We start from the raw sequence: 52,241 nt of genomic DNA, 5'->3' as shown, positions 1-52,241 counted from the left end.
GCGTATAATTCTGCCAGACCCAGCCGCCGCAGCCGACTCGCATGAACGCTATTCTCGACGATCTGCCCTCTTCTCTTTATAGCGCCGCCCAAGTCCGCGACCTGGATGCACGCCTGATCGCCAGTGGAACCCCCGGTTTCGAGCTGATGCAACGGGCCGCTCGCGCGGCCTGGCGCGCCGTGCTGCGGCGCTGGCCGAGGGCGGGCGCGCTGACCGTGCTGGCCGGCGGCGGCAACAACGCCGGCGACGGTTACCTGATCGCCGCGCTCGCCCGGCGGGCGGGCTGGTCCGCCGAAGTCCTGAGCCTTGGCGACCCCGGTGCATTGGCGGGCGATGCCGCGCGGGCCCATGCGGATGCGTGGCAGGCCGGCGTAACGGTGCAGGCCTGGAGCACGGAGGCACAAGCGCGAGGCGTCCTGGTCGACGCGCTGCTGGGCACCGGCTTCAAGGGTGAACTGCGCGCGCCTTGCGCCGCGGCGATCCGCTGGATCAACGCATCCGGCCTTCCGGTTCTGGCGGTGGACATCCCTTCCGGGCTGATGGCGGACAGCGGGCATGTCGCGGATGTGGCGGTGCGGGCCGAACTGACCCTGACCTTCATCGGTCTCAAGCTCGGTTTATTCACTGGCGAGGGGCCGGAGATGGTCGGTGATCTGGAGTTCGACGATTTGCAGGCGGACCCGGAACGGGTGAGCGAAACGCCGAGCGTGGCGCAGCGCCTGACCCGCGAGACAGTGCCGAAGCTGGCGCCCCGTCCGAAGACTGCCCACAAGGGGCAGTTCGGGCGCCTGCTGGCGGTGGGCGGTGACATCGGCCTGGGCGGTTCGATCCTGTTGAGCAGCGAGAGCGCCCTGCGCACTGGCGCCGGCATGGTGACGCTGGCGACCCGTGCGGAGCACGTCGGCGCCGCCCTGGCGCGTCTTCCCGAAGTGATGAGCAAGGGCTTGCGCTCGGCCAATCAATTGCTGGCGCTGGCGGAAAAAGCCGACGTCCTGGTGGTGGGCCCCGGCCTCGGCCAGGAGGCCTGGGGGCGCAGCCTGCTGAGCGCAGCCTGCCGCCGCCCGGTGCCGCAGGTTTGGGACGCCGATGCTTTGAACCTGCTGGCCGAAGGCGGCGTGAGCCTGCCCAAGGGCGCGGTGATCACTCCCCATCCGGGCGAAGCCGGGCGCCTGCTCGGCCGCTCCACCGCCGAGGTCCAGGCCGACCGCCCGGCCGCGGCCCGGGAATTGGCCGCGCGCTATGGCTGCTGCGTGATACTCAAGGGGGCCGGCAGCCTGATAGCGGCGCCCGGAGAGCCGTTGCGGCTGTGCGATCACGGTCATCCGGCGATGGCCGGCGCGGGTTTCGGCGACGTACTCGCCGGTGTGGTGGGAAGTCTGCTGGCCCAGGGCATGCAGGCCTATCCGGCTGCCTGCCTGGCAGTCTGGCTGCATGCCCGGGCCGGCGAGCAATTGGGTGGCCGGGGCCGCGGCATGACCGCCAGCGACCTCATCCCGGCCATCCGCCAATTGCTCGAGGAGGTTTCACCTTGCCAGGCGTGAATCGCGCAGTGACCCTGGACGTCGAAGGCGAAGACGCCATGCTGGCGTTGGGCGCGCGCCTGGCCGGGGCCACCGACGGCCGCGGCATCCTTTACCTGCACGGCGATCTGGGGGCGGGCAAGACCACCCTGTCCCGCGGAATCATCCGCGGCTTGGGCCATGTCGGCGCGGTGAAAAGCCCGACCTTCACCTTGGTGGAGCCCTATGAGCTGGGCGAGCGCAGGGCTTTCCACTTCGACCTGTACCGCCTGGTGGACCCGGAAGAGCTGGAGTTCCTCGGCATCCGCGATTACTTCGCCGGCGACGCACTGTGCCTGGTGGAATGGCCGCAGCGCGGTGCAGGCATTTTGCCAAAGGCCGACCTGGACATTACCATTAGCCCGCACGGGAGCGGTCGGCGGTTGCTTCTGCAGCCGTGCAGCGCGCGCGGCGAGGTCTGGTGCATCGCACTGGCCAACCAGTTTGAATAAGAAGGTGGGGTGGAATATGCGCTTGCGCGCACTGTATGCCGGCTTGGCGCTGCTGTTGGCTATGTTCGCCGTCGATGCCCTGGGCGCCGCCGAAGTCCGTGGAGTACGCCTGTGGCGTGCGCCGGACAACACCCGATTGGTTTTCGACCTGTCCGGCCAGGTCCAGCACAGCGTTTTCACCCTCAGCGCGCCGAATCGCCTGGTCATCGACATCAACGGTGCGCAACTCTCCACCAAGCTCGACCAATTGAATTTCGCCAACACCCCGATCACCAGCATCCGCTCGGCGCAACGAACGCCCAACGACGTCCGCGTGGTGATCGACCTGTCCTCAGTGGTCACGCCGAAGAGCTTCACCCTCGCGCCCAACCAGCAATACGGTAACCGGCTGGTGGTCGACCTGTTCGACCAGGACGCGGGCGCCCCGCCGAGCGTGCCGGTCACCGCGACCGCCGGCACGCCCCAGTTGCCGGTGACCCCAGCCCAACCGGCGGCAAAATTGCCCAGCGTGCCTGGCGGCAAGCGCGACATCGTCATCGCCATCGATGCCGGTCACGGGGGCGAAGACCCGGGTGCCATCGGCGCCAAGGGCCAGCACGAGAAAGACGTGACCCTGGCCATCGCCAAGTACCTGCAACAGCAGATCAGCCAGGAAAAAGGCTTCCGCGCCGAGCTGATCCGCACTGGCGATTACTTCATTCCCCTGCGTAAACGCACCGAGATCGCCCGCAAGAAGGGCGCCGACCTGTTCGTTTCCATCCATGCCGACGCGGCCCCGCGCCCTTCGGCCTTCGGTGCCTCGGTATTCGCCCTTTCGGATCGCGGCGCCACTTCGGAGACCGCGCGCTGGCTGGCGGACAACGAGAACCGCTCCGACCTGATCGGGGGCGTCGGCAGCGTCAGCCTGGACGACAAGGACCGCATGCTGGCCGGCGTGCTGCTCGATCTGTCGATGACCGCGTCGCTGTCGTCCAGCCTGAACGTCGGCCAGAAGGTCCTGAGCAACATCGGACGCTCGACGCCGCTGCACAAGCGTCGCGTCGAACAGGCCGGATTTATGGTGCTGAAGTCCCCCGATATCCCGTCGATCCTGGTGGAGACCGGATTCATCTCCAACCCGGGCGAAGCGCTCAAGCTGACCAGCGCCAGTCATCAGCAGGTCCTGGCGCGCTCGATCACCACCGGCGTGCGCCAGTTCTTCATGCAGAACCCGCCGCCGGGCACCTACCTCGCCATGCTTCGCGACCAAGGCAGTGCCGTCGAGCCGCCCCGGGAGCATCGGGTGGCCAGCGGCGAGAGCCTGGCGACCATCGCCCAGCGTTACCAGGTCAGCCTGCCGGCCTTGCGCAAGGCCAACGGGCTGACCCGTGACACCGTCAAGGTCGGCCAGAAGCTGAGTATTCCGACCACTGCCCTGGCGTCGCAGGAATGATCGCGTCTTCCTCGGACACAGGCGCGCGCATCCAGCTGCTTTCGCCGCGCCTGGCCAACCAGATCGCCGCCGGCGAGGTGGTCGAACGCCCGGCTTCGGTGATCAAGGAGCTGTTGGAGAACAGCCTGGACGCCGGTGCGCGGCGCATCGACGTGGAGATCGAGCAGGGCGGGATCAAGTTGCTGCGGGTTCGCGACGACGGCGGTGGCATCGACGCCGACGACTTGCCGCTGGCCCTGGCCCGCCACGCCACCAGCAAGATCCGCGAGCTGGAAGACCTGGAGCGGGTGATGAGCCTCGGCTTCCGCGGCGAAGCGCTGGCTTCGATCAGCTCGGTGGCCCGGTTGACCCTGACTTCCCGTACCCGCGACGCCGAGCAGGCGTGGCAGGTCGAAACCGAAGGCCGCGACATGGCACCCCGGGTCCAGCCGGCGGCGCATCCGGTGGGCACTTCGGTGGAAGTGCGCGACCTGTTCTTCAATACCCCGGCGCGGCGTAAATTCCTGCGTGCCGAGAAAACCGAGTTCGATCATCTGCAGGAAGTCATCAAGCGCCTGGCCCTGGCGCGTTTCGACGTGGCGTTCCACCTCCGGCACAACGGGAAAACGGTATTCGCCCTGCATGAAGCGGCGGATGACATCTCCCGGTCGCGGCGCGTCGCCTCCGTGTGCGGCTCCGCCTTCCTGGAGCAGGCGTTGCCCATCGAAGTGGAGCGCAACGGGCTGCACCTGTGGGGCTGGGTCGGCTTGCCCACCTTCTCCCGCAGCCAGGCGGACTTGCAGTACTTCTATGTGAATGGCCGCATGGTGCGCGACAAGCTGGTCGCCCACGCGGTCCGCCAGGCCTATCGCGACGTGCTGTTCAATGGCCGTCATCCGACCTTCGTGCTGTTCCTCGAGGTCGACCCCGCGGTGGTGGACGTCAATGTGCACCCCACCAAGCACGAAGTGCGTTTCCGCGACGGTCGCATGGTCCACGACTTCCTCTACGGGACCTTGCACCGCGCCTTGGGCGAGGTGCGGCCGGAAGACCAGTTGGCGGCCCCCGCCGCCGTGTCCGGCATGTTGCGTCCCAGCGGCCAGGCCGCGGGGGAGTTCGGCCCCCAGGGCGAAATGGGCCTCGCCGCCGCCTTACTCGAGACGCCCCCGCCCAGCAGCGACTGGCGTCCGTCGTCGGGCGGCGCGGGCTCCGGTTACCAGGCGCCGCGCCCCGGTCCCGGCGTGCCCCTGGCCGAGGCCCAGGGCGCCTACCGGGAGTTCTTCGCGCCGCTGCCGGAAGGCGCGCCGGCCCTGCCCGACGCCCAGGGCGACGTGCCGCCGCTGGGCTATGCCCTGGCACAGTTGAAGGGGGTCTATATCCTCGCCGAGAACAACCTGGGGCTGGTGCTGGTGGACATGCACGCCGCCCACGAGCGGATCACCTACGAGCGGTTGAAGACCGCCATGGAGAGCGAGGGGTTGCGCAGCCAGCCGTTGCTGGTGCCCGAATCCATCGCCGTGAGCCAGCGCGAGGCCGATTGCGCGGAGGAACATATTTCCTGGTTCCAGCGCCTCGGTTTCGAATTGCAGCGCCTGGGGCCGGAAACCCTGGCGATCCGCCAGATCCCCGCGCTGCTCAAGCAGGCCGAGGCGAATCAACTGGTGCGCGACGTGGTGGCCGATCTGCTCGAGTACGGCACCAGCGATCGAATCCAGGCGCACCTCAACGAGCTCCTCGCCACCATGGCCTGCCATGGCGCCGTGCGCGCCAACCGGCGACTGACCCTGCCGGAAATGAATGGACTGCTGCGCGACATGGAGCACACCGAACGCAGCGGCCAATGCAACCATGGCCGTCCGACCTGGACCCAGTTGGGCATGGACGACCTCGACAAGCTGTTCCTGCGCGGGCGCTAGCCATCCATAGGGAATCGCCGCGCCCTTGGTTCGATTCTCCGCCTTCTCCGAGTTGTCATGAGCCTCAAGCCGCCCCCCGCGATCTTCCTGATGGGACCGACCGCCGCAGGCAAGACCGATCTTGCCCTCGCTCTCGCGCAGGCGCTGCCCTGCGAGTTGATCAGCGTGGATTCGGCGCTGGTCTACCGCGGCATGGACATCGGCACGGCCAAGCCCGATGCCGCCGTTCTGGCGCACCACCCGCATCATCTGATCGATATCCGCGACCCGGCGCAGAGTTACTCCGCCGCCGAGTTCCGCGCCGACGCCCTGGCGGCGATGGCAGATGCCACGGCCCGCGGGCGCATTCCCTTGCTGGTCGGCGGCACCATGCTGTATTACAAGGCGTTGCTGGAGGGGCTGGCGGACATGCCGCCGGCCGATCCCGCCGTGCGCGCGGCGCTGGAAGCGCAGGCCGCGCGCGAGGGCTGGCCGGCCTTGCACCGGGAATTGGCGGCGGTCGATCCGGAGTCCGCGGCGCGAATCCATCCCAACGATCCGCAGCGGCTCGTCCGGGCGCTGGAGGTCTATCGGGTCAGCGGACTGTCGATGACCGTCCACCGCCAGCTTCAACGGGCGCAAAATACCGCCGCAGAGGCGCCGGGTCTGGCGCAATTGCCTTATACTGTCGCGCACTTGGCGATCGCTCCGGCGCAGCGTCAGGTATTGCACGGGCGCATCGCCGAGCGGTTTCGCCTGATGTTGGAACAGGGGTTCGTCGAGGAAGTCGAAGCCTTGCGTGGGCGGGGCGATTTGCACGCGGGGATGCCGTCTATACGCGCCGTGGGTTACCGCCAGGTGTGGGATTACCTCGATGGCAACCTGGGCCGTGCCGAAATGGAAGAGCGTGGCATCATCGCCACCCGCCAGTTGGCCAAGCGGCAATTCACCTGGCTGCGCAGTTGGGCTGGTTTACACTGGCTGGACAGCCTGGCCTGCGACAATCTGTCCCGTACCTTGAAATACCTGGAAGGGGTCTCCATATTGAAATGAGACCTCAGGGCCGCATCCGTCTTTCCGACGAGCTTCCCGAACACTTTTCTCATTTGATACCTATGAATGGTTCATCCCTTAAGGAGTGCGGCACATGTCAAAAGGGCATTCGCTACAAGACCCTTACCTCAATACCTTGCGTAAGGAACGCGTCCCGGTTTCCATCTATCTGGTGAACGGCATCAAGCTGCAGGGCCAGATCGAGTCCTTCGACCAGTTCGTCATTCTTCTGAAAAACACCGTCAGCCAGATGGTGTACAAACATGCCATTTCCACCGTGGTGCCGAGCCGTCCGGTTCGCCTGCCCACCGCCGATCAGCCACTAGAGCCGGGCAACGCCTGATAGGGAGTCTGTATTGTTCTTCGAGCGCCCGGGAGGCGGTGAACGGGCCATTCTGGTTCATCTGGAAGGCCAGAACCCCGAGGTGCGGGAAGACCCGCAGGAGTTTCAGGAGCTGGCACGCTCCGCTGGCGCGGATACGGTGACCCTGGTCACCGTCCCGCGACATCAGCCTACGGCGAAGTACCTCATCGGTAGCGGCAAGGTCGAGGAATTGCACGACCTGGTCAGGAACGAGCAGGTCGAGCTGGTCATCTTCAACCACATCCTCACGCCCAGCCAGGAACGCAACCTCGAGCGTGCTTTCGAGTGTCGCGTGCTGGATCGCACGGGCCTGATTCTGGACATCTTCGCCCAGCGTGCCCGTACCCACGAAGGCAAGCTGCAGGTCGAGCTGGCCCAACTGAACCATATGAGTACCCGGCTGGTGCGGGGTTGGACCCACCTTGAGCGGCAGAAGGGCGGCATCGGCCTTCGAGGTCCGGGCGAGACCCAACTGGAAACGGACCGCCGCCTGCTGCGCGTTCGTATCCGCCAGATCAAGCAACGCCTGGAAAAGGTGCGCAGCCAGCGTGAGCAGGCGCGGCGCGGCCGCAAGCGCGCGGAAATCCCGGCCGTCTCGCTGGTGGGCTACACCAACGCCGGCAAATCCACGCTGTTCAATGCGCTGACCACCTCCGACGTGTACGCGGCCGATCAGTTGTTCGCCACGCTCGACCCGACGCTACGGCGGTTGGACTTGAATGACCTGGGGCCCATCGTGCTGGCGGATACGGTGGGTTTCATTCGCCATCTTCCGCACAAGCTGGTGGAGGCCTTTCGCGCCACGCTCGAGGAGTCGAGCAATTCCGATCTGCTCGTGCATGTGATCGATGCGCACGAGCCGGATCGGCAGTTGCAGATCGAGCAAGTGCTGGCGGTACTCGCCGAAATCGGCGCGGAGCAACTGCCGATCCTTGAGGTGTATAACAAGCTCGATCTTCTCGAGGGCGTCGAGCCGCATATCCAGCGCGACGCGCAAGGCAATCCCGAGCGGGTCTGGCTTTCCGCCCGCGACGGGGTGGGCCTCGATCTGCTCAAGCAGGCGATCGCCGAATTGCTCGGGGAAAACCTTTTCGTCGGCACTCTGCGTCTCTCGCAGAAACTGGCTAGGCTGCGTGCACAATTCTTCGAATTGGGGGCGGTGCAATCCGAGGCCCATGACGAGGCTGGCGAGACCCTGTTGGCGGTGCGGCTGCCGAGGATCGAGCTGAATCGTCTGGTGAGTCGGGAAGGCTGGGAGCCGGACGCGTTCATCGAGCAACATACTTTGCAATAAAGCTTGCCACACGGTTTTGCCGTGCATGGCGGGCATTCGGTAGCATTGGCGGGCGCGCCGTGGGCGCGTCTTCGCTTTATCAGATGGAGAGCGCTATGGCTTGGAATGAGCCGGGTGGCAACTCGAACAATCAGGATCCTTGGGGCGGCCGCAAGAAAGGCGGTAGCAAGCAGGGGCCACCGGATTTGGATGAGGCCTTCCGCAAGCTGCAGGAGAGTCTTGGCGGACTGTTCGGCGGAAAGAAACGCAGCGGTGGCGGCGACAGCTCGGGCAGCCGCAGAGGCGGCAGCTACGGCTTGATCGGCATCGTTTTGGGGATATTGGCCATTCTTTGGCTGTACAACGCCATCTACGTAGTGGATGAGCAGGAGCAGGCCGTGGTCCTGCGATTCGGGAAATACTACGAAACCGTAGGTCCCGGCCTAAACCTGTATTTCCCGCCGTTCGACAAGCGCTTCCAGGAGAACGTCACCCGTGAGCGGGCCTACAGCAAGCAGGGCCAGATGCTCACCGAGGACGAGAATATCGTCGAAGTCCCGTTGACCGTTCAGTACAAGATCACCAGCCTCAAGGATTTCGTGCTCAACGTTGACCAACCCGAAGTCAGCCTGCAGCACGCCACCGAGAGCGCCCTGCGCCACGTGGTCGGCTCCACTGCCATGGATCAGGTGCTGACCGAGGGCCGCGAATTGATGGCCAGCGAGATCAAGCAGCGCTTGCAACGCTTCCTGGATACCTACCGTACCGGGATCACCGTCACCCAGGTCAACGTACAGAGCGCCGCCGCGCCGCGCGAAGTGCAGGAAGCCTTCGACGATGTGATTCGTGCCCGCGAAGACGAGCAGCGTGCGAAGAACCAGGCCGAAGCCTATGCCAATGGCGTCGTTCCCGAGGCCCGCGGCCAGGCCCAGCGCATCATCGAAGATGCCAACGGCTACCGCGACGAAGTGGTATCGCGCGCCCAGGGTGAGGCCGATCGCTTCACCAAGTTGGTGTTCGAGTACCGCAAGGCGCCCGAAGTGACGCGCCAGCGCCTGTACCTGGACACCATGCAGGAAGTCTTCAGCAACACCAGCAAGGTGCTGGTGACCGGCGAAAAAGGCCAGAACAACCTGCTGTACCTGCCGCTGGACAAGATGATCGACAACCGCGGCGCGGCCAATGGTACGCCGAGCACGGTGACCAGCAGCGCGCCCGATATCGGTTCGCGTGTGGCTACCGATTTGCAGCAGCGTGATCTGCGTTCGAGGGAGAGTCGCTGATGAGCAATAAATCGCTGATCGCCCTGATCTTCGGCGTGGTCGTCGCGCTGGTGGCATGGAACAGTTTCTATATCGTCCTGCAGACCGAGAAGGCGGTGATGCTGCGCTTCGGTCGGATCGTCGAAGCCGACGTTCCCCCGGGCCTGCATGTGAAGATTCCGTACGTCAACCAGGTGCGCAAGTTCGACGCGCGTCTGCTGACCCTGGATTCGCCCACCGAGCGCTTCCTCACCCTGGAGAAGAAGGCCGTCATGGTCGACGCCTTCGCCAAATGGCGCGTGCTCGACGCCGAGCGGTTCTACACCGCCACTTCCGGCATGAAGCAGATCGCCGACGAGCGTTTGTCCCGGCGTCTGGAGGCGGGTCTGCGCGACCAGTTCGGCAAGCGCACTTTGCATGAGGTGGTATCCGGTGAGCGCGATGCCCTGATGGGCGACATCACCGCATCGCTGAATCGCATGGCGGGCAAGGAGCTGGGCATTGAGGTGATGGATGTCCGCGTCAAGGCCATCGACCTGCCCAAGGAAGTCAACCGCAGCGTGTTCGAGCGGATGAGCACCGAGCGCGAGCGTGAGGCGCGCGAGCACCGGGCCAAGGGTAGTGAACTGGCCGAGGGCATTCGTGCGGATGCGGATCGTCAGCGCCGGGTGCTCCTGGCGGACGCCTATCGCCAGGCCGAGGAAGCACGCGGCGACGGTGATGCCAAGGCTGCGGCGATCTATTCCCAGGCCTATGGGGAGGATCAGGAGTTCTATGCCTTCTACCGTAGCCTGAGGGCCTACCGTGAAAGTTTCTCCAATAAAGGCGACGTGCTGGTCCTGGATCCTAACAGCGAGTTCTTCCGCTACCTGCAGAAAGCCAAGCCCTGAGTGTCTCCCGGCAGGCGCTTGTCGCCTGCCGGGGTGACCCAAAAAGAAAACGTGGTATCATGAATCAGCCGGGAAAAATCCCGGCTTTTTTACGCCCGCGGGAATCCCGCGGCAGGGTCCGGCAACGCATTTTCAGCCGTGCCGATGCCGAAAGCGCTTCGTTCGGACCTTTGGCGATCCGGCGCGATGCGTTATCCGCCCGGCGCTTTCGCGGGCGTACCTGGATTCGGGGATCGCTTCGGGGTTCATGCGCCGGGGCTCCTGCATCGGCTTCATTGAAGGCTTGCCGCCCGATCGAGAAGGAAATGGCGAAATGGCAACGGTAGATCGCTGGCTGCTGCCAGATGGGATCGAAGAAGTTCTGCCGCCCGAAGCGGCGCGAATCGAAGCGGCCCGCCGGCAGGTGCTGGACCTGTTCCAACGCTGGGGTTACGAGTTCGTCGTCACCCCGCATATCGAGTACCTGGAGTCTTTGTTGACGGGCGCGGCCCAGGATCTGGACCTGCGGACCTTCAAGGTCACCGATCCCTACTCCGGGCGGCTGATGGGTTTTCGCGCGGACATCACCCCGCAGGTGGCACGGATCGACGCCCATACGCTGCGCCGCGAAGGGCCGAGCCGGCTCTGCTACGCCGGCAGCGTCTTGCACGCCCAGCCCCGTGCGCTCTCCACCTCCCGTAGCCCGATCCAGTTGGGCGCCGAGCTGTACGGCGACGCCAGCCCCGCCAGCGACGTCGAAGTCATCAGCCTGATGCTGGATACCCTGGACCTGGCCCAGGTGCCGGACGTGCACATGGACCTGGGCCATGTCGGAATCTATCGGGGCCTGGCTCGCGCCGCCGGTCTTTCCGGCGAGGCCGAACAGAACTTGTTCGATGCCCTGCAGCGCAAGGCGATGGACGAGATCGCCGCGCTGACCGAGGGCTTGCCCGAAGGCCTGGCTTCGATGCTGCGCGCGCTGGCCGAGCTGTCCGGGGGTCGCGAAGTGCTGGAGCTGGCCCAGGCCTGTCTGGTGGAGGCGCCCGGCGACGTGCATGCGGCCCTCGACGACCTGATGGCCATCGCCGACGAACTGAGCGTGCGTTACCCCGAATTGCCCCTTTATTTCGACTTGGGCGAATTGCGCGGCTATCACTATCACTCGGGCGTAGTGTTCGCCGCGTTCATGCCGGGCGTCGGTCAGTCCATCGCCCAGGGCGGGCGCTACGATGGGATTGGCGCCGACTTCGGGCGTGCGCGGCCGGCGACCGGGTTTTCCACCGATCTCAAGACGCTGGTAAGTCTCGGCCGCCTGGTGCTGGACGAGCCCGCCCAGGGTATCTGGGCGCCGGACAGCCATGACGTCTATCTATGGCAGGCCGTGCAGCGCCTGCGCCGTGAAGGCCAGCGGGTCGTACAGGCCCTGCCTGGCCAGGTCGATGCCGACGCGCCCGAGGCGGGCTGCGACCGCCGCCTGGTGTTGAGCGAAGGCCGCTGGCAGATCGCGCCCTTGGCGCCCTGAATCGTTTTCCGCCGGCATGCCGGCATCTAGCTTCCGCGAAGAGGACAAGTGTTATGGGTAAGAACGTCGTCGTCCTGGGTACCCAGTGGGGTGATGAGGGCAAGGGCAAGATCGTCGATCTGCTCACCGACCAGGCCGCAGCGGTGGTGCGCTACCAAGGTGGCCACAATGCGGGCCATACGTTGGTGATCGATGGCGAGAAGACCGTCCTGCACCTGATCCCGTCCGGCATCCTGCGCGAGAACGTGCAGTGCATGATCGGCAACGGCGTGGTCGTGGCGCCGGACGCGTTGCTGCGCGAAATCACCAAGCTGGAGGAAAAAGGCGTGCCGGTGCGCGAGCGCCTGTCCATCAGCCCTTCCTGCACGCTGATCCTGCCTTATCACGTGGCCCTGGATCAGGCGCGCGAGAAGGCCCGCGGCGACGCCAAGATCGGCACCACCGGGCGCGGGATCGGCCCGGCCTACGAGGACAAGGTGGCGCGTCGCGGCTTGCGCATCGGTGACCTGTTCCACCGCGAGCGTTTCGCCGCCAAGCTGGGCGAGCTGCTGGACTTCCACAACTTCGTGCTGCAGCACTACTACAAGGAGCCCGCGGTCGACTTCCAGAAAACCCTGGACGAGGCTCTCGGCTACGCGGACATGCTGCGCCCGATGATCACCGATGTCGCCGCGCGCCTGCACGAGTTGCGCAGGAAAGGCGCCTACATCATGTTCGAGGGCGCGCAGGGCTCGCTGCTCGACATCGATCATGGCACCTACCCCTTCGTCACCAGCTCCAGCACCACGGCGGGTGGCACCGCCACCGGTTCGGGTTTCGGTCCGCTGTATCTCGACTACATCCTGGGCATCACCAAGGCTTACACCACTCGCGTGGGTTCGGGGCCGTTCCCCACCGAACTGTTCGACGAAACCGGCGCTTTTCTCGCCAAGCGTGGCCATGAGTTCGGTGCGACCACCGGGCGCGCGCGTCGCTGCGGCTGGTTCGACGCGGTGATCCTGCGTCGCGCCATCGAGATCAACAGCATCTCCGGCCTTTGCCTGACCAAGCTGGACGTGCTCGATGGCCTGGATACCATTCGTATCTGCGTGGGCTACAAGGACTCGAACGGCGACGTGCTGGTGGATGCGCCCACCGATGCCGACAGCTATATCGGCCTGCAGCCGGTCTACGAAGAAGTGCCGGGCTGGTCGGAATCCACCCTGGGCGTGAAAAGCCTGGAAGAGTTGCCGGCCAATGCGCGTGCCTACATCAAGCGCGTGGAGGAACTGGTCGGCGCGCCGATCGACATCATCTCCACCGGCCCGGATCGCCACGAGACCATCGTCTTGCGCCATCCTTACTCCTGACCGGGAACGAAACGAACGGGCCGCATCGCGGCCCGTTTTCGTTCCTGGAGAGAAAATTGTCTTCCTTCGCGGCATGGCCTTTGCTATGAGCTATAAATCCCTTGAAGTCACCGTCTTCAATTGACGGTCGTTGGAGGAATCAATCGTGTCAGCCGTCCTCTCATTGCTCCGTAGCCGCCTGCTGCTACCCGTGTTCATCGCCTTGGGCATCGCGCTTCTGGTGCAAGTGGTGGTGGTGCTCGCTCTGACCCAAAGCACCGTCCAAGCCCTGATGGCCGACCTGAGCAACCGCCTCAGCACCGACACCGAACGCCTTTCGACCGAGTTGAAGGCGGCGGGTGACGAAGTGTCTTCCAGCCTGGGCGGACTTTCGACACGTACCCGCGAGGGGTTGACCAAGGGGCTCACCGCGCGGCTCTCGCAGGAACAGCAGCAAATGCGGGTGAGCCTGGAAAAAGGCCTCAAGGATTCCGCCAACGATCTGGCGCTGCTGCTGGCCGCCGTCGCGCCCCGGGCCATGTGGGACGCCGACATTCCGACGTTGTCCGAGTTTGCGCGAAGGGCGCAGCGCAACCCCAACGTGCTCTTCGTGATCTACGACGACGCCGAGGGCCAGCATCTGACGCGCTACCTGAACCGCGACAACGCGCAAATCAAGGCATTGCTGGAGAAAGGGCAGGGCGCGCGGGCGCTCGATAAAGTATTGAATGCGGCGAAAGACGATCCCTCGGTATTTTTCGTGGAGTCATCCATCAGTCCCAATGGCGTCGAGATCGGCAAGGTGCTCATGGGGGTTTCCACGGCCTCCATCGACAGCGAGCTGGCGGCCTTGGACAAGCGCTTTGGCGTGCTCATCGCCAGCAGCGATCAATTGGTGGCGGATAGTCTGACGGGAGCCGCCGCCGACAGTTCGGCGGCCCTGACCTCGCGTCTGAAGTCCGCCCAGGAGACCGCCTCCAGCATGACCACGGGGATGCGCGGCGCGGTGCATGACGCGGAGTCCGACCTGCGCTGGCGCATCGGGCTTGGCCTGGTGGTGGTGGGCCTGGGCGTACTGTTGACGTTGGCGATCGTCCTCGGGCGTCGAGTGGTCAATCGGCTGCTGTTGCTCATCGCCGCGCTCAACGATCTGGCCGCGGGCGAGGGCGACCTCACCCGCCGAGTCGAAATTGACAGCCGCGACGAAGTGGGCGAAATGGCTTCGGCGGTGAACCGGTTCGTCGCCAAGCTCCAGCCCATCGTCCGCGAAGCCGGCGAGGTGGCCGAGCGCACGGGTACCGAGATCAGCGGGTTGTCTTCCCGCAGCGCGGCCGCCGAAGCGGCCGCCTCGCGTCAGCGCGACGAGGTGGCGGTGAGCCTGCAGGCCCTGGCGGAGATGGCGGCCGAGGCCCAGGCGGAAAGCCGCACCATGCAAGAGGCGCTCGAGCGGGTGGCGGCGATCCGCAAGGCGGCCCACGACAACGCGGCCATCGCGTCGCGAGTCGGTGGTTTGATCGAAGAGTTGGTCACCCGGGTGGAGACCGGCTCCGCAGTGATCGAGCGCCTGGCGCGGCAGAGCGAGCAGATCGAGGTGGTGCTGACGGTTATCCACGGGATCGCCGAACAGACCAACCTGCTGGCCCTCAACGCGGCCATCGAGGCGGCGCGGGCCGGCGAGAGCGGCCGGGGTTTCGCCGTGGTGGCCGACGAAGTGCGAGCCTTGGCCAGCAAGACCCAGCAGTCCACGGGCGATATCCAGGCGCATATCGGGGCCTTGCAGCGTGGAGCGAAAGAGGCCGTGGCGGCCATCGGCCAGGCCGGGCAGCAGGCGGGCGAGGGCTTGGCCGCTCTGCGCGACAGCCGCCAGTTGCAGCAGTCGATCCAATCCGCGGTGGACGAAGTGCACGAGGCGATAGACGCCGCCACCCTGGCGGCCGCCCACCAGGCGGCGGGCGCCGATGCGGTTCGGGGGCGTGTCGAGGTGATCCATGCCGAGGCGCAGCGGGCCGCCGAGGCGGTTGCGGCCACCGCCGCCAGCGGCAGGGTGCTGGACAAGCTGGCGGCCCAGTTGAAAGCCAGCCTGGGACAGTTCCGCGCCTGACGAAAAGGCGGAGGGACGTCGCCCGGGTCTTTGGAAGCTCAAGCTGAACCGGTCGGCTGGTTAACCGGCGACTGAACGGATCGAAGGCGTCTAGGGCATGGCGCAATCGACAGCGCTGGCGAATCCGCTAAGCGTACCCGTCGCATTGGTGGGGTCGCTGATGTACATGGCTACCGGTCGGTTCGAGTCAGAGGGATTGGCCAACGGATTCCTGGGCTACGTCTATCTTCCGGCCTTCGCTTTGTTGACCCTGGGGGCATGGGTGGGCGTTCGTTTCGCTCTGCCCTTCGCGAATAGAATCCCGGATCGAATGCATGCACGCATTTACGTTGCATTGCTCATCTTGGTTTTGTTGGCGCTGGTCATCGAGTGAATAAAGTCGGGAGCGACCGGCCGGGGCACGGCGGACGTCCTTAAGCGATAGGCATTTCATTAGGGCGTGAGCCGCTCGCGTAACGCATTTCAGCTGTCTGCAAGGAGATAATCGGGGCGGGGGAGTAGTACGGATTTTCCGGGCGCGAAGTCGCGACGCTCCCTATTTCGCGTCTATTTGGCTTCGGATTCGAGCGATGCGAGGGCGGTATCGGCCAAGAAAGCGGCGCTTTGCTACTGCTGCATCTCATGCATGGCTGTATGGCAATGCTCGAGACTTGGCGTCGATACGACAGGCCATACACTGCAACGAAGAGTCAGGCTGGTCTATGGTGATTCATGCAGGCACAAAAAAACCGGCGCTAAGGCCGGTTTCTCTGTGTTCAAGGTGCTTGTTGAAGCATCTTGAACTGTGTAGGTGGTGCCCAGGAGAAGACTCGAACTTCCACGATGTTGCCATCGCTAGGACCTGAACCTAGTGCGTCTACCAATTCCGCCACCTGGGCGTTGAGTCCGGCGATCACTCGCTTTCTTCAACTACAACAACGTTTGCCGTCGTTGTGGTGGCGCACTATACGGACGGGTTCATATGTTGTAAACCCCTGTTGTGAAAAAATTTTTAATCGCGCGCCGAAGCTGACCGCGGCAGCGTTTTCGCGCTTAATAAGCGCATGGCACATGAACTGACGAAAAGGTGAAGGCTCTCTGATGGCCGATTGGAAAACCCTCGACCCCGAGGCCGCCCGCGAGGCGGAAAAATACGAAAATCCCATTCCCAGCCGCGAACTCATCCTGCAGCACCTCGCCGAGCGGGGCGCGCCGGCCAATCGCGAACAACTGATCGAAGAGTTTGGCCTGACCAGCGAGGAGCAGCTCGAAGCGCTGCGCCGACGCTTGCGAGCCATGGAGCGCGACGCTCAACTGATCTATACCCGCCGCGGCACCTATGCCCCGGTGGACAAGCTGGACCTGATCTGCGGCCGCATCAGCGGTCATCGCGACGGGTTCGGTTTCCTGATTCCCGACGATGGCAGCGATGACCTGTTCCTCAGCCCCGCGCAGATGCGCCTGGTGTTCGACGGCGACCGTGCCCTGGCGCGCGTTTCCGGCCTCGACCGCCGTGGACGCCGCGAGGGTGCGCTGGTGGAAGTGGTGTCCCGTGCCCATGAGCACCTGGTCGGGCGCTTCTTCGAGGAGAGCGGCATCGCACGGGTCGTGGCCGATAATCCGAAGATCCAGCAGGAGGTGCTGATCCCCCAGGGCAAGCAGGGCGCGGCGCAGCACGGACAGTTCGTCCAGGTGCGCATCGACCAATGGCCGAGCGGGTTCCGCCAGGCCCAGGGCGAGGTGGAACAGGTGTTGGGCGACTACATGGCGCCCGGCATGGAGATCGAGGTCGCCCTGCGCAGCTACGACATTCCCCACGAGTGGCCGGATGCGGTGGTCAAGGAAGCGGCCAAGCTCAAGCCCGAGGTGGCTGAGAAGGACAAGGAAAAACGCGTCGACCTGCGGAGCCTGCCGCTGGTCACCATCGATGGCGAGGATGCCCGCGACTTCGACGATGCGGTCTACGCCGAGGCGCGCAAAGGCGGCGGCTGGCGGTTGTTCGTGGCCATCGCCGACGTTTCGCACTATGTGAAGGTCGGCTCGGCGCTGGATGCCGAGGCGAGCAAGCGCGGCAACTCGGTGTACTTCCCCGAGAAGGTCATCCCGATGCTGCCGGAGGTGTTGTCCAACGGCCTTTGTTCGCTGAATCCGCTGACCGATCGCCTGGCCATGGTCTGCGAGATGACCCTGTCGCGGACCGGCAAGATGACCGGTTACCAGTTCTACGAAGCGGTGATCCATTCCCACGCGCGGTTGACCTATACCAAGGTCAGCCAGTTGCTCGAGACCCCGGACTCGGCCGAGGGTCGCCAGTTGGCCGAGCAGTTGCCGCATCTGGTGCCGCACCTGCAACAGCTCTACAAGCTTTACCAGGTCCTGCTGGGCGCGCGCCACGTGCGCGGCGCCATCGATTTCGAGACCCAGGAGACGCGCATCGTCTTCAGCGCCGATCGCAAGATCGCCGAGATTCGCCCGACGCAACGCAACGACGCGCACAAGCTGATCGAGGAATGCATGCTCTGCGCCAACGTGGCCACCGCGCGGTTCCTCGAGAAACACGCCATTCCAGCGCTCTATCGGGTGCACGACGGCCCGCCGGCGGAACGTCTGGAGAAGCTGCGGCTGTTCCTCGGCGAACTGGGGCTGACCCTCAACCGCGGCAAGGGCGAACCCACGCCAAGCGATTACCAGGCGCTGCTGCAGACCATTCGCGAGCGTCCGGACTACCACCTCATCCAGACCGTGATGCTGCGCTCCCTGAGCCAAGCGGTGTACAGCCCCGACAACCAAGGGCATTTCGGCCTGAATTACGAGGCCTACACCCATTTCACTTCACCGATCCGCCGCTATCCGGACCTGCTGACCCATCGGGCGATCCGCAGCGTGATCCGCTCGAAGGTGGCCAGCGAGCACGTGCAGCGCGTCGGTGCCAGCAGCATGCCGAAAGCGCGGATCTATCCCTATGACGAAGCTGCCCTGGCGCAGCTCGGCGAGCAGTCGTCGATGACCGAGCGCCGCGCCGACGAGGCGACCCGCGACGTCACCAACTGGCTGAAGTGCGAGTACATGCGCGAGCGGGTCGGCGAGACCTTCCCCGGGGTGATTTCGGCGGTGACCGGCTTCGGCCTGTTCGTCGAGCTGACCGATATCTACATCGAAGGATTGGTGCACGTCACCGCGCTACCCGGCGACTATTACCACTTCGATCCGATCCACCATCGCCTGTCCGGCGAGCGTAGCGGGCGTAGTTTCCGCCTCGGCGACACCGTGGAAGTGCGGGTCGCCCGGGTCGACCTGGACGAGCGCAAGATCGATTTCGAACTGGCCGAAACCGTGCTCAACGCACCGGTCGGCCGCAAGAAGCGCGGCTCGGCCGATACGCCGAAGGCTTCGCGCGATGCCCGTCCCGCCAGGAAACGTGGCCGTGGCGAACCGACGCCCGCCGTGACCGCACCCGTCGCGTCGACGGCCGAACCCCAGGCGGCGGTGATGCCCCGGCGTTCGAAAGCGGGCAAGGTCCAGGCCCTGCCCGCCGTTGCCCCGGAAATCCTTGCCCAGGCCGAGGAAATGCTCGGCAATACCGACGTGCGCAAGAGCCGGGCGGTCAAGCAGGCGCTGCTTTCCGAGGCCTCCAAAGGCGCCGCCGGGAAAAAGTCCAAGTCCACCGCGAAAGCCGGCAAGCCCGCCGCGAAGAAGGCGAAGGGCTCGAATGCCGCGCCTGCTGCCGGGGCCGACGCCAAGCCCGGCAAGCCCCGGCACCGCAAGGGGCCGTCCAAGCCCAAAGCCGCGGGTCCTTCCGCTCCCGGTAAGCCCAAGGCCACGTCATGAGTCAGTTGGAAAAGATCTACGGCGTGCATGCCGTGGAAGCGCTGTTGCGTCACCACCCGAAGCGGGTCAAGCAGGTCTGGCTGGCCGAGGGACGCGACGATCCCCGCGTAAAGGTCCTGCTCGAGCTGGCGGGCCAGGGGCGCGTGGCGGTCGGTCAATGCGAGCGTCGGGAAATGGATGCCTGGGTCGAGGGCGTCCACCAGGGCGTGGTCGCCGAGGTCAGCCCCAGCCAGGTCTGGGGCGAGGCCATGCTCGAGGAGTTGCTCGACCGTGCCGAAGGGCCGCCGCTGCTGCTGGTGCTGGACGGCGTGACCGATCCGCATAACCTCGGCGCCTGCCTGCGCACCGCCGATGCCGCCGGTGCCCTGGCGGTGATCGTGCCGAAGGACAAGTCGGCCACCCTCAACGCCACCGTGCGCAAAGTCGCCTGCGGTGCGGCGGAGGTGATCCCGCTGGTGGCGGTGACCAACCTGGCGCGCAGCCTGGAGAAGCTCCGCCAGCGCGGGCTCTGGGTCGTCGGCACCGCCGGCGAGGCCGAACAGGAGCTGTACCGCCAGGACATGACCGGCCCCACCGTGCTGGTCATGGGGGCCGAGGGCAAGGGCATGCGGCGGCTCACCCGCGAACATTGCGATTACCTGGTCAAGCTGCCGATGGCGGGCAGCGTCAGCAGCCTCAACGTATCGGTGGCGACCGGCGTGTGCCTGTTCGAAGCCTTGCGGCAACGGCAGGCGAAAAGGACGGGTTGAGCCCCGCCGCCTTCGATCCGGATTGTTCAAATAATCGCCACTTCGCCTTGCGTGTGCCGGAGGCCTTCTCTAGAATGTCGCGCCTTGCCGTCCGGGCAGGCGCTTGCGCGCCCTCGCTCCGGCAAGACACCCCGAAACATTCACTCCTTGCCTGACCGCGTTCGTCGGCAGGCTACAACCCGTAAGGAGCATTCATGCGTCATTACGAAATCATCTTCCTGGTCCACCCGGACCAGAGCGAGCAGGTCGGCGGCATGGTCGAGCGCTACACCAAGCTCATCGAGGAAGACGGCGGCAAGATCCATCGCCTGGAAGACTGGGGCCGTCGCCAACTGGCCTACGCCATCAACAACGTTCACAAGGCTCACTACGTGATGCTGAACGTCGAGTGCAGCGGCAAAGCCCTGGCCGAGCTGGAAGACAACTTCCGCTACAACGATGCCGTGATCCGTAACCTGGTCATCCGTCGCGACGAAGCCGTCACCGGTCAGTCGGAGATGCTCAAGGCCGAGGAAAACCGCAACGAGCGCCGTGAGCGTCGTGATCGCCCTGAAACCGCGGACGGCGCCGAAGGCGACGACAGCGACAGCAGCGAAAACGCTGACGAGTAATTCCCGGATCTATTGAGGAGCCACTGACATGGCACGTTTCTTCCGTCGTCGTAAGTTCTGCCGCTTCACCGCCGAAGGCGTGAAAGAGATCGATTTCAAAGATCTCAACACCCTGAAAGCCTACATTTCCGAAACCGGCAAGATCGTTCCTAGCCGTATCACCGGGACCAAAGCCAAGTATCAGCGCCAACTGGCCGTCGCGATCAAACGCGCCCGCTACCTGGCCCTGCTGCCCTACACCGACAGCCACGGCCGTTGAGTCCAGGTCGTCGACAGAGGTAATGGATAGAACGCATGCGCGCCTTGGCTGATTTCATCATGCGCGGCCGCATGCAGGCCACCCTGGTCGTGGCGGGCGCCGCGGCGCTGCCCTTGTTGTTCTGGCTGAGTGCCGCTGCGGGCTGCCTGGTGCTACTGCGGCGGGGCCTCGGCGATGCCCTGGGCATCGTCGCCTGGGCGTTGCTTCCGGCGCTCGCCTGGTGGTACTTCGGCGAACCGCGCACCCTGCTGGTATTGATGGGTGCGCTGGGCCTGGCGCTGATTTTGCGCTCGGGCCAGTCCTGGGCACGCGTGCTGTTGATCAGCGTGGCCCTGGGGCTGGTATACGGCGTGGCGTTGGGCGCGGTGTTCGGCGGACCCATCGAGGCACTGTCGGTGGAGTTGCGCAAGCTGCTGCCGCAGATGCTGCAGGGGGTTCACCAGCAGTTGTCGGGGGACGAACAGGCTCGCCTGGCGTCCATGGTGGCACCGGTGCTGACCGGGCTGCTGGCCGCGTTGCTGCAGGTCGCCAGCGTGCTGGCGCTGATTCTGGCGCGGTACTGGCAGGCGGCGTTGTACAACCCCGGTGGTTTCGGGCGCGAGTTTCGCGCGTTGCGACTGTCGCCGGCGATGGCGCTGGGCTTGCTCGCCGGCATGCTGGTGGGGCCCAACCTGGGCCTGCAACTGGCCATGCTGACGCCGCTGTGCAGCGTACCGCTGGCGTTCGCCGGGTTGGCCATGCTGCATGGCCTGGTGGCCGAAGGACGACTGGGCCGTTTCTGGCTGGTGGGGCTTTACGTGACGCTGCTGTTGTTCATGCAGCTGATCTATCCGTTACTGGTGGTGTTGGCCATTGTCGACAGCCTGATTGATTTTCGTGGACGCCAAGGTCGCAAGAACGGCCCGGGCCCTGCGAACGGTGAAGGTTAAAAGTTAAGAGGTAAGACTCAAATGGAAGTCATCCTGCTGGAAAAAATCGCCAACCTGGGCAACCTGGGCGACAAGGTGAACGTCAAGTCCGGTTACGGCCGCAATTTCCTCCTGCCGCAAGGCAAGGCGACTGCCGCAACCGCTGCGAACATCGCAACCTTCGAAGCGCGTCGCGCCGAGTTGGAAAAGGCCGCTGCCGACAAGAAAGCGTCCGCCGAAACCCGCGCGGCCCAACTGGCCGAGCTGGAAGTCACCATCACTGCGGTGGCCGGTGACGAAGGCAAGCTGTTCGGTTCCATCGGCACCGCGGACATCGCCGACGCCCTGACCGCCTCCGGCGTGGAAGTGGCGAAGAGCGAAGTGCGTCTGCCGAACGGTACCATCCGCCAAATCGGCGAATACGACGTAGCCGTGCACCTGCACAGCGATGTCGAAGCGACCGTCAAGCTGATCGTACTGGCTGGCTGAGCCACAGCGGGCGAGGGCGGTGACGCCATTCGCCCAGCGGGGTTGCGCTGAACCGCAACCGCGCTAACAATCGGGCACCCCCTCGCGCAAGCGGTGGGGTGCCCGTTGTCTTTCCGTCGTACCGAAATCGCCCGAGCCCATGAACGATATCTCCCTCCCCGAGCAATACGACCTGGAAACCGCCGCACTCAAGGTGCCGCCGCATTCCATCGAGGCCGAGCAGGCCGTGCTGGGCGGGCTGATGCTGGACAACAATGCCTGGGAGCGCGTGCTCGACCAGGTTTCCGATGGCGACTTCTACCGTCACGACCATCGGCTGATCTTCCGTGCCATCTTCAAGCTGGCCGAACGCAACCAGCCCTTCGACGTGGTGACCCTTTCCGAGCAACTGGACAAGGAAGGCCAACTGAGCCAGGTGGGCGGCCTGGCCTACCTGGGCGAACTGGCGAAGAACACGCCATCGGTTGCCAACATCAAGGCCTATGCGCAGATCATCCGCGAGCGCGCCACCCTGCGGCAGCTGATCGGCATCAGCAACGAGATCGCCGACAGTGCCTATGCGCCCCAGGGCCGCACCGGCGCGGAGATCCTCGACGAGGCCGAGCGGCTGATCTTCCAGATCGCCGAGGCGCGACCGAAGACCGGCGGCCCGATCGGGATCAACGACATCCTGGTCAAGGCGATCGATCGCATCGACACCCTGTTCAACGCCGGCGACGCCATCACCGGCCTGTCCACCGGGTTCACCGACCTGGACGGCCTGACCAGCGGCCTGCAACCGGCGGACATGGTCATCGTCGCCGGTCGTCCCTCCATGGGTAAGACCACCTTCGCCATGAACCTGGTGGAGAACGCGCTGATGCGCAGCGACAAGGCGATTCTCGTCTATTCGCTGGAGATGCCTTCGGAATCCATCGTGATCCGGATGCTCGCGTCCCTGGGTCGGATCGACCAGACCAAGGTGCGCGCCGGCCGGCTGGACGACGACGACTGGCCGCGGCTGACCTCGGCGGTGAACCTGCTCAACGACCGCAAGCTGTTCATCGACGACACCGCCGGCATCTCGCCGTCGGAGATGCGCGCGCGCACCCGCCGCCTGGCCCGCGAGCACGGCGAGATCGGCCTGATCATGGTCGACTACCTGCAACTGATGCAGATCCCCGGTTCCAGCGGCGACAACCGGGTCAACGAGATTTCCGAGATCTCGCGCTCGCTCAAGGCCCTGGCGAAGGAATTCAACTGCCCGGTCATCGCCTTGTCGCAGCTCAACCGTGGCCTGGAACAACGTCCGAACAAGCGCCCGATCAACTCCGACCTGCGCGAGTCGGGCGCCATCGAGCAGGACGCCGACATCATCCTGTTCGTCTACCGGGACGAGGTCTATCACCCGGAAACCGAATACAAGGGCGTGGCCGAGATCATCATCGGCAAGCAGCGTAACGGCCCGCTGGGCACCGCGCGCCTGGCGTTCCTCGGCAAGTACTCGCGCTTCGAGAACCTCGCGCCGGGCAGCTACCAGTTCGACGACGAGTGATCGTCGTCTGGCCGGCCTGGTGTCTTCGGGGTCTGCGCCAGGTCAATTCGTCCCTGGTCGCCGGACGGTTAAGATAGCGGCCCGTTCCGCCACAAGGATTCGTCATGCGTCCTCTCATCGCCTCGGTCGATCTGGCCGCCCTCCGTCACAACCACGCGGTCGCCAAGCGCTGCGCGCCCGGGCGCCAGGTGTTCGCGGTGGTCAAGGCGAACGCCTATGGGCACGGCGTGCGGGAAGTGGTCAGCGCGCTGCACGACGAGGCCGACGGTTTCGCCGTCGCCTGCCTGGAGGAAGCGGCGGAGGTGCGGGCGATGCATGGCACGGCGCGCATTCTTCTGCTGGAAGGCTGTTTCGAGGCCAACGAGTACCGGGTCGCCGCCCAGCTCGGCCTGGACGTGGTGGTGCAGGACCGTCGCCAGGCGGAGGCCTTGCTGGCGCAACCGCTGAGCAAGCCGCTGGCGGTCTGGCTCAAGCTCGATTCGGGCATGCACCGGCTGGGCTTCAGCGCGACGGAGTTGCGTCTCTGGCACCTGCGCCTGCAAGACGCGGCGCAAGTCGCCGAGCTCAACCTGATCAGCCATTTCGCTTGCGCCGACGAGCGCGGCCATCCCCTCACCGAACAGCAGGTGGAGGCCTTCCTCGACCTGCTCGACCTGGATTTCAACCAGCGCAGCCTGGCCAATTCCGCCGCCATCCTGAGCATTCCGGCCGCCCACATGGACTGGGTACGGCCCGGCATCATGCTCTACGGCGCCACGCCTTTCGCCGATCTGAGCGCCCAGGAGCTGGGCTTGCGCCCGGTGCTGAGCCTCGAAGCGGAGCTGATCGGCGTACGCGACGTGGCGGTCGGCGAAAGCGTCGGCTACGGCGCCCACTGGGTCGCCATGCGACCGGCGCGGATCGGCACCGTCAGTTGCGGCTACGCCGACGGCTATCCCCGGCATGCCCCGGCCGGCACCCCGGTTCTGGTGGACGGGCAGCGCGTCGAGCTCGCCGGGCGAGTGTCCATGGACATGCTGACCCTCGACCTGAGCGACCATCCCGGGATCCAGGTCGGCGCCAAGGTGGAGCTCTGGGGCGCACAGTTGCCGGTGGACGAGGTGGCGCGCGCCGCCGGTACCCTGGGTTATGAACTGCTGAGCAAGATCACTCCGCGGGTGCCGCGCCGCTACCGCAGTCGCTGAAGCGGGGCGGCGGTTTGCTCGCGGGTTTCGGTGCCTGTTCGCGACGGCTGCGGGCGAGGCGTCGCCTCTCGCGCCCGTGCCGGTGAAAACCCGACTACGGGCGTCGGGCTTGTTCATTTTTTGTGCTATATTCCGCGCCCCTGAAATTCCAGCCGGTCCAGAAAACATGCAAGCCGCGAAGCCACTGTTCGACTATCCCAAGTACTGGGCCGAATGTTTCGGGCCCGCACCCTTCTTGCCGATGAGCCGGGCGGAGATGGATCAGTTGGGATGGGATTCCTGCGACGTGATCATCGTCACCGGCGATGCCTACGTGGACCATCCCTCGTTCGGCATGGCGATCATCGGCCGGCTGCTGGAATCCCAGGGCTTTCGCGTCGGGATCATCGCCCAGCCGAACTGGCAGTCCAAGGACGACTTCATGAAGCTCGGCGAGCCAAACCTGTTCTTCGGCGTCGCCGCCGGCAACATGGACTCGATGATCAACCGCTACACCGCCGACAAGAAAATCCGCTCCGACGACGCCTATACCCCCGGCGGGCTCGCCGGCAAGCGCCCGGACCGCGCCAGCCTGGTGTACAGCCAGCGTTGCAAGGAGGCCTACAAGAACGTGCCGATCGTGCTTGGCGGCATCGAGGCCTCGCTGCGCCGCATCGCCCACTACGACTACTGGCAGGACAAGGTCCGCCATTCGATCCTGATCGACGCCTGCGCCGACATCCTGCTCTATGGCAACGCCGAGCGGGCCATCGTCGAGGTCGCCCAGCGCCTCTCCTACGGCGAGTCGATCCAGACCATCACCGACATCCGCGGCACCGCCTTCGTGCGCCGCGACACGCCCGAGGGCTGGTTCGAGATCGACTCCACCCGCATCGACCGGCCGGGCAAGGTCGACAAGATCATCAACCCCTACGTGAACACCCAGGACACCCAGGCCTGCGCCATCGAGCAGGAAAAGGGCGGCGTCCCGGAGGACCCGAACCAGCCCAAGGTCGTGCAGATACTGGAAAGCCCGCGGATGACCCGCGAGAAGACCGTGATCCGCCTGCCGTCCTTCGAGAAGGTGCGCAACGACCCGGTGCTCTATGCCCACGCCAACCGCGTGCTGCACCTGGAGACCAACCCCGGCAACGCCCGTGCCCTGGTCCAGCGCCATGGCGAGACCGACGTCTGGTTCAACCCGCCGCCGATCCCCATGACCACCGAGGAAATGGACTACGTGTTCGGCATGCCCTACGCGCGGGTGCCGCATCCGGCCTACGGCAAGGAGAAGATCCCGGCCTACGAGATGATCCGCTTCTCGGTGAACATCATGCGCGGCTGCTTCGGTGGCTGCACCTTCTGCTCGATCACCGAGCACGAAGGGCGGATCATCCAGAACCGTTCGGAAGAATCCATCATTCGCGAGATCGAGGAAATCCGCGACAAGGTGCCCGGTTTCACCGGCGTGATCTCCGACCTCGGCGGGCCCACCGCCAACATGTACCGCATCGCCTGCAAGAGCCCGGAAATCGAATCCGCGTGCCGCAAGCCGTCCTGCGTGTTCCCTGGCATCTGTCCGAACCTGAACACCGACCACTCCTCGTTGATCCAGCTGTATCGCAGCGCCCGTGCGCTGCCGGGCGTGAAGAAAATCCTGATCGCCTCCGGCCTGCGCTACGACCTCGCGGTGGAGTCGCCGGAATACGTGAAGGAACTGGTGACCCACCACGTCGGTGGCTACCTGAAGATCGCCCCGGAGCACACCGAGGAAGGCCCGCTGAATCAGATGATGAAGCCGGGCATCGGCACCTACGACCGCTTCAAGCGCATGTTCGAGAAGTTCTCCAAGGAAGCCGGCAAGGAGCAGTACCTGATCCCGTACTTCATCGCCGCGCACCCGGGTACCACCGACGAGGACATGATGAACCTGGCGCTGTGGCTGAAGGGCAACGGCTTCCGCGCCGACCAGGTCCAGGCGTTCTATCCCTCGCCGATGGCCAGCGCGACGGCCATGTACCACTCGGGCAAGAATCCGCTGCGCAAGGTCACCTACAAGAGCGATTCGGTCACCATCGTCAAGAGCGAGGAACAGCGCCGCCTGCATAAGGCGTTCCTGCGCTACCACGACCCGAAGGGCTGGCCAATGCTGCGCGAGGCGCTGGAGCGCATGGGTCGTGCCGATCTGATCGGTTCGGGCAAGCACCAGTTGATCCCGCTGCACCAGCCGCAGGTCGAGGGCTACCAGAGCGCACGGCGCAAGAACTCCACGCCGGCCGGCAGCAAGAAGGCCGGCGCCGCCGGCAAGTCCGGCAGCGGCGGCCGCATCCTCACCCAGCACACCGGCCTGCCGCCGCGGGGCAGCGACGGCAGCAACCCCTGGGACAAGCGCGAACAGGCCAAGGCCGCCGCCCAGGCGCGGCACCAGGCGAACAAGGCCGGTGCCGGCAAGAAGAAGACCGACAAGGCGCGACCGGTCGCGCCGCGCTGATCGAAGGGCTTCAGGCGTCGCGGCGTAAGCGCGGCAGCGGGAAGGGCCGGCCTTCGCCGTCGAGCGGCGAGCGGCCGATCGCCGCGAACCCATGCGCCGATAGAAGCCGAGGGCCTTCGGGTTCTGTTCGTTGACGTCGACCTCGTTCACCCGATGCTCCCGTCGCGCCTGCTCCCGCAGGCGTCGGCCAAGCCCCTGGCCATGCTAGGCGGGGTCGACGAAAAGCATTTCCACCCGCTGGCCCGCGCGGCCGAGAAAGCCGACGACGCGCTGCCGGTCGTCGCGCAGGCAGGTGAGCGCGACCTGGCTGAAATACCGGTCGCGGATCAGTGGGCGAAGCCGCTGGATAGCCGCCTCGGGGAGGAAGTCGTGGGTGGCGCGGACCGCCGTTTCCCAGACCTCGAGCAGGCGGGGCAGGTCCTCGGGTGCCGGCGTATCGATGAGGGAGGGCATAGGAGCGTTCCGGTTCTGTGTCGGAGCCTTTGGGCTCGGGATGGGTTGATCAGCGGCCATGATGCCAGGGGGCTGGCCAAAAACCCCGGTGCTCTTCTTTTGCCGGTCATTGCTGGTCGACGCGGCCTTGTTGTCCGACATCGTCTTGGCGCATATCCAAGCGCATTGCCTGCGCAGCCGGAGGCTCGAGCGCACGGATCATGGACGGCTGGGCTGGCGTTCGCTCCTGGGAGCACGGGGGCGGTTTGTGCGCCGCGCGTTCAGGCGCGCTTCAAAGGGGGACGCTGAAGGCGCTCATGCATCGGGTGTCTTGATCGGCGCGAGATCGAGGATTTCGTAATCTCCCCGGGCTGGGAGTCGGTCCAGGCCCAGGGGCTGTTCGTCCTCGTTGAGCACCGGATAGCGATAGACGAGGTATTTCTTGTCGGTTTCATGGCCGGCGTTCGGAATCACGACGAGCATCCCGCGAGTGCTCAGATAGAGCCGGAGGGGCGTCGCCTTTTCCGCGAACAGGATCACTTCGGTTTTGTAGGTTTCCGGGTTCTTCCTGACGAGGGCGCCCTTGAGGTAGGGCGACATGCCCTGGTACACGAAATAGAGCGCCTGGCCCTGACAGTTCGCGACGAGGGCCTGGCCAACGTAGTCCATGTCGGGGACATCCTGGAAGGCAGGCCTGGTTTCGCCGTCCATGTTCAAAAGTGGTGTTTCATGGGTATAGCCGTCGGGTTGCCCCAGGAGTTCCGCGAATGACCCATCCGCCATCTGGCAGCGGGTGATGGACCGGGGCGGCGACTCCTTGCCGGGATAAGGCGTGTTTTCCCCTTGGGCAGTGAAAGAGACCAGCGCGAGCGCCGTGGCCCCGAGCAGAAGCCTGGACTGCGGAACCCGCCTCGACTCGCGGGGCATCGGGTTCTGGTTCAAGGCTGGGGCTGGCGTGGTTTCAGGTGGATCGCCCGGTAGCCCGGCCGCTCCGGTAGGGCATCGCTACCCTGCGGTCCTTCGTTCACGTGGGCCTGGTAATCCTGCCCCTTGGTGCTATCGAAGCGGTAGACCAAGTAGGGTTCCGGGGTCTCGTTGCGCCCGGGGTTGGGCACCACCACGTACATGCCGTCCTGGCCGAGGTACAGCCATTCGGGTGCGGCGCGCTCGGCGAAGTCCATGCGCTCCCAGGCGCCCCAGACGGAATTGAAGCGCAGCACGACACTTTGCAGGAAGTTGGAATTGAACTCGCCGGTCAGGACCAGGACCTGCTCATCCTCTCCGGCGCATTGGATTTCCACGGAAGATCCTCGGGAATCTTCCTCCGGGTCCTCGTCGGCATAGAGGTAGTCCGCCTTGCCGTCGCGGACCAACCGATACAGGGCGGTGTCGCTGATGGGATGGGTGGCCAGGACCTCGACCTGTTTCTTTTCCGCGCTGCCCAGTTGGCACTGCGCCACTTTCTCCGATGCCGACACGGGCAGCGCGAAGAGCAGGCCCAGCAACAGGGAGGTCATCGCCGTCTTCATTTGACCATCTCATAGAGCGGCTGCATGGAATCCGGGGCCCGACGCAACTTGTCGGCGGCCGTCTTGATCTTCCGGTAGTAGACCCCGTTGCCTGAATCCCGGTAACGCCCGAATGCCTGCTCGGTGCCGATTTTCTTGTCCAGGAGATACTGCATGTACTCGGTACCCAGCTGGATGTTGACCGCCTCGTTGTAGATCAGCGCGCTCTGGTGCAATTCCTTGCCTTCGTCGAACGCGGCCTGGGTCACTTTATCGCTCGGCATGTGCCCTAGTTCTTTTTGCTTGCGGTATTTGAATACCTGCTGGACCGCCTGCTTCAGCAATTGCATGAGGCCCTTGGCGCTGCTGCCGGGTGCTTTGGCCATGGGGTCGAAACGCGATTCCATGTAGATCTGGCAGATGACCAGGTCGTTATCCAGGGTGGAGCGGTTGTTGGCGGAGACCAGCCGGCGGATTTCCTGCAGTCGCGCCCGTTCGGCGGGAGTGGTGCGGTCGATGCCGTTGCCGGAGCCCTGGCTGCCCACCGGGCCGGGGGCGGGGCTGAGGGTGCGGGCGAGGGTGCCGGTGTCGAGCGAGCCGCTGCGCGTGCCGCAGGTCGGGCCGGGGATGCGGTAACCCGTCATGGTGTCTTCCTGAGTCGTCACGGGTGAGGGAGACGCGCCGGCCAAGGAGGCCGCGGGCGGCTCCGCGAAAGCCCGTACTATGGCAAATTCCGCCGCCGATACCAGCTTCGCCTGTCGATTAATGAAACGCCGTCACAGAAGCACCGGGCACCGCCGGATGAGCGGGTTCAACCGGTGCGTCCCCGCCTGTCCCGTCGCCACAGCCCCAGGGTCACGCCCAGCAGCACGATGACGCCGCCCACGGCGTGATAGCCGTGCAGCGCTTCGCCCAGCAGCCACCAGGCCAATACCGCCACCAGGGGCGGCAACAGGTTCATGAACAGCGCGGTGCGGGCGGCACCCAGGCGGCGTATCCCGGTCATCCAGAAAAAGGGCGCGCCCAGCGACGCGGGCAGGGCGGCGTAGAGAATCAGCGGCGCGTTGGTGCCATCGATCGGCGTCATCGGCCCGGCGAGCCAGAAGGGCGCCAGCGCCAGGCTGCCGAAGCCGATCTGCACATACAGCTGTTGCCAGGTGCTCAGGGGCGAGGCCCAGCGCTTGAGCAGCACGCCGTACAGGGCGTTGGAGCCCACCGCCACGAGCATCCACAGGTCGCCGACGGCCATGCCGCCGCTCCACAGGCGTTCCGGCTGGCCGCGCGCGACGAGCCACAGCAAGCCGGCCAGCGACACCAGGGTGCCGGTCGAGCGCAAGGGGGTCAGCCGCTCCCCGGCCAGGGCGCTGGCGAGCAGCGCGGACAGCAACGGCATGAGCGCCACCAAGACGCCCATGTTAACCGCTGACGTGGTCTGCGCCGCCAGATAGGCGCAACCCTGGTAGGTGGCCATGCCCAGGGCGCCCAGCACCGCCAGGCGGGGGGCATGGGCGCGCACCAGGGCGCGCCGCCGCCAGACCGCGAAGCCGAGGAAGGGCGTGAGGATCAGCCAGGCCAGAAACCACCGGTAGAAGGCGATGGATGCCGGATCGATGGCGGCGGCGGAAGCCTTGGTCACCAGGGTATTGCCGGACCAGATCAGGATCGCCCCGAGCGGTGCCAGGCGGCCGAGCTGGGCCAGGGTAGCGTGGGGTGTGGGCATGTGTGGGCTTATCCAATCCGAAGCGGTGCGATGATTTTCCACGCGACGCAGGGTTGCCTACAGTGCAATCTCGCCATTGAATGCATGCATCTTTTGCACGGCTGCTGCGGAGGCACCATGCCCCAGTTGGATCTGAACCACCTGATCGACCTCGATGCACTGCTCACCGAGGGCAGCGTGGTCCGCGCCGCGCGGCGCCTCAATCTCAGCGCGCCGGCGATGAGCCGCCGCCTGGCGCGCCTGCGCGACGCCTTGGGCGATCCGTTGTTCGTGCTGGCGGGGCGTACGCTCGTGCCCACCGAGCGGGCGCTGGCCCTGCGCGAGCCGGTGCGAGCCGCCATCGAGGACGTACGCGGCATCCTGACACCGCCGCACGTGGATTTCGCGCGCCTGGAGCGAACCCTGGTGCTGCGCGCCAACGACGGCTTCGTCGGCGCCTGGGGCGCGCGCCTGGCCGCGCGTATGGCTGCCGAGGCGCCCGGGGTGAGCGTGCGGTTCCTGCTGCGGGTGGAAAAGGGCCGCGACGCGCTGCGCAGCGGCGCGGTGGACCTGGACCTGGGCGCCTTGCGGAACCCGGCCCCGGAAATCCACAGCCGTGCGCTGTTGAGCAGCCCCTTGGTGGGGGTTGTCCACGCGGGCCATGGGTTGGCCGCCGAATCCCAGGTGAGCGCCGAGGCCTTCGTCCGTTGGCCGCACCTTTGCGTATCGCGTCGCGCTCATGTCCCGGGGCCGATCGATGCGGCCCTCCAACTGCTCGGGCTCAGCCGGCGCATCGTCGTGATCGCGCCGGGCTTCCAGTCGGCCCTGGCCATGTTGCAGGGCACCGACTATGTCGCCGCCATCCCGGAAGCCTTCGTGCAATGGAGCGCCCTGGGGTCGGGCCTGCATCGCTTCGCCTTGCCGGTCGCCACGCCGCCGGTGGCGCTGGCGATGAGCTGGCATCCGCGCCGGCATGCCGACCCGGTGCACCTGTGGTTGCGCCGTCACGTGCTGGCGCTGGTCGCGGAATTCGCCGCCGCGCCTGGGGGGACGCACGTTCGTTGAAGGGGGCCGGGAGACGTCCGGATATCCCGTCCGCGGCGGGTCCGGCGGCTGCGTCTTGTTGCCGCAACCTATGGGAACTCGGCTCGCGCTCAGGCAGTCTGGAGTACGGCATTCGCCGAACCCTGCCAAGGAGACATCCAATGATTCGCAAGCTCATCGTCGCATCCGCGCTGGCCATGGCCAGCCTGCCGGTACTCGCTGCCCAATGCGAGGTAGACGTGAACTCCACCGACCAGATGTCCTACGAGACCAAGTCCATCGACATCAGCAAGAGCTGCAAGACCTTCACCGTGAACCTGAAGCACGTCGGCAAGCTGCCGAAGAACGTGATGGGTCACAACTGGGTGCTGAGCAAGACCGCCGACATGGTGGGCGTCACCAGCGACGGCATGGCCGCCGGCCTGGACAACAACTACCTGAAGGCCGACGACGCCCGGATCATCGCCCACACCAAGATCATCGGCGGTGGCGAGTCCGATTCCGTGACCTTCGATGTGTCCAAGCTGCAGGCCGGCGAGGATTACCAGTTCTTCTGCTCGTTCCCGGGCCATGCCTCGATGATGAAGGGCGCGGTCAAGCTGGTCGACTGATCGGCGAATCGTTTTCCCGTGCGCCCCGGCTGGTCCGGGGCGTTTCGTTTCCGCCCCAATCTGGCCTGCTCGCGTCCGCGATTTCTTCCGGCCCTCTCCCCGCCGCGTCCCTTCCCTCCGGTGATCCGCCGCCTTGAGCGGTTCCGCGCTCGCGCGTCTTTTTGGTGCGCGTAAAACCCGACTCGCCCGCAAAGGGTGCGTGGTCGTGCGCCTCTCCAGGCGTTACTGAAAGTAAACGCCTGTGGGCGATGTGGGGTGTTACAGATCAGTGGTAAAAAACAGTTGTTCAGAAGGTCGTCGGAAAAATCTATGGAAAAGCGACTTTTTTTTATCTCGATCCTATTTTTAAAGAGCTTTGCCAGCCCCTTCCACGGAATGGCATAAGGCTTGCTGTTCAGCAGCGGCCAATACTTAAAAAAACCTCCTCGGAGCAAACTGCATGTCGAAGATTTTTCAGAAAGGCTTTCTGGCTCTCGCCGTGTCCACCGCCATGGGCTTCGCCCAGGCGGATATCGTCGTCGGCGTCGGCGCTCCCCTGACCGGAGGCAACGCGGCATTCGGGGAGCAATTGTGGCGCGGCGCCGAGCAGGCCGCGGCGGACATCAACGCGGCCGGTGGCATCAACGGCGAGAAGATCAAGCTGGTGAAGGGCGACGACGCCTGCGAGCCCAAGCAGGCCGTGGCCGTGGCCAACCGCCTGGTGGACTCCGAGAAAGCCGTCGCGGTGATCGGCCACTTCTGTTCCTCGTCGACCATCCCTGCCTCGGAAATCTACGACGAGGCCGGTATCGTCTCCATCACTCCGGCCTCCACCAACCCGCAGGTGACCGAGCGCGGGCTCAACGGCGAATTCCGCATGTGCGGTCGTGACGACCAGCAGGGCATCGTCGCCGGCGACTACATCATCGACGTGCTCAAGGCCACCAAGGTCGCCATCGTCCACGACAAGGACACCTATGGCCAGGGCCTGGCCGACGCCACCAAGGCGCAACTGGCCAAGCGCGGCGTGAAGGAAGTGCTCTACGAGGGCCTGACCCGCGGCGAGAAAGACTTCAACGCCCTGGTCACCAAAATCCGTTCCTCGGGCGCCGAGGTGGTCTATTTCGGCGGCCTGCACCCGGAAGCCGGTCCGTTGGTCCGCCAGCTGCGCGAGCAGGGCGTCAATGCCAAGTTCATTTCCGGCGACGGCGTGGTCACCGATGAACTGGTCACCACCGCCGGCGGCCCGCAATACACCAAGGGCGTGCTGATGACCTTCGGCGCCGACCCGCGCTTGATCGCCGACGGCAAGGCGGTGATCGATAAGTTCCGCAGCGGCGGTTACGAGCCCGAGGGCTACACCCTGTATTCCTACGCCTCGATGCAGGCTCTCGCCGCGGCCTTCAAGGGCGCCGGCGGAACCGACGGCGCCGCGGTCAGTGCCTGGTTGAAGAGCCATCCGGTGGAAACCGTTATGGGCAAGAAGGAGTGGGACCAGAAGGGTGACCTGAAAGTCTCCGACTACGTGATGTACGAGTGGGACGACCAAGGCAAATACCACCAGAAGTAAACCGCTCCCTGGACGCGGGCCGCCCGACCGGGCGTACCGCCGTCGCCGTTCCCGGCCGCTCCGCGAACGGCCCGCTCACGAGGCGGGTCGGCCGCGGGCGTGCCGCCGTTCTTCCCTACGCCTATGAGACTGATTCATGGACGGCATTTTCCTGCAACAGATGATCAACGGGTTGACCCTCGGCTCGGTCTACGGACTGATCGCCATCGGGTACACCATGGTTTACGGCATCATCGGCATGATCAACTTCGCCCACGGCGACGTGTACATGATCTCCGCCTACCTCTCGGCCATCGGCCTGGCGGTTCTCGCCTTCTTCGGCCTCGAGTCCTTCCCGCTGCTGATCCTCGGCACCCTGGCCTTCACCATCGTGGTCACCGGCGTGTACGGCTGGACCATCGAGCGGATCGCCTACCGGCCGCTGCGCAACTCCACCCGCCTGGCACCGCTGATCAGCGCCATCGGCATGTCGCTGATCCTGCAGAACTACGTGCAGATCAGCCAGGGCGCGCGTCAGCAGGGCGTGCCCACCCTGCTCGAAGGGGTGATCAAGTTCCACGTGGGCGATGGCTTCGTGCAGCTCACCTACACCAAGCTGTTCATCATCTTGGTGTCCTTCGTCGGCATGGGCGTGCTGACCTACGTGATCCAGCGCACCAAGCTGGGTCGCATGTGCCGCGCGACCCAGCAGGACCGCAAGATGGCCTCCATCCTCGGGATCAACACCGACCGGGTGATTTCCTACGTGTTCGTCATCGGTGCGTCCATGGCCGCCCTGGCCGGCGTGTTGATCACCATGAACTACGGCACCTTCGACTTCTATGCCGGCTTCATCATCGGCATCAAGGCCTTCACCGCGGCGGTGCTCGGCGGCATCGGCTCGCTGCCGGGCGCCATGCTCGGCGGGCTGATCCTCGGCGTCGCCGAGGCGCAGTTCTCCGGCCTGGTCAATTCCGACTTCAAGGACGTGTTCTCCTTCTCCCTGTTGGTGCTGATCCTGATTTTCCGTCCCCAAGGGCTCATGGGCAGACCCCATGTAGCGAAGGTGTAAGCGATGTCGGTTAGAGAATCTTCGATCGATCTCAAGCGTTGCCTGATCGATACCGTGCTGGCCGGCCTGGTGGCCCTGATCGTGTTCGGCCCGATCGTCGGCGTGGTCCTGCAAGGCTATGACTTCAACCTGCAGCCGGCCCGGGTGGGTTGGCTGGTGGCGGTGGTGATGCTCGGCCGCTTCGGCCTCAGCCTGTTCCTGCAGACGCCGCGCGGCCGACGCATGGCCGACAGCTTCGCGGCGCCCTCGGGCGGCGTGCACGTGCTGCCGTCGGACCACCGGTCGATGCTGCGCTTCGTGATCCCGGTGGTCATCCTGCTGGCCATCGCCTTCCCGTTCTTCGCCAACAAGTACCTGCTCTCGGTGGTCATCCTCGGACTGATCTATGTGCTGCTGGGCCTCGGCCTGAACATCGTGGTCGGCCTTGCCGGCCTGCTCGACCTGGGCTTCGTCGGCTTCTACGCCATCGGCGCCTACGGCCTGGCCCTGGGCTACCAATACCTCGGCCTGGGCTTCTGGTCGGCGCTGCCGATGGTGGTGATCCTCGCCGCCTGCGCGGGGGCTCTGCTGGGCTTCCCGGTGTTGCGCATGCACGGCGACTACCTGGCGATCGTCACCCTGGGCTTCGGCGAGATCATTCGGCTGGTGCTGAACAACTGGATGGAATTCACCCGCGGCCCCAACGGCGTGCCGGTTCCGGGGCCGACCTTCTTCGGCCTGGAGTTCGGTCGGCGTGCCAAGGAACAGGGCAACGTGCCGATCCACGAGTGGCTCGGGGTGGCCTATAACCCCAACGCCCAGTTGATCTTCACCTTCGTCGCGCTGTTCGTGATGGTCCTGCTGGTGCTCTATATCAAGCAGCGGCTGACCCGCATGCCCATCGGGCGGGCCTGGGAAGCCTTGCGCGAGGACGAGATCGCCTGTCGCGCCATGGGCCTCAACCACGTGCTGGTGAAGCTTTCCGCGTTCATGATGGGCGCCGCCGTGGCGGGCATCGCCGGGGTGTTCTTCGCCACCAAGCAGGGCTTCATCGACCCGTCGTCGTTCACCTTCTTCGAATCCGCGCTGATCCTCGCCATCGTGGTACTCGGCGGCATGGGCTCGACCCTCGGGGTGGTGATCGCCGCCTTCGTGCTGACGGTTGCGCCCGAACTGCTGCGCAGCTTCGCCGAGTACCGCGTGTTGCTGTTCGGCATCGTCATGGTGCTGATGATGATCTGGAGGCCGCGTGGCCTGGTGCGCATCAGCCGGACCGGCTTCGCCGTGAGAAAAGGAGTGGCGCCGTGAGCAGGGACATCATTCTCTCCGTCGATCACCTGATGATGCAGTTCGGCGGCATCCGCGCGCTGAACGACGTGAACTTCGAGATCGAGCGGCATTCCATTTCCGCGCTGATCGGCCCCAACGGCGCCGGCAAGACCACCGTGTTCAACTGCCTCACCGGTTTCTACAAGGCCACCGGCGGACGCATCCTGCTGAACACCCAGGAACAGCCGACCAACGTCGGCAAGGTGATGGGCGAAGCCTTCCAGGCGCGGGATTTCATTTCGCCGCCGAGCTTCTTCAACCGCCTGCACTACAAGATGTTCGGCGGCACCCACCTGGTGAACCGCGCCGGACTGGCGCGGACGTTCCAGAACATCCGCCTGTTCCGCGAAATGTCGGTGGTGGAAAACCTGCTGGTGGCCCAGCACATGTGGGTCAACCGCAACCTGATCGCCGGGGTGCTGAATACGCCGGCCTACCGCCGCGCCGAGGAAAAAGCCCTGGACACCGCGTTCTATTGGCTGGAAGTGGTGGACCTGGTGGACAGCGCCAACCGCCTCGCCGGCGAGTTGTCCTACGGCCAGCAGCGTCGCCTGGAGATCGCCCGCGCCATGTGCACCCGTCCGGAAATCGTCTGCCTGGACGAGCCGGCCGCGGGGCTCAACCCGGCGGAGACCGAGCGCCTGAGCGCGATCATTCGCCGCCTGCGCGACGAGCACCGGATCACCGTGCTGCTGATCGAGCACGACATGGGCATGGTGATGAGCATTTCCGACCAGGTGATCGTGCTCGACCACGGCGCCTTGATCGCCGAGGGCCAACCCGAACAGATCCGTAACGATCCCAAGGTGATCGCCGCTTATCTCGGCGCCGACGAGGAGGAAGTGGCATGAGCACCTTGCTGGAGTTCAAGGACGTCGACGTCCACTACGGGCCGATTCAGGCCCTGAAGAAGGTGTCGTTGCACATCGACGAGGGCGAGACGGTGAGCCTGATCGGCTCCAACGGGGCCGGCAAGTCGACCCTGCTGATGTCGATCTTCGGCCAGCCGCGCGCCTCGGCCGGGCAGATCGTCTACCGGGGTGTCGACATCACGCGCAAGTCGTCCGACTACGTAGCGTCCAACGGCATCGCTCAGTCGCCCGAAGGCCGCCGGGTATTCCCCGACATGAGCGTCGAGGAGAACCTGATGATGGGGACCATCCCCATCGGCACCAAATGGGTGGAGGAGGACATGCAGCGCATGTTCGACCTCTTCCCGCGGCTCAAGGAGCGGCGCAACCAGCGCGCCATGACCATGTCCGGCGGCGAGCAGCAGATGCTCGCCATCGCCCGCGCGCTGATGAGCCGGCCCAAGCTGTTGCTATTGGACGAGCCCTCCCTGGGCCTGGCGCCGATCGTGGTCAAGCAGATCTTCCAGACCCTGCGGGAACTGGCGAAGACCGGCATGACCATTTTCCTGGTGGAGCAGAACGCCAACCATGCGCTCAAGCTCTCGGACCGCGCCTACGTGATGGTCACCGGGGAAATCCGCATGACCGGCACCGGCCAGGAACTGCTCGGCAACGAGGACGTGCGCAGCGCCTACCTGGGCGGCCACTGAGTCCGTCCCGCCGGGCTTCCGGCGGGTCCCGGTGTGAGGCGAGGGCCCGTTCGACGGGCCCTCTTTTTTCGGAAGGGTAGTTGCGTGCATGCCCGCACCCGGTGTCCGAGCCGGGACGGATCGCGGGCCCTGTCCATTACCAGGACGCTCGCGGAGGCCTCGCGGGCGATACCCACAAAACGTGTGGAAGGCTTTGTGGATAAGGTGGGCGCAGTGGGCCATGGGCCTAGTCCCACGCCGCTTGCGGCCAATCGGTCAGGTTTCGTCCACTAGCCGTTTATGCTCGTGAATCAAGGGCTTATAGAATTTAGCAAGGGATTTCCCGAGCGTCGGAGTTGTCCCCGTCCGCTGTAGATAAGTCTGTGGGAAAGCCGGGGAACGAACGCGCGAAGGCAGCGCCCTCGCGGCTTCGCCGCCGCTGTTCGACTTTTGATCGATACCTCTTCCGCTAGGCGGGTGCCTGATAGGTCCAGGCAGTGGGCGCCGATCTTCTCGGTTGTCCACGCATTAGGTGGAAGGCCCTGGGGTTCCCATGTGGATAAAGCGGGGGCGGATCCCGCCGTCCCGGGTCATTCGGGACTTGGCGGGGATGCGTACGAATTCGTACAGGGGCTGCGGCGCGGGTCGCCGTACTCCCGGCGCCCCGCCAGTACCGCGCATCGCGCGGGCGCGCTGTCGCTAGGCCGCACGGGGCAGTGGAAGGGTGTCGCGCATCGGAGTATGGAGCGCGTCGGTGTGCCGACCCCCACCGACCGGCAGCGCGGTGGGTCATGGGGTCGCCCGAGGTAGCGCGGTTCCCTGTCCCAGACCTCGGCCGACGAAGGCGATGCCCCGGGTTGTCCACGGATACTGTGGAGCAGGGTGTGAGCCGCCTGTGGATAAGCTGCGGATAAGCCTGTCCGTGCCCGGCCGTCCGGGGGTGGCTGGGAATCGAACGGAATTCGCTCAGGACGGTGTCGACGACGTGCAGGCGGCGTAACACATGCGCCGGGTGGAAGAGGCTTGCCCCGCCCTGCGTTGGCCGTCCCCGCCGGGTCGAATGGGCGTAGGAACCCAGACGGCGGCGCGGATGCGCTTTTCTTCGACATCCCCTGTCCGTTTCTGGCGTTATGCTTGCCTGGCCTTCCAGGCCCGGGCGACCTGGCGGATGCCCTGGGCGCCCAGCCGTGCCGCTGGCGACGTCCCGCTCGGGCAGTCAACGATGAATCGATCGAGGAGAAACGAGATGACCGCAACCCTGTTCATTACCGGCGCCACGTCCGGGTTCGGCGAAGCCTGCGCCCGGCGCTTCGCCGCCGCCGGCTGGTCGCTGGTGCTCACCGGCCGCCGCGAGGAACGGCTGCGGGCCTTGAGCGAAGAGCTGTCGGCCCACACCGAGGTGCATCCGCTGGTGGTCGACGTGCGCGACCGTTCGGCGATGGAGGCGGCGATCGCCGGGCTGCCGGACGCCTTCGCCACCCTGCGCGGGTTGATCAACAACGCCGGGCTGGCGCTGGGGACCGATCCGGCGCCCAAGTGCGACCTCGACGACTGGGACACCATGGTCGACACCAATATCAAGGGCCTGCTCTACAGCACCCGCCTGCTGCTGCCGCGGCTGATCGCCCATGGCCGCGGCGCCGGCATCGTCAACCTCGGCTCGGTGGCCGGCACCTGGCCCTATCCCGGCAGCCATGTGTATGGCGCCACCAAGGCGTTCGTCCGGCAGTTCTCGCTGAACCTGCGTAACGATCTGGTGGGCACCGGGGTGCGTGTCACCGACCTGGAGCCGGGCATGTGCGAGAGCGAGTTTTCCCTGGTGCGCTTCGGCGGCGACCAGGCGCGCTACGACGCCACCTATGCCGGCGCCGAGCCGATCCAGCCGGGCGATATCGCCGAGACCATCTTCTGGATTCTCAACCAGCCGGCCCACATCAACATCAACAGCCTGGAACTGATGCCGGTGAGCCAGAGCTGGGCCGGTTTCGCGGTGGACCGTTCGCGCAAGGGGTGAGGCGGGCCGGCACCGGGCCGACGGCCCGGCGCCGATAGTCCCTCAGCTCGCCAGCAACCAGACCCCTACGCCCGCCGAGGCGGCGCCGGCCAGCCGCACCAGCGGCGCCGCGGCCGGGGGCAGCAGGCGCACCACGGCATAGCCGAGGGCATGCAGCGCGGCGGTGGCGGCGACGAAGCCGGCGGCATAGCCCCAGGGGCTGGCCAGGTCGGGCAGCTCCAGGCCATGGGCGGTGCCATGGACCAGGGCGAACCCGGCGGTGAGCGCCAGCGCCAGGGAAACCGGCGGCCTGGCCGCCAGGGCCACCAGCAGGCCCAGCGCCAGTACCGAGGCGGCGATGTCGGCCTCCAGGAACGGCAAGGCGAACCCGGCGAACCCGAGCAGGCCCCCCACCAGCATGGCGCCGACGAAGGTCAGCGGCAGCGCCCAGCGCGCCGCGCCGCGTTGCTGAGCGGCCCACAGGCCGACGGCGAGCATCGCCAGCAGGTGGTCCAGGCCGGTGAGCGGATGGGCGACGCCGGCGAGCATGCCGGACGTATCGTGGCCCGGATGGGCCAAGGCCAGCGCCGGGCTGAGCAGCAGGGCCAAGGCGAGGGAAAGGCGACGTGTATGCATCGTGAGGCTCCTTGAAGAACGCGTCCGCGGGCGCGTAGCGAATGGTGGTCAGGCGGCGCCGAGCAGCCCCTGGTGTTCGATGAAGGCGATGATGGTGTCCAGGCCCTGGCCGGTCTTCTGGTTGCTGAACACGAAGGGCTTGTCGCCGCGCATCTTCCGCGCGTCCCGATCCATCACGTCCAGGGAGGCGCCCACCAGCGGCGCCAGGTCGACCTTGTTGATCACCAGCAGGTCCGACTTGCAGATCCCCGGCCCGCCCTTGCGCGGCAGCTTGTCGCCGGCGGAGACGTCGATCACGTAGAGGGTCAGGTCGGAGAGTTCCGGGCTGAAGGTGGCCGACAGGTTGTCGCCACCGGATTCGACGATGATCAGCTCCAGGCCGGGAAACCGCCGGTTGAGCTGGTCCACCGCCTCCAGGTTGATCGAGGCGTCTTCGCGGATCGCCGTGTGCGGGCAGCCGCCGGTTTCCACGCCGATGATCCGCTCCGGTTCCAGCGCTTCGTTGCGCACCAGGAACTGGGCGTCTTCCTGGGTGTAGATGTCGTTGGTCACCACCGCCAGGTTGTAGCGGTCGCGCAGCGCGCGGCACAGCGCCAGGGTCAGGGCGGTCTTGCCGGAACCGACCGGGCCGCCGATGCCGATACGCAGGGGTTGGGCGTTCATCGGGTGTTCTCCTTCCTAGGATCGGAATAAACGGCTGTATTGGCGTTCGTGGGCCATGCTCGCCAGGGCCAGGCCGAAGGCGGCGGTACCCCAGCGAGAGGGATCGAGTTCGGCGGCCTCGCGCTGGGTCGCCTGCAGGCTGGGCAGCAACGCGGAGGTCAGGCGCTGGGCGGCCTGTTGGCCGAGGGGCAGGGTCTTCATCAGCACCGCCAGCTGGTTTTCCAGCCAGCCCCATAGCCAGGCGGCCAGGGCGTCCTCGGGGGCGATGTTCCAGGCGCGCGCGGCCAGCGCCCAGGCCACCGCCAGCCCGGGTGCCGGCAGGGACTCGAACAGTGCGCGCGCCGGCCCGTCCAGCTCCGGCAAGTCGCCGAGCAACTGTTGCAGCGAATAGCCCATCTGGCGGTTTTCCTGGTGCAGCTCGCGGGTCTCGCGGCTGGTGCGCTGGCGCTCGGCGAGGGCTCGCAGCTCGGCCCAATCCTCGCAGGCGGCGGCGCGGCAATGGGCGAGCAGCAGCGGCGCTTCGAATCGGCCGAGGTTGTAGCGCAGCTGGTCGGCGATCCAGCGCTGCGCGCTGTCCGGGTCGCGCACCTGGGCCTGCTCCACGGCCATTTCCAGGCCCTGGGAATAGCTGTAGCCACCGATCGGCAATTGCGGGCTGGCCAGGCGCAGCAGCGCCCAGGCCGGGTTCATCGGCGCACGCCGAACTGGTGCAGGCGCGGCGCATAGCTGAACTCCGCCTCGCCGGCATGGGAATGGTGGTGGCCGCCGCCATAGGCGCCCTGTTCGGGCTGGAAGGGCGCCTCCAGGGCGTCCACCTGGGCGCCCAGTTGTTCGAGCATCGCCTGGAGCACGTAGTCGTCCAGCAGGCGCAGCCAGCCGTCGCCGATCTGCAGGGCGACATGGCGGTTGCCCAGGTGGTAGGCGGCCCGGGTCAATTCGAAGGCACTGGCGCAGGTGACGTGCAGCAGGTGCTCGGCGGCGGCCCGGACGCGCACCACCCGGCCGTCCTCGGCGCGCAGGCATTCGCCGTCGTACAAGGGGGACTGGCCCCGCTCGAGGAACAGGCCGACGTCCTCGCCGTCGCCGCTGAAGCAACGCAGGCGACTCTTGCTGCGCGCCTCGTAGTTCAATTCCAGTTCGGCGTCCCAATGGGGCTGGGTTTCGATGCGATGGCGGATCACCAGCATGGGAGCTTCCGTGACGGTCAAGAAAAGGTGGATGGGGCTACCTGGAGCAATCCGCTTGCCAACCCGGCGGGTGGGCGGGTTCCGGCGCATGCCGGGGGCGGCTGGCGGAACCTGAATGGTGGGTCAGGATATTTTTGGTGCACGCGGCCGTCCAGTGCACCGGGTCGGTGCGCTCAGCCGTCCGGCTTGCCGAGCCCCAGCCAATGCTTGCCGCCGACGAAGATGAAGCGCAGCTGTTGGGTGATCTTGGCTTCCGCGCGCAGGTGCGGCGGCAGCTCGGGGTCGGGCGGGTCGATCAGTTCGGGAAGGGTGGCGAAGACCGTCTTGACCACCAGGTCGGAGATCACCTCCAGGGCGGCGTCATCCAACTGGGGGACCCGGTTCATCAGCTTGAGATCGGCCGCCAGGTCGTCGGTGATGCGCTGGCGCAGCGTGCCGATGGCCTGGCGCACGGGCTGCGAACCGCCGTATTGCTCGCGGGCGAGGAACAGGAACTGGCCGCGGTTGGCGCTCACCGCATCGAGAAAGATGCGCGTGCTGGCTTCCACCAGGCCACCCAGTTCGAACTCGTTGCGCCGCACTTGGCGCAGGGTCTCGCGGAAGGTTTCGCCGACCTCGGCGACCAGCGCCAGGCCGAGTCGATCCATGTCCTGGAAATGCCGGTAGAAACCGGTCGGCACTATCCCCGCGCGGCGCGCCACCTCGCGCAGGCTCAGGCTACCGAATCCGCGACCGCTGTCCATCAGCTCGCGCGCGGCATCCATCAACGCCTGGCGGGTCTGTTGTTTCTGTTCGGCACGGAGAGAGGACATGGGGCGCGGGCATCCTTGGCGACGAGCCGCCACTCTAGCAAATGGCCTTCCCGGGCGTCGAACCGGGTTCAACGGCGCCTGGGCGCGGCTGTGCAAGGTGACGAACGTCGACGGCGGGATACGAGCGAATACCGGCGGAGCGAGGCGTGGCGGGAACTCAGGCACGACGCGGCGAGGAGGACCTCGCTTGAACGACAGACCCGGCACGGGCCGGGTCTTTTACAGGGTCCACGGGGTGGGATTAGGCTGCACGATGTGCCTCCAGCAGGCGATCGGAACCGCCTTCGGCCAGGCGCAGGGCAGCGGGGGTACGCGACGCGCCGTCTGCGGCTACCCGAAACGCGCCCGGGGTGCGATCGGCCCCATCTTCGGCGACACGGATGCCCGGGGTGCGCGACGAGCCGTCTTCGGCGATGCGTTGCGAGCCGGGGGTACGATCAGCGCCATCCTCGGCGACGCGGTCGCGTTGCAGCAGACGGTCGGAACCGCCTTCGGCGAGGTCGCCCCGCTGCAGGGCACGGTGGTTCTGGCCGTGGTCACCCTGGATGAAGGTGCTGGCGCGGGCTTCGCCGAGAATGGGCTGCGGCTGGTTCTGCGGCAGGGCGAACACGCTGGTGGACAGGCTGGCCAGGATCAGGCTGGCGAGTAGGGTGGTTTTCATGATGGGCTCCTTGTGGGGGCGTAAGGGATTACGGAGTCCATGTTACTCAGGATAAATCGATGAAAAAGCGCAGATACAGAATAGTAAGAATCAATATTATTGATTGTTAGCGTGCGAACGGTCTAGCCAGGGGCTTTGCGGCGACGAGGCGCACCTCCGGTTTCCTGATCGAGCGGTCGGTTTCCGGGGAGCTGAGGCGCGGGGAAGCGGAACGAGGGCGGGGCGCGAGGAGGCGCGCGGCCGGAGCCGCGCGTACCGGGACTCAGGGATGCAGTTCGCGCTCGCGCTCCTGGCGCTGGTCGCAGGTCATGAAGCCGGTGTGATCGACCAGACCATTGGCGTCGAAGCTGACATGGAACGGCTGCTGATGGCCGTCGGTGGTCAGGATGTAGTTGTTGCAGGTGCCGGGACGATAGGTGCGCTTCACCTCGGAGGACGCCGGTCCACCGATGGCCAGTACGCGTTCCTTGGTCATGCCCTTCTCGACTTGCTTGACCAGCGGCTCGTTGCGGTAGGTGAAATGGTCCACCGGGTTTTCCGGTTTGCTTGCGCAACCGGCCAGGGTCGCGAGGGCGAAAACGGTGGCGAGGGTTTGCTTGTACATAAAGCGCTTCCTTGTTTAGGGACATTCCTGGATGTTGATCCGCAAAGCGCGTCAGGAGTTCGCGCGATATGCGGCGGCGCGCTTCGCCGTCAGCGTCCAGCTTCGTGCTCAGGAGGATTTCCATGGCGGATTCGGCCAAGACCCGCTACCCGCTGGTGCTCGTACCGGGTTTGCTGGGTTTCGTGCGACTACCGGGCTACCCCTATTGGTATGGCATCGAGTCGGCCTTGCGCCGCGAAGGTGCCCAGGTCTTCCCGGTGCTGGTGTCCGCCCTGCACGACAGCGAGGTGCGTGGCGAGCAGTTGCTGGAGCGCATCCAGGCGGTGCTGGAGCGCACCGGTGCGGACAAGGTCAACCTGATCGGCCACAGCCAGGGCGCGCTCACCGCTCGCTATGCCGCGGCGCTCAGGCCCCAGCAGGTGGCTTCGGTGACTTCCGTGGCCGGGCCCAACCACGGCTCCGAACTGGCCGACCATCTCCAGCGGCGGGCGCCGCCCGGGAGCCTGCGCGAGGGCCTGCTGGTCGCCCTGATGGTGGGCGTGGCGCATTGCCTGGCGTGGCTCGAGCGCGATTACCAGGGGCTGCGCCTGCCGCTGGATGCGCGCGCCGCGCAGCGCTGCCTGACCCGCGCCGGGGTGGCGGCGTTCAACGCGCGCTTCCCCCAGGGCCTGCCCGACACCTGGGGCGGCATGGGCCCGGCCCAGGTCCAGGGGGTGCGCTACTACTCCTGGACCGGCACCCTGCAAGCCGACGCCAGCCGCGGATCGAATCGGATGGATCTCACCCATTACGCCTGCCGGCTGCTGGCACGCACCTTCGTCGAGGAGGCCCGGCACTGCGATGGTCTGGTGGGGCGCTACAGCGCGCATCTGGGGGAAGTGATCGGCGACGATTACCCGCTGGATCACCTGGATATCGTCAACCAGGGGTTCGGTTTGGTGGGGCGTGGGGCGGATCCGGTCGGGCTGTTCCTTGCCCATGCCAGGCGACTGCGGGAGGCGGGGTTGTGAAACAGCGGACCCCGCCCTCGACGATTCGCCGCACCGAGTGAAGAAGCCCGTGGGATTACTGGGCCTCTTCGGCTTTCTGCAGGCGCTGAGCGTTCAACGCATTGGCCTGTTCGATCTGCTGCTTCAACTGGGCCTCCTGCTGGCGGGCCTGTTCGGCCTGCTTGGCCTGCAGCGCGGCGGTGGCGGCGGTTTCTCCGGCGCCACAGGCCGCGACGCTCGCAGCCAATAGAAACGCAAACGTCATACGCGACAGGGCCATGGGGCTTCCTCCTCGGGAGTGGACAGCCGCAGTATGCCTGATGGGAACAGCGCGGTAGGGCGCTGGCGCGCCCGGCCGTTCCGCCCGGCGGCGAGCCGGGGGAAAGCGGCCAGGGGTGATCAGCTCAGTGCGCGGATCAGCTCCGCCTTGCGCATCCGCGAGCGGCCGCGGACGTTCTGTGCGGCGGCGCGTTTCATCAGCTCGTCGCGTGTCAGCGCGCTCAAGGAAGAACTGCCGGAATGGCCGCCGCTACTGGCCCGGCCGTGGTTCGGCGAGTGGCCCTTGCGGGTCGCCGCCGCCCGGCGCGCGGAGTCCTTGCGGTCGGCGCGCTTGGCGGTGCCGCTCTTCGCCTTGCCGGAGCCGGATTTCTCGCCGCCGCCGCTCTGCTTGTTGACCGTCGCCCAGGCGCGCGCCTCGGCTTCCTTTTCCGAAACGCCACGGTCCTCGTAGCTTTCCGCGATGTGCTCGGCCTTGCGCTTCTGCGCTCCGGTGTACTTGGATTTATCGCCTTGGGACATGGGGAGGATCTCCGATCGAGTGGCTCCGAAAAATTCGACTGCCACGCTGCCCGGGGTTCCCCTCGCGCCGACGTGCGGCTAGCCGTAGCGCTTCTTCGCCTCGATGGCCAGGCCGCTGCCGATGCTGCCGAAGGTGTTGCCCTCCAGATGGCGGGCGTTCGGCAGCAACTCGGCGATGATTCGCCGCAACGCGGGGACGCCGCTGGAGCCGCCGGTGAAGAACACCGTATCCACCTGCGCGGCGGTCAGGCCCGCCTTGTTCAGCAGGTCGCCGACGCTGTCGCGGACACGCCCCAGCAGGCTTTCGATGGCGGCCTCGAACAGGTCGCGCGTCAGCTCCACCTCGAGGCCTTCCTCGATGCGCGCCAGGGACAGGTTCAGGCGGTCGGCCTCGGTGAGGTCGATCTTGCTCTGTTCGACCTGCATCGCCAGCCAGTGCCCGGCGCGTTGCTCGATCAGGCGGAACAGGCGGTCGATGCCGCTGGCGTCGACGATGTCGTAGCGCATGCTCTTCAGCGCCAGTTGGGTCTTCTGTGCGTACAGCGTGTTAATCGTGTGCCAGGTGGCCAGGTTCAGGTGGTAATGGGTCGGCATGAAGGCATCGCTCTTCATCCGGCTGCCGTAGCCGAACAGCGGCATCACGCCGCGCAGGCTGAGCTGTTTGTCGAAGTCGGTGCCGCCGATGTGCACGCCGCCGGTGGCGAGGATGTCGTCCTGGCGTTCGGCGTGGTCGCGGCGCTCGGGCGACAGGCGGATCAGCGAGAAGTCCGAGGTGCCGCCGCCGATGTCGACGATCAGTACCAGTTCCTCGCGGTCGATGCCGCGTTCGTAGTCGAAGGCGGCGGCAATGGGTTCGTACTGGAATGAAACCTCGTCGAAACCGATGGCCTTGGCCACCGCCACCAGGGTGTCCGCGGCCTCGCGGTCGGCCTCGGGGTCGTCGTCGACGAAGAACACCGGCCGGCCCAGGACCACCTGTTCGAAGGCACGCCCGGCCACCGCCTCGGCGCGCTGCTTGAGTTCGCCGATGAACAGTCCGAGCAACTGCTTGAACGGCATGGCGCTGCCGAGCACCGTGGTTTCGCTCTTCAGCAGCTTCGACCCCAGCAGGCTCTTCAGCGAGCGCATCAGGCGCCCCTCATAGCCTTCCAGGTACTCCTCCAGGGCGCGCCGGCCATAGACCGGGCGGCGCTCCTCGAGGTTGAAGAAGACCACCGAGGGCAGGGTGATCTTGCCGTCCTCCAGGGCGATCAGCGAGTCCTCGCCGGGCCGCCACCAGCCGACGGTGGAATTGGAGGTGCCGAAATCGATGCCGCAGGCGCGGGCGGGTTGATCCTTGTACATGTCGCGACGGTTCCGGGTGCGAAAACGGCCGCGCAGTGTATGCGAGCGCGCCGGCGAATGCAGGCCCGGTCGCGGGAAAACCGACGCCGCGTCAGCCGGCCGGGTCGGCCTTGCGGTTCCAGCGCGACCACTCGAAGCCCAGTACCACGAATACCGACAGGGCGAAGGGCAGCAGCAGGTAGAAGCCACGGAACACGATGAGCGCGGCCAGCACGTCGGACTTGTGCAGTTCCGGCATGGCGGCCAGGAAGGTCACCTCCAGCACGCCCAGCCCGCCCGGGGCATGGGAAAGCAAGGCCAGGGAGAAGGACGCGAGGAACACCCCGAGTACCACCATGTAGCCCGGGTTGCCTTCGCTGGGCAGGGCGAAATAGATGATCGCCGCGGCACAGGCCAGCTCCAGCGGCCCCGCCAGCAACTGGCGGGCGACGATGCCCAGGCGCGGGTATTCGATGTGCAGCTTGCCCCAGGTCCAGGGCTTGAAGCGGCGCCAGGAACCTAGCACGTAGAGCGACACCAGCCCCAGCAACACCAGGCCGATGGACACCGAGAGCCAGGGGCCGACGTTGGCCACCCGGGTGATCAGTTGCGGCTGGATCACCAGCACACAGCCACTGGCGAACAGGGTGCCGAGCACGAAGGTGAAGGAGCAGAAGACGATCAGGATGCCGATTTCCTGGGGCGACAGGCCCTTGGTCCGGTAGGCGCGGTAACGCACCAGGGCGCCGGAGAACACCGAGGCGCCGATGTTGTGGGCCAGGGCATAGGTGGTGAAGGAGCAGAGGGTGATGAACCACCAGGAAATCTTCTTGCCCAGGTGGGCCACCGCGATGCGGTCGTACCAGGCCAGTGCGCAATAGGCGCCGAAGGTGGCGGTGCCCGCCAGGAGCCAATTCAGATGGGAGATGGCGCCGAGGCTGGAGGCGATCTCGTCGAGGGAGGTGTTCCGGACTTCGTGATAGAGCAGGTAGCAGGACAGAATCACCGCACCCATACCGACGAGGGTCCAGAGCAGATCACTCCTCTTCATCATTGGCATGACTCCTTAGCCTTTGGCTGTAGTCCCTTACCGCACGCCAAGGGCAGGGGGCCGACGCGCGCCGGATGCGGGAAGCGCTCGGCGGCCGCTCGCGGGTTGGATCCGGCTGGACAACGGCGGGGCAGTATCCCGGACGGCGGCATCTTCCTCAACTCCTGTGGGCGTAACGAGGTGTTTCCTGGGGACGGCCATTCCGGCGGGCCTTCAGGTGTGACCTGCAAAGGGGCCGGCATTATCCACGCAGTTGTCGTATCGCGCCCGGGCCCTTGCGCGGCGGCCGCCCGCTGCGGTTTCGCGCGCGCTGCTGGGATGGCGGCGGGGCGGGTCGGTCGCGGGTCGCCGGGCGCGCGGGAAGGCCCTCGCTAGAGGCGCCGGCGGCGGGCCGAGGTGTCTTATCCGTCCACCAGGGGCGCTCTGGGGAACATGGCCAGGGACTACCGTTCAGCGGATATCGCGAACGAAAGCCAGAGGGCACGCATCGTAATTTCACAGAGACGAGGAGTGATCGCCATGAGTGAGAAAGCGCTGTACGAGATCCAATACAAACTGCTGGGCGAGCCCCACGCCGACCTGATCACCGACCTGAACGTGCCGGTGATCGACGTCGTCCAGGAACTGGCCCGCAAGCACAACGTGGCGGTCAACGATGAACTGGCCGCTGCCGACGACAGCGATTCCGCAGTGCCCCTGGTGGTGCCGATCACCGACGTACACATCCACAGCGTGGAAGTGAACGAGGCCGGCGAGGTCCTCTGAGCCGCGACCGATCAACGCCTCGACCGTCGCCAAGCGGCGGCGAGGCGACCCGCCCCCTCGCCGGTTCTGTTCTCCCTCCGCTTCTGACGCCTCACCGCCGCCTGGCAGACGCGCATTCGCCTCGTCCTCCGATACGCCGGTCTTTTGGCCGCGGTTATGACCGCCTTCACAAAATCGCCTTGTAGCGACCGTCGATTCGCATCCCTGCCCCTCCCACGGGTTACCCTCGCCGGCTCGCTGCGCTGGGCCTGGCCTGCGAGCGGGACACGCGCGTTCCCTCCAAGGGCTGTTCGAGCCTGCCGATTCGCGGCCAGCGGCCGCACGAGCGCTCGGACACTCCGGGTCCGCTACGGGTCGATCAGGGCTTTCCAGGCCCGGAAGGCCGTCATTTCTTTCAGGCGCCGGTTCGTCCCGCGCCGGAGCGCGTCCGCATGAACAAAAATGTTCTCTATATAGGCATCGCCATTATGGTCGGAGCGATCGTCTCGCATTCCGCAGGGTCTTTCGCCAGGAGCTTCCCTCTGCTGAGCACCCTGGTGATGGTCGCCTTCGCCGCCGGTGTGGTGTACCTGATCGTATTGATGATGAAGCGCAACGCCGGCGTCACCAAGGCCGATCCCGGCGTCCGCGAGGCCGCGCTGAACTTCACGCCTTCGGCGACCCATGCCCGCCTTTACGTCTGCCGCGAGGGCTTCATCGCCAAGCTGCAGGGCATCGATATCCAGGTCGATGGTGAACGCGTCGCGCAATTGAAGAGCCCGCAGTTCACCTGCCTCGAACTGAGCCCCGGCCCGCACCGATTGCAGGCGGCGATGACCGCCGGCCTCGGCGGCAAGCAGACCCTGTCCAACGAAACGCCGCTCGACGTGCGTGCCGGCGACATCCTTTGCTATAGCCTGCGCATCGAGATGGGCGCGCTGAAGGGCGCCTTGGTGCTCGAGCCGGTCGCCGCGCCGGCCAGCCTGCTGCCCCGGTTGAAAGGCACCACCATGGTGTTGCCGCTGGTGGCCCAGGTCGGCCCGTAACCCGATTCAACGAGCCTGTTCCGTATGTCCCGTTCTCACGCCACGCCCCTGAGCGCCGAGGTCCGCGCTCGATTGTTCAGCCACCTGGCCGCCATGGAGCAGGCCGGCTTGCCGGCCCAGCATGCCTTCGCCGCGCTCGAACTGCCGGCGCCCTGGGGCAGGCGCCTACCCACCCTGCTCCGCCACCTGGCCGCCGGCCAGGACATCGCTTCGGCGGGGCACATGGCGGGTCTGTTCGACGCCTTCGAAACCCAGCTTCTACGGGCGGCACAGAGCGCCGGCAGCCCGGCCTGGTGCTATCGACGGCTGGCGGACGCTTACACGCGCCAGGCCCAGCGCCGGGCACGGGTGAAGGCGCGGCTATTCCTGCCCGCGGCGGTTTTGGCGATCGCCCTGCTGGTCCAGCCGTTGCCGCTCTGGGTGAGCGGGGCGCTGAGCCTGCCCGGTTACCTGTGGACGGTGCTCTGGCCGCTGCTCGCACTGGCGGGCGTTTTCTACCTGGGCCGCACGCTGGGGCGCCGCCTGAGGGCCGCCCGTACGCCCGGTCTGGACGCCTTGCTCCTGCGCCTGCCGGGGTGGGGGCAGTTGCTGGCGCGGCGCAAAACCCGGGATTTCTTCGAAAGCCTGGGCATGCTGCTCGCCGCTGGCCTGCCGATGCTCGACGCCTTGCCCAAGGCGCTGGACACCCTGGACAACGCCGCCTTACGCGAAACCTTCGGCGGCCTGGCGGCGGAAGTCGAAGGCGGCGGCTCACTCACGTCGGCGCTGCGGCGCCTGGCGTTCCCGGGCCGTACCCGGGTGCTCGGCCTGCTGGTCGCCGGCGAGGCCAGTGGCAGCCTGCCAGAGCTGTTGCTGCGCCACGTCGCGATGGAAAGCACGGCGCTCGACGACATCGACGAGCAACTGGCGGCCTGGCTGCCGCGCCTGCTGTATGCCGTCCTCGCGCTCTGGATGATCCACACCCTGCTGGGCGGGGGTGCCTTCCTGCCGCAGTTGCCGGACGAGCTTCGCTGACGGGCTCGTCGGCGGCTGTCCCCTGTCGCCCGCCTGCCACGACAGCCTTCCCGTCTTGCCTAAAGATCGTCGCGCCCTGTACGTCCCCGCCTTGACCGTCGCTCTTTTTTCCAGCGACCCGCCAGGGGGTGCTCCATGTCCTTCACCGCTGCCCTGACCTCGGGGCTCAAGGCCCTGAGTCAGGCCGTCACGCCAAGCGAGCCGGCCTACCGGGTCTTCAATGTGGTCCTCAAGCAACGGATTCGCCTCAGCCCGGCCCTGACCCGTTTCGTCTTCGCCGGCCCGGACGTGGCGCGCATGCGCACCCGGGCGCCGGACCAGCGGATCAAGGTGCTGTTCCCCGGCGCGGACGGGCAGCCGCCGAATCTCCCGGACGAGCCGGAGTGGTACGCCCACTACCGCACCCTGGACCCGGCCCTGCGCCCGCCGATGCGCACCTACACCCTGCGGGCCCTGCGCGCCGACGAGGTGGACGTCGAGTTCGTCCTCCACGGCGACAGTGGTCCGGCGTCCTCCTGGGCGACCCATGCACGCCCCGGCGACCCGGTGCAACTGGTCGCGCCGAACCGGGCCTTTTCCGGCGACCCCGGCGGCTACGAGTGGAAGCCGCCGGCAGATGTGCGCGAGGTCCTGCTGATCGCCGACGAGACCGCGGTGCCGGCCGCCGCCGGGATACTCGAGAACCTGGCCGGGATGGCCCGTCCGCCCCGGGTGCAAGCCTTTCTCGAAGTGCCCGCCGAAGCGGATCGCCGGGAGCTGGAGGCCGGCGCCGCGGCCGACGTGCGCTGGCTGCCCCGCGAGGCCAGCGGCTGCGCCTATGGCGCGCGGATGATCGAGGCGGCGCGGGAACAGGCGCGGGTGCCCTCCGCCAGCGCGCC

General features: G+C 66.1%; 50 protein-coding genes, 1 tRNA gene and 1 pseudogene (1 of these 52 only partly in view). 35 read left to right on the top strand and 17 right to left on the bottom strand.

The annotated features are described in order from the left end of the window. Positions 1 to 41: 41 nt before the first annotated feature. From OGL92_RS04360 to OGL92_RS04300, 13 genes are all read left to right on the top strand, one after another. Positions 42 to 1,541, top strand: a complete 1,500-nt coding sequence (locus OGL92_RS04360) for an NAD(P)H-hydrate dehydratase (RefSeq protein WP_263140957.1) — start codon at positions 42 to 44, stop codon at positions 1,539 to 1,541. A gap of 38 nt (positions 1,542 to 1,579) precedes the next feature. Beyond that, positions 1,580 to 2,011, top strand: coding sequence for a tRNA (adenosine(37)-N6)-threonylcarbamoyltransferase complex ATPase subunit type 1 TsaE (tsaE, locus tag OGL92_RS04355; protein ID WP_263140980.1), 432 nt, complete (start codon positions 1,580 to 1,582; stop codon positions 2,009 to 2,011). A 4-nt stretch (positions 2,012 to 2,015) separates the two neighbouring features. Then, a complete protein-coding gene (locus OGL92_RS04350; protein ID WP_263140953.1) occupies positions 2,016 to 3,443 on the top strand; it encodes an N-acetylmuramoyl-L-alanine amidase in 1,428 nt (475 codons plus the stop codon). Continuing rightward, complete coding sequence (gene mutL / locus OGL92_RS04345) at positions 3,440 to 5,338, top strand: DNA mismatch repair endonuclease MutL (RefSeq protein WP_263140952.1); 1,899 nt, start codon at positions 3,440 to 3,442, stop codon at positions 5,336 to 5,338. Before OGL92_RS04350 ends, mutL begins: the two co-directional genes overlap by 4 nt. A gap of 57 nt (positions 5,339 to 5,395) precedes the next feature. Beyond that, complete coding sequence (gene miaA / locus OGL92_RS04340; protein WP_263140951.1) at positions 5,396 to 6,370, top strand: tRNA (adenosine(37)-N6)-dimethylallyltransferase MiaA; 975 nt, start codon at positions 5,396 to 5,398, stop codon at positions 6,368 to 6,370. A gap of 94 nt (positions 6,371 to 6,464) precedes the next feature. Next, on the top strand, positions 6,465 to 6,713 hold the full coding sequence (gene hfq / locus OGL92_RS04335; RefSeq protein ID WP_143489131.1) for an RNA chaperone Hfq: 249 nt from the start codon (positions 6,465 to 6,467) through the stop codon (positions 6,711 to 6,713). Positions 6,714 to 6,726: 13 nt separating this feature from the next. Then, a complete protein-coding gene (gene hflX / locus OGL92_RS04330) occupies positions 6,727 to 8,028 on the top strand; it encodes a ribosome rescue GTPase HflX (RefSeq protein ID WP_263140946.1) in 1,302 nt (433 codons plus the stop codon). A 95-nt stretch (positions 8,029 to 8,123) separates the two neighbouring features. After that, positions 8,124 to 9,290 carry an FtsH protease activity modulator HflK gene (gene hflK / locus OGL92_RS04325; protein ID WP_263140944.1) on the top strand — a complete coding sequence of 389 codons (1,167 nt, stop codon included), beginning with the start codon at positions 8,124 to 8,126 and terminating at the stop codon, positions 9,288 to 9,290. Continuing rightward, positions 9,290 to 10,159 (top strand): protease modulator HflC, encoded by an 870-nt coding sequence (hflC, locus tag OGL92_RS04320; RefSeq protein ID WP_263140942.1) that lies wholly within the window; start codon positions 9,290 to 9,292, stop codon positions 10,157 to 10,159. Before hflK ends, hflC begins: the two co-directional genes overlap by 1 nt. A gap of 313 nt (positions 10,160 to 10,472) precedes the next feature. Then, positions 10,473 to 11,660, top strand: a complete 1,188-nt coding sequence (locus OGL92_RS04315) for an ATP phosphoribosyltransferase regulatory subunit (RefSeq protein ID WP_263140940.1) — start codon at positions 10,473 to 10,475, stop codon at positions 11,658 to 11,660. Positions 11,661 to 11,713: 53 nt separating this feature from the next. Next, positions 11,714 to 13,009 (top strand): adenylosuccinate synthase, encoded by a 1,296-nt coding sequence (locus OGL92_RS04310; RefSeq protein WP_263140938.1) that lies wholly within the window; start codon positions 11,714 to 11,716, stop codon positions 13,007 to 13,009. 145 nt (positions 13,010 to 13,154) lie between these two features. After that, positions 13,155 to 15,089: a methyl-accepting chemotaxis protein gene (locus OGL92_RS04305; protein WP_263140937.1), complete on the top strand. Its 1,935-nt coding sequence runs from the start codon at positions 13,155 to 13,157 to the stop codon at positions 15,087 to 15,089. 97 nt (positions 15,090 to 15,186) lie between these two features. Then, positions 15,187 to 15,462: a hypothetical protein gene (locus tag OGL92_RS04300; protein WP_263140936.1), complete on the top strand. Its 276-nt coding sequence runs from the start codon at positions 15,187 to 15,189 to the stop codon at positions 15,460 to 15,462. Positions 15,463 to 15,880: 418 nt separating this feature from the next. On the opposite strand, the gene OGL92_RS04295 is transcribed toward OGL92_RS04300, so the two are convergent. After that, positions 15,881 to 15,967, bottom strand: a tRNA-Leu gene (locus tag OGL92_RS04295). A gap of 202 nt (positions 15,968 to 16,169) precedes the next feature. Here OGL92_RS04295 and rnr point away from each other — a divergent pair. The 9 genes from rnr (at position 16,170) to OGL92_RS04250 (ending at position 27,100) form a co-directional block, all read left to right on the top strand. Next, entirely contained in the window at positions 16,170 to 18,896 is a 2,727-nt protein-coding gene (gene rnr / locus OGL92_RS04290; protein ID WP_263140933.1) for a ribonuclease R, read from the top strand. Beyond that, positions 18,893 to 19,645 (top strand): 23S rRNA (guanosine(2251)-2'-O)-methyltransferase RlmB, encoded by a 753-nt coding sequence (gene rlmB, locus OGL92_RS04285; protein ID WP_263140929.1) that lies wholly within the window; start codon positions 18,893 to 18,895, stop codon positions 19,643 to 19,645. Before rnr ends, rlmB begins: the two co-directional genes overlap by 4 nt. A gap of 194 nt (positions 19,646 to 19,839) precedes the next feature. Continuing rightward, on the top strand, positions 19,840 to 20,256 hold the full coding sequence (gene rpsF / locus OGL92_RS04280; protein WP_263140924.1) for a 30S ribosomal protein S6: 417 nt from the start codon (positions 19,840 to 19,842) through the stop codon (positions 20,254 to 20,256). Positions 20,257 to 20,284: 28 nt separating this feature from the next. Next, positions 20,285 to 20,515: a 30S ribosomal protein S18 gene (rpsR, locus tag OGL92_RS04275; protein ID WP_021701047.1), complete on the top strand. Its 231-nt coding sequence runs from the start codon at positions 20,285 to 20,287 to the stop codon at positions 20,513 to 20,515. Positions 20,516 to 20,550: 35 nt separating this feature from the next. Next, complete coding sequence (locus OGL92_RS04270; RefSeq protein ID WP_263140917.1) at positions 20,551 to 21,444, top strand: hypothetical protein; 894 nt, start codon at positions 20,551 to 20,553, stop codon at positions 21,442 to 21,444. A 21-nt stretch (positions 21,445 to 21,465) separates the two neighbouring features. Further along, on the top strand, positions 21,466 to 21,912 hold the full coding sequence (gene rplI / locus OGL92_RS04265) for a 50S ribosomal protein L9 (RefSeq protein WP_263140916.1): 447 nt from the start codon (positions 21,466 to 21,468) through the stop codon (positions 21,910 to 21,912). Between the two features lie 139 nt (positions 21,913 to 22,051). After that, positions 22,052 to 23,446, top strand: coding sequence for a replicative DNA helicase (gene dnaB, locus OGL92_RS04260; RefSeq protein WP_263140913.1), 1,395 nt, complete (start codon positions 22,052 to 22,054; stop codon positions 23,444 to 23,446). A 104-nt stretch (positions 23,447 to 23,550) separates the two neighbouring features. Continuing rightward, positions 23,551 to 24,630, top strand: a complete 1,080-nt coding sequence (alr, locus tag OGL92_RS04255; protein ID WP_263140910.1) for an alanine racemase — start codon at positions 23,551 to 23,553, stop codon at positions 24,628 to 24,630. 166 nt (positions 24,631 to 24,796) lie between these two features. Next, positions 24,797 to 27,100, top strand: coding sequence for a YgiQ family radical SAM protein (locus OGL92_RS04250; protein WP_263140907.1), 2,304 nt, complete (start codon positions 24,797 to 24,799; stop codon positions 27,098 to 27,100). Positions 27,101 to 27,110: 10 nt separating this feature from the next. Here the strand turns inward: OGL92_RS04250 and OGL92_RS04245 are convergent. From OGL92_RS04245 to OGL92_RS04225, 5 genes and pseudogenes are all read right to left on the bottom strand, one after another. Further along, a pseudogene (locus OGL92_RS04245) lies at positions 27,111 to 27,553 on the bottom strand (GNAT family N-acetyltransferase). Between the two features lie 294 nt (positions 27,554 to 27,847). After that, entirely contained in the window at positions 27,848 to 28,474 is a 627-nt protein-coding gene (locus OGL92_RS04240) for a hypothetical protein (protein ID WP_263140906.1), read from the bottom strand. Then, on the bottom strand, positions 28,471 to 29,049 hold the full coding sequence (locus tag OGL92_RS04235; RefSeq protein WP_263140902.1) for a hypothetical protein: 579 nt from the start codon (positions 29,047 to 29,049) through the stop codon (positions 28,471 to 28,473). The genes OGL92_RS04240 and OGL92_RS04235 overlap by 4 nt, the downstream gene beginning before the upstream one ends. Before the next feature lie 8 nt (positions 29,050 to 29,057). Further along, the gene (locus OGL92_RS04230) at positions 29,058 to 29,684 is read right to left on the bottom strand and encodes a transglycosylase SLT domain-containing protein (RefSeq protein WP_263140899.1); all 627 of its coding nucleotides are present in this window, start codon (positions 29,682 to 29,684) and stop codon (positions 29,058 to 29,060) included. Between the two features lie 167 nt (positions 29,685 to 29,851). Next, on the bottom strand, positions 29,852 to 30,760 hold the full coding sequence (locus OGL92_RS04225; protein WP_263140896.1) for a DMT family transporter: 909 nt from the start codon (positions 30,758 to 30,760) through the stop codon (positions 29,852 to 29,854). A 117-nt stretch (positions 30,761 to 30,877) separates the two neighbouring features. Between OGL92_RS04225 and OGL92_RS04220 the strand changes: the two genes are divergently transcribed. The 8 genes from OGL92_RS04220 to OGL92_RS04185 all read left to right on the top strand — a co-directional run bounded on the left by OGL92_RS04220 (position 30,878) and on the right by OGL92_RS04185 (position 39,856). After that, on the top strand, positions 30,878 to 31,804 hold the full coding sequence (locus OGL92_RS04220) for a LysR family transcriptional regulator (protein WP_263140892.1): 927 nt from the start codon (positions 30,878 to 30,880) through the stop codon (positions 31,802 to 31,804). A 140-nt stretch (positions 31,805 to 31,944) separates the two neighbouring features. Next, entirely contained in the window at positions 31,945 to 32,394 is a 450-nt protein-coding gene (gene azu / locus OGL92_RS04215) for an azurin (protein WP_263140881.1), read from the top strand. 439 nt (positions 32,395 to 32,833) lie between these two features. Beyond that, on the top strand, positions 32,834 to 33,943 hold the full coding sequence (locus tag OGL92_RS04210) for a branched-chain amino acid ABC transporter substrate-binding protein (RefSeq protein ID WP_263140879.1): 1,110 nt from the start codon (positions 32,834 to 32,836) through the stop codon (positions 33,941 to 33,943). 136 nt (positions 33,944 to 34,079) lie between these two features. Next, positions 34,080 to 34,994: a branched-chain amino acid ABC transporter permease LivH gene (locus OGL92_RS04205; RefSeq protein ID WP_263140877.1), complete on the top strand. Its 915-nt coding sequence runs from the start codon at positions 34,080 to 34,082 to the stop codon at positions 34,992 to 34,994. 3 nt (positions 34,995 to 34,997) lie between these two features. Further along, complete coding sequence (livM, locus tag OGL92_RS04200) at positions 34,998 to 36,281, top strand: high-affinity branched-chain amino acid ABC transporter permease LivM (protein WP_263140874.1); 1,284 nt, start codon at positions 34,998 to 35,000, stop codon at positions 36,279 to 36,281. Positions 36,282 to 36,313: 32 nt separating this feature from the next. Beyond that, a complete protein-coding gene (locus tag OGL92_RS04195; protein WP_263140978.1) occupies positions 36,314 to 37,153 on the top strand; it encodes an ATP-binding cassette domain-containing protein in 840 nt (279 codons plus the stop codon). After that, positions 37,150 to 37,863, top strand: a complete 714-nt coding sequence (locus tag OGL92_RS04190; protein WP_263140873.1) for an ABC transporter ATP-binding protein — start codon at positions 37,150 to 37,152, stop codon at positions 37,861 to 37,863. The genes OGL92_RS04195 and OGL92_RS04190 overlap by 4 nt, the downstream gene beginning before the upstream one ends. Positions 37,864 to 39,088: 1,225 nt before the next feature. Then, a complete protein-coding gene (locus tag OGL92_RS04185; protein WP_263140870.1) occupies positions 39,089 to 39,856 on the top strand; it encodes an SDR family oxidoreductase in 768 nt (255 codons plus the stop codon). Between the two features lie 42 nt (positions 39,857 to 39,898). Here OGL92_RS04185 and OGL92_RS04180 read toward each other — a convergent pair whose 3' ends face one another. From OGL92_RS04180 to osmE, 7 genes are all read right to left on the bottom strand, one after another. Then, positions 39,899 to 40,471 (bottom strand): HupE/UreJ family protein, encoded by a 573-nt coding sequence (locus OGL92_RS04180; RefSeq protein ID WP_263140868.1) that lies wholly within the window; start codon positions 40,469 to 40,471, stop codon positions 39,899 to 39,901. Between the two features lie 48 nt (positions 40,472 to 40,519). Next, complete coding sequence (gene ureG, locus OGL92_RS04175) at positions 40,520 to 41,134, bottom strand: urease accessory protein UreG (RefSeq protein WP_263140865.1); 615 nt, start codon at positions 41,132 to 41,134, stop codon at positions 40,520 to 40,522. A gap of 15 nt (positions 41,135 to 41,149) precedes the next feature. Beyond that, positions 41,150 to 41,824: an urease accessory UreF family protein gene (locus tag OGL92_RS04170; RefSeq protein ID WP_263140862.1), complete on the bottom strand. Its 675-nt coding sequence runs from the start codon at positions 41,822 to 41,824 to the stop codon at positions 41,150 to 41,152. After that, positions 41,821 to 42,321, bottom strand: a complete 501-nt coding sequence (gene ureE / locus OGL92_RS04165; protein WP_263140856.1) for an urease accessory protein UreE — start codon at positions 42,319 to 42,321, stop codon at positions 41,821 to 41,823. Before ureE ends, OGL92_RS04170 begins: the two co-directional genes overlap by 4 nt. 173 nt (positions 42,322 to 42,494) lie before the next feature. Beyond that, entirely contained in the window at positions 42,495 to 43,133 is a 639-nt protein-coding gene (locus OGL92_RS04160) for a TetR family transcriptional regulator (protein ID WP_263140847.1), read from the bottom strand. 241 nt (positions 43,134 to 43,374) lie between these two features. Continuing rightward, positions 43,375 to 43,794, bottom strand: coding sequence for a hypothetical protein (locus OGL92_RS04155; RefSeq protein ID WP_263140846.1), 420 nt, complete (start codon positions 43,792 to 43,794; stop codon positions 43,375 to 43,377). Between the two features lie 262 nt (positions 43,795 to 44,056). Further along, a complete protein-coding gene (gene osmE, locus OGL92_RS04150) occupies positions 44,057 to 44,398 on the bottom strand; it encodes an osmotically-inducible lipoprotein OsmE (RefSeq protein WP_263140844.1) in 342 nt (113 codons plus the stop codon). A 122-nt stretch (positions 44,399 to 44,520) separates the two neighbouring features. On the opposite strand from osmE, the gene OGL92_RS04145 reads away from it, so the two are divergent. Further along, positions 44,521 to 45,408, top strand: coding sequence for a triacylglycerol lipase (locus OGL92_RS04145; RefSeq protein ID WP_263140842.1), 888 nt, complete (start codon positions 44,521 to 44,523; stop codon positions 45,406 to 45,408). A 55-nt stretch (positions 45,409 to 45,463) separates the two neighbouring features. Here OGL92_RS04145 and OGL92_RS04140 read toward each other — a convergent pair whose 3' ends face one another. From OGL92_RS04140 to OGL92_RS04125, 4 genes are all read right to left on the bottom strand, one after another. Next, the gene (locus OGL92_RS04140) at positions 45,464 to 45,667 is read right to left on the bottom strand and encodes a hypothetical protein (RefSeq protein ID WP_263140841.1); all 204 of its coding nucleotides are present in this window, start codon (positions 45,665 to 45,667) and stop codon (positions 45,464 to 45,466) included. A gap of 119 nt (positions 45,668 to 45,786) precedes the next feature. Beyond that, a complete protein-coding gene (locus OGL92_RS04135) occupies positions 45,787 to 46,185 on the bottom strand; it encodes a termination factor Rho (RefSeq protein ID WP_263140840.1) in 399 nt (132 codons plus the stop codon). Between the two features lie 78 nt (positions 46,186 to 46,263). Continuing rightward, positions 46,264 to 47,529 (bottom strand): Hsp70 family protein, encoded by a 1,266-nt coding sequence (locus tag OGL92_RS04130; protein ID WP_263140838.1) that lies wholly within the window; start codon positions 47,527 to 47,529, stop codon positions 46,264 to 46,266. Between the two features lie 91 nt (positions 47,530 to 47,620). Then, positions 47,621 to 48,562 carry a YbhN family protein gene (locus OGL92_RS04125; protein ID WP_263140835.1) on the bottom strand — a complete coding sequence of 314 codons (942 nt, stop codon included), beginning with the start codon at positions 48,560 to 48,562 and terminating at the stop codon, positions 47,621 to 47,623. Between the two features lie 516 nt (positions 48,563 to 49,078). On the opposite strand from OGL92_RS04125, the gene OGL92_RS04120 reads away from it, so the two are divergent. From OGL92_RS04120 to OGL92_RS04105, 4 genes are all read left to right on the top strand, one after another. Further along, complete coding sequence (locus OGL92_RS04120; RefSeq protein WP_263140833.1) at positions 49,079 to 49,324, top strand: hypothetical protein; 246 nt, start codon at positions 49,079 to 49,081, stop codon at positions 49,322 to 49,324. A 431-nt stretch (positions 49,325 to 49,755) separates the two neighbouring features. Further along, on the top strand, positions 49,756 to 50,349 hold the full coding sequence (locus OGL92_RS04115) for a DUF2846 domain-containing protein (RefSeq protein WP_263140831.1): 594 nt from the start codon (positions 49,756 to 49,758) through the stop codon (positions 50,347 to 50,349). Between the two features lie 24 nt (positions 50,350 to 50,373). Then, positions 50,374 to 51,363 carry a type II secretion system F family protein gene (locus tag OGL92_RS04110; RefSeq protein WP_263140827.1) on the top strand — a complete coding sequence of 330 codons (990 nt, stop codon included), beginning with the start codon at positions 50,374 to 50,376 and terminating at the stop codon, positions 51,361 to 51,363. Between the two features lie 135 nt (positions 51,364 to 51,498). Continuing rightward, positions 51,499 to 52,241, top strand: partial view of a siderophore-interacting protein gene (locus OGL92_RS04105; protein WP_263140821.1) — the 5' portion only. 208 nt of this gene lie beyond the right edge of the window; the window shows 743 of its 951 coding nt (coding positions 1–743); the start codon lies at positions 51,499 to 51,501; its stop codon lies beyond the right edge, outside the window.

Source organism: Pseudomonas sp. RIT-PI-AD (assembly GCF_025642785.1).
Lineage (GTDB): Bacteria > Pseudomonadota > Gammaproteobacteria > Pseudomonadales > Pseudomonadaceae > Pseudomonas_T.
This window is presented reverse-complemented; position numbering and strand designations above follow the sequence as displayed.

Coding starts and splice junctions, on each gene's coding strand:
- OGL92_RS04360 (WP_263140957.1), top strand. CDS start 42: ATGAACGCTATTCTCGACGATCTGCCCTCTTCTCTTTATAGCGCCGCC.
- tsaE (WP_263140980.1), top strand. CDS start 1,580: ATGCTGGCGTTGGGCGCGCGCCTGGCCGGGGCCACCGACGGCCGCGGC.
- mutL (WP_263140952.1), top strand. CDS start 3,440: ATGATCGCGTCTTCCTCGGACACAGGCGCGCGCATCCAGCTGCTTTCG.
- miaA (WP_263140951.1), top strand. CDS start 5,396: ATGAGCCTCAAGCCGCCCCCCGCGATCTTCCTGATGGGACCGACCGCC.
- hfq (WP_143489131.1), top strand. CDS start 6,465: ATGTCAAAAGGGCATTCGCTACAAGACCCTTACCTCAATACCTTGCGT.
- hflK (WP_263140944.1), top strand. CDS start 8,124: ATGGCTTGGAATGAGCCGGGTGGCAACTCGAACAATCAGGATCCTTGG.
- hflC (WP_263140942.1), top strand. CDS start 9,290: ATGAGCAATAAATCGCTGATCGCCCTGATCTTCGGCGTGGTCGTCGCG.
- OGL92_RS04315 (WP_263140940.1), top strand. CDS start 10,473: ATGGCAACGGTAGATCGCTGGCTGCTGCCAGATGGGATCGAAGAAGTT.
- OGL92_RS04310 (WP_263140938.1), top strand. CDS start 11,714: ATGGGTAAGAACGTCGTCGTCCTGGGTACCCAGTGGGGTGATGAGGGC.
- OGL92_RS04300 (WP_263140936.1), top strand. CDS start 15,187: ATGGCGCAATCGACAGCGCTGGCGAATCCGCTAAGCGTACCCGTCGCA.
- rnr (WP_263140933.1), top strand. CDS start 16,170: ATGGCCGATTGGAAAACCCTCGACCCCGAGGCCGCCCGCGAGGCGGAA.
- rlmB (WP_263140929.1), top strand. CDS start 18,893: ATGAGTCAGTTGGAAAAGATCTACGGCGTGCATGCCGTGGAAGCGCTG.
- rpsF (WP_263140924.1), top strand. CDS start 19,840: ATGCGTCATTACGAAATCATCTTCCTGGTCCACCCGGACCAGAGCGAG.
- rpsR (WP_021701047.1), top strand. CDS start 20,285: ATGGCACGTTTCTTCCGTCGTCGTAAGTTCTGCCGCTTCACCGCCGAA.
- OGL92_RS04270 (WP_263140917.1), top strand. CDS start 20,551: ATGCGCGCCTTGGCTGATTTCATCATGCGCGGCCGCATGCAGGCCACC.
- rplI (WP_263140916.1), top strand. CDS start 21,466: ATGGAAGTCATCCTGCTGGAAAAAATCGCCAACCTGGGCAACCTGGGC.
- dnaB (WP_263140913.1), top strand. CDS start 22,052: ATGAACGATATCTCCCTCCCCGAGCAATACGACCTGGAAACCGCCGCA.
- alr (WP_263140910.1), top strand. CDS start 23,551: ATGCGTCCTCTCATCGCCTCGGTCGATCTGGCCGCCCTCCGTCACAAC.
- OGL92_RS04250 (WP_263140907.1), top strand. CDS start 24,797: ATGCAAGCCGCGAAGCCACTGTTCGACTATCCCAAGTACTGGGCCGAA.
- OGL92_RS04235 (WP_263140902.1), bottom strand. CDS start 29,049: ATGACCTCCCTGTTGCTGGGCCTGCTCTTCGCGCTGCCCGTGTCGGCA.
- OGL92_RS04230 (WP_263140899.1), bottom strand. CDS start 29,684: ATGACGGGTTACCGCATCCCCGGCCCGACCTGCGGCACGCGCAGCGGC.
- OGL92_RS04225 (WP_263140896.1), bottom strand. CDS start 30,760: ATGCCCACACCCCACGCTACCCTGGCCCAGCTCGGCCGCCTGGCACCG.
- OGL92_RS04220 (WP_263140892.1), top strand. CDS start 30,878: ATGCCCCAGTTGGATCTGAACCACCTGATCGACCTCGATGCACTGCTC.
- azu (WP_263140881.1), top strand. CDS start 31,945: ATGATTCGCAAGCTCATCGTCGCATCCGCGCTGGCCATGGCCAGCCTG.
- OGL92_RS04210 (WP_263140879.1), top strand. CDS start 32,834: ATGTCGAAGATTTTTCAGAAAGGCTTTCTGGCTCTCGCCGTGTCCACC.
- OGL92_RS04205 (WP_263140877.1), top strand. CDS start 34,080: ATGGACGGCATTTTCCTGCAACAGATGATCAACGGGTTGACCCTCGGC.
- livM (WP_263140874.1), top strand. CDS start 34,998: ATGTCGGTTAGAGAATCTTCGATCGATCTCAAGCGTTGCCTGATCGAT.
- OGL92_RS04195 (WP_263140978.1), top strand. CDS start 36,314: ATGATGCAGTTCGGCGGCATCCGCGCGCTGAACGACGTGAACTTCGAG.
- OGL92_RS04190 (WP_263140873.1), top strand. CDS start 37,150: ATGAGCACCTTGCTGGAGTTCAAGGACGTCGACGTCCACTACGGGCCG.
- OGL92_RS04185 (WP_263140870.1), top strand. CDS start 39,089: ATGACCGCAACCCTGTTCATTACCGGCGCCACGTCCGGGTTCGGCGAA.
- OGL92_RS04180 (WP_263140868.1), bottom strand. CDS start 40,471: ATGCATACACGTCGCCTTTCCCTCGCCTTGGCCCTGCTGCTCAGCCCG.
- ureG (WP_263140865.1), bottom strand. CDS start 41,134: ATGAACGCCCAACCCCTGCGTATCGGCATCGGCGGCCCGGTCGGTTCC.
- OGL92_RS04170 (WP_263140862.1), bottom strand. CDS start 41,824: ATGAACCCGGCCTGGGCGCTGCTGCGCCTGGCCAGCCCGCAATTGCCG.
- ureE (WP_263140856.1), bottom strand. CDS start 42,321: ATGCTGGTGATCCGCCATCGCATCGAAACCCAGCCCCATTGGGACGCC.
- OGL92_RS04160 (WP_263140847.1), bottom strand. CDS start 43,133: ATGTCCTCTCTCCGTGCCGAACAGAAACAACAGACCCGCCAGGCGTTG.
- OGL92_RS04155 (WP_263140846.1), bottom strand. CDS start 43,794: ATGAAAACCACCCTACTCGCCAGCCTGATCCTGGCCAGCCTGTCCACC.
- osmE (WP_263140844.1), bottom strand. CDS start 44,398: ATGTACAAGCAAACCCTCGCCACCGTTTTCGCCCTCGCGACCCTGGCC.
- OGL92_RS04145 (WP_263140842.1), top strand. CDS start 44,521: ATGGCGGATTCGGCCAAGACCCGCTACCCGCTGGTGCTCGTACCGGGT.
- OGL92_RS04140 (WP_263140841.1), bottom strand. CDS start 45,667: ATGGCCCTGTCGCGTATGACGTTTGCGTTTCTATTGGCTGCGAGCGTC.
- OGL92_RS04135 (WP_263140840.1), bottom strand. CDS start 46,185: ATGTCCCAAGGCGATAAATCCAAGTACACCGGAGCGCAGAAGCGCAAG.
- OGL92_RS04130 (WP_263140838.1), bottom strand. CDS start 47,529: ATGTACAAGGATCAACCCGCCCGCGCCTGCGGCATCGATTTCGGCACC.
- OGL92_RS04125 (WP_263140835.1), bottom strand. CDS start 48,562: ATGATGAAGAGGAGTGATCTGCTCTGGACCCTCGTCGGTATGGGTGCG.
- OGL92_RS04120 (WP_263140833.1), top strand. CDS start 49,079: ATGAGTGAGAAAGCGCTGTACGAGATCCAATACAAACTGCTGGGCGAG.
- OGL92_RS04115 (WP_263140831.1), top strand. CDS start 49,756: ATGAACAAAAATGTTCTCTATATAGGCATCGCCATTATGGTCGGAGCG.
- OGL92_RS04110 (WP_263140827.1), top strand. CDS start 50,374: ATGTCCCGTTCTCACGCCACGCCCCTGAGCGCCGAGGTCCGCGCTCGA.